This window comes from Pseudanabaena sp. FACHB-2040 (assembly GCF_014696715.1).
Classification (GTDB): Bacteria; Cyanobacteriota; Cyanobacteriia; order Phormidesmidales; family Phormidesmidaceae; genus JACVSF01.
Genome location: NZ_JACJQO010000005.1, coordinates 1 through 56,477 on the forward strand (window position 1 = coordinate 1; position 56,477 = coordinate 56,477).

Annotated in this window: 52 protein-coding genes and 1 rRNA gene; 22 read left to right on the plus strand and 31 right to left on the minus strand. The window is 53.8% G+C overall.

The genetic code is table 11. The annotated features are described in order from the left end of the window. Positions 1-75, minus strand: a 16S ribosomal RNA gene (locus H6G13_RS03755); the annotation flags it as partial. Between the two features lie 374 nt (positions 76-449). Continuing rightward, positions 450-1,604 (minus strand): hypothetical protein, encoded by a 1,155-nt coding sequence (locus H6G13_RS03760; RefSeq protein WP_190481848.1) that lies wholly within the window; start codon positions 1,602-1,604, stop codon positions 450-452. 122 nt (positions 1,605-1,726) lie between these two features. Here H6G13_RS03760 and H6G13_RS03765 point away from each other — a divergent pair, with 122 nt between their 5' ends. The 3 genes from H6G13_RS03765 to H6G13_RS03775 all read left to right on the plus strand — a co-directional run bounded on the left by H6G13_RS03765 (position 1,727) and on the right by H6G13_RS03775 (position 3,196). Continuing rightward, entirely contained in the window at positions 1,727-1,945 is a 219-nt protein-coding gene (locus H6G13_RS03765; protein WP_190481849.1) for a hypothetical protein, read from the plus strand. 365 nt (positions 1,946-2,310) lie between these two features. After that, positions 2,311-2,583, plus strand: coding sequence for an Asr1405/Asl0597 family protein (locus H6G13_RS03770; protein WP_190481850.1), 273 nt, complete (start codon positions 2,311-2,313; stop codon positions 2,581-2,583). Further along, positions 2,570-3,196 (plus strand): (2Fe-2S) ferredoxin domain-containing protein, encoded by a 627-nt coding sequence (locus tag H6G13_RS03775; protein WP_190481851.1) that lies wholly within the window; start codon positions 2,570-2,572, stop codon positions 3,194-3,196. The genes H6G13_RS03770 and H6G13_RS03775 overlap by 14 nt, the downstream gene beginning before the upstream one ends. Before the next feature lie 100 nt (positions 3,197-3,296). Here the strand turns inward: H6G13_RS03775 and H6G13_RS03780 are convergent, their stop codons facing one another. After that, positions 3,297-3,833, minus strand: a complete 537-nt coding sequence (locus H6G13_RS03780) for a DNA starvation/stationary phase protection protein (protein WP_190481852.1) — start codon at positions 3,831-3,833, stop codon at positions 3,297-3,299. Between the two features lie 656 nt (positions 3,834-4,489). Between H6G13_RS03780 and H6G13_RS03785 the strand changes: the two genes are divergently transcribed. The 5 genes from H6G13_RS03785 (at position 4,490) to H6G13_RS03805 (ending at position 8,535) form a co-directional block, all read left to right on the plus strand. After that, positions 4,490-4,939 (plus strand): Fur family transcriptional regulator, encoded by a 450-nt coding sequence (locus H6G13_RS03785; RefSeq protein WP_199305726.1) that lies wholly within the window; start codon positions 4,490-4,492, stop codon positions 4,937-4,939. Positions 4,940-5,564: 625 nt separating this feature from the next. Continuing rightward, positions 5,565-6,008, plus strand: coding sequence for a hypothetical protein (locus H6G13_RS03790; protein ID WP_190481853.1), 444 nt, complete (start codon positions 5,565-5,567; stop codon positions 6,006-6,008). A gap of 362 nt (positions 6,009-6,370) precedes the next feature. Then, complete coding sequence (locus tag H6G13_RS03795) at positions 6,371-6,622, plus strand: hypothetical protein (protein ID WP_190481854.1); 252 nt, start codon at positions 6,371-6,373, stop codon at positions 6,620-6,622. A 390-nt stretch (positions 6,623-7,012) separates the two neighbouring features. Beyond that, entirely contained in the window at positions 7,013-7,276 is a 264-nt protein-coding gene (locus H6G13_RS03800) for a hypothetical protein (protein ID WP_190481855.1), read from the plus strand. Between the two features lie 137 nt (positions 7,277-7,413). Then, complete coding sequence (locus H6G13_RS03805; protein WP_190481856.1) at positions 7,414-8,535, plus strand: site-2 protease family protein; 1,122 nt, start codon at positions 7,414-7,416, stop codon at positions 8,533-8,535. An 85-nt stretch (positions 8,536-8,620) separates the two neighbouring features. On the opposite strand, the gene H6G13_RS29355 is transcribed toward H6G13_RS03805, so the two are convergent. From H6G13_RS29355 to H6G13_RS03845, 9 genes are all read right to left on the minus strand, one after another. Next, the gene (locus H6G13_RS29355) at positions 8,621-10,501 is read right to left on the minus strand and encodes a CheR family methyltransferase (protein ID WP_190481857.1); all 1,881 of its coding nucleotides are present in this window, start codon (positions 10,499-10,501) and stop codon (positions 8,621-8,623) included. Between the two features lie 90 nt (positions 10,502-10,591). Continuing rightward, the gene (locus H6G13_RS03815) at positions 10,592-11,020 is read right to left on the minus strand and encodes a nuclear transport factor 2 family protein (RefSeq protein WP_190481858.1); all 429 of its coding nucleotides are present in this window, start codon (positions 11,018-11,020) and stop codon (positions 10,592-10,594) included. Between the two features lie 12 nt (positions 11,021-11,032). After that, positions 11,033-11,167, minus strand: coding sequence for a hypothetical protein (locus tag H6G13_RS29045; protein ID WP_277882480.1), 135 nt, complete (start codon positions 11,165-11,167; stop codon positions 11,033-11,035). 225 nt (positions 11,168-11,392) lie between these two features. Next, on the minus strand, positions 11,393-11,842 hold the full coding sequence (cynS, locus tag H6G13_RS03820) for a cyanase (RefSeq protein ID WP_190481859.1): 450 nt from the start codon (positions 11,840-11,842) through the stop codon (positions 11,393-11,395). 78 nt (positions 11,843-11,920) lie between these two features. Further along, on the minus strand, positions 11,921-12,817 hold the full coding sequence (locus H6G13_RS03825) for an ABC transporter ATP-binding protein (RefSeq protein WP_190481860.1): 897 nt from the start codon (positions 12,815-12,817) through the stop codon (positions 11,921-11,923). Next, positions 12,814-13,653: a nitrate ABC transporter permease gene (gene ntrB, locus H6G13_RS03830; RefSeq protein WP_190481861.1), complete on the minus strand. Its 840-nt coding sequence runs from the start codon at positions 13,651-13,653 to the stop codon at positions 12,814-12,816. Before ntrB ends, H6G13_RS03825 begins: the two co-directional genes overlap by 4 nt. 9 nt (positions 13,654-13,662) lie before the next feature. Next, positions 13,663-15,243, minus strand: a complete 1,581-nt coding sequence (locus H6G13_RS03835; protein ID WP_190481862.1) for an ABC transporter substrate-binding protein — start codon at positions 15,241-15,243, stop codon at positions 13,663-13,665. 402 nt (positions 15,244-15,645) lie between these two features. Further along, positions 15,646-16,002, minus strand: a complete 357-nt coding sequence (locus tag H6G13_RS03840; RefSeq protein ID WP_190481863.1) for a hypothetical protein — start codon at positions 16,000-16,002, stop codon at positions 15,646-15,648. 482 nt (positions 16,003-16,484) lie between these two features. Further along, complete coding sequence (locus H6G13_RS03845) at positions 16,485-16,715, minus strand: hypothetical protein (RefSeq protein WP_190481864.1); 231 nt, start codon at positions 16,713-16,715, stop codon at positions 16,485-16,487. A 353-nt stretch (positions 16,716-17,068) separates the two neighbouring features. Between H6G13_RS03845 and H6G13_RS03850 the strand changes: the two genes are divergently transcribed. Then, positions 17,069-17,638 carry a transposase gene (locus tag H6G13_RS03850; RefSeq protein WP_190481865.1) on the plus strand — a complete coding sequence of 190 codons (570 nt, stop codon included), beginning with the start codon at positions 17,069-17,071 and terminating at the stop codon, positions 17,636-17,638. Positions 17,639-17,694: 56 nt separating this feature from the next. Here the strand turns inward: H6G13_RS03850 and H6G13_RS03855 are convergent, their stop codons facing one another. After that, the gene (locus tag H6G13_RS03855) at positions 17,695-18,744 is read right to left on the minus strand and encodes an S-layer homology domain-containing protein (protein WP_190481866.1); all 1,050 of its coding nucleotides are present in this window, start codon (positions 18,742-18,744) and stop codon (positions 17,695-17,697) included. A gap of 260 nt (positions 18,745-19,004) precedes the next feature. Then, positions 19,005-20,528, minus strand: a complete 1,524-nt coding sequence (locus H6G13_RS03860; protein WP_190481867.1) for a serine/threonine-protein kinase — start codon at positions 20,526-20,528, stop codon at positions 19,005-19,007. A 495-nt stretch (positions 20,529-21,023) separates the two neighbouring features. On the opposite strand from H6G13_RS03860, the gene H6G13_RS03865 reads away from it, so the two are divergent. Then, entirely contained in the window at positions 21,024-21,350 is a 327-nt protein-coding gene (locus H6G13_RS03865) for a hypothetical protein (protein WP_190481868.1), read from the plus strand. 152 nt (positions 21,351-21,502) lie between these two features. Here H6G13_RS03865 and H6G13_RS03870 read toward each other — a convergent pair whose 3' ends face one another. After that, positions 21,503-22,279 (minus strand): response regulator, encoded by a 777-nt coding sequence (locus H6G13_RS03870; RefSeq protein ID WP_190481869.1) that lies wholly within the window; start codon positions 22,277-22,279, stop codon positions 21,503-21,505. 280 nt (positions 22,280-22,559) lie between these two features. Between H6G13_RS03870 and H6G13_RS03875 the strand changes: the two genes are divergently transcribed. Next, complete coding sequence (locus tag H6G13_RS03875) at positions 22,560-24,293, plus strand: ATP-binding protein (RefSeq protein ID WP_242028140.1); 1,734 nt, start codon at positions 22,560-22,562, stop codon at positions 24,291-24,293. Here the strand turns inward: H6G13_RS03875 and H6G13_RS03880 are convergent. Both H6G13_RS03880 and crtD read right to left on the minus strand, forming a co-directional pair. After that, positions 24,275-25,546: a hypothetical protein gene (locus tag H6G13_RS03880; RefSeq protein ID WP_242028141.1), complete on the minus strand. Its 1,272-nt coding sequence runs from the start codon at positions 25,544-25,546 to the stop codon at positions 24,275-24,277. The genes H6G13_RS03875 and H6G13_RS03880 overlap by 19 nt on opposite strands. Positions 25,547-25,774: 228 nt before the next feature. After that, complete coding sequence (gene crtD, locus H6G13_RS03885) at positions 25,775-27,289, minus strand: C-3',4' desaturase CrtD (RefSeq protein ID WP_190481870.1); 1,515 nt, start codon at positions 27,287-27,289, stop codon at positions 25,775-25,777. A 462-nt stretch (positions 27,290-27,751) separates the two neighbouring features. On the opposite strand from crtD, the gene H6G13_RS03890 reads away from it, so the two are divergent. The 3 genes from H6G13_RS03890 to H6G13_RS03900 all read left to right on the plus strand — a co-directional run bounded on the left by H6G13_RS03890 (position 27,752) and on the right by H6G13_RS03900 (position 34,297). Beyond that, complete coding sequence (locus tag H6G13_RS03890) at positions 27,752-28,990, plus strand: efflux RND transporter periplasmic adaptor subunit (protein WP_190481871.1); 1,239 nt, start codon at positions 27,752-27,754, stop codon at positions 28,988-28,990. Between the two features lie 98 nt (positions 28,991-29,088). Continuing rightward, the gene (locus H6G13_RS03895; protein ID WP_190481872.1) at positions 29,089-32,406 is read left to right on the plus strand and encodes an efflux RND transporter permease subunit; all 3,318 of its coding nucleotides are present in this window, start codon (positions 29,089-29,091) and stop codon (positions 32,404-32,406) included. A 316-nt stretch (positions 32,407-32,722) separates the two neighbouring features. After that, on the plus strand, positions 32,723-34,297 hold the full coding sequence (locus tag H6G13_RS03900) for an MFS transporter (RefSeq protein ID WP_190481873.1): 1,575 nt from the start codon (positions 32,723-32,725) through the stop codon (positions 34,295-34,297). A 23-nt stretch (positions 34,298-34,320) separates the two neighbouring features. Here H6G13_RS03900 and H6G13_RS03905 read toward each other — a convergent pair whose 3' ends face one another. Next, positions 34,321-35,766 (minus strand): glycoside hydrolase family 13 protein, encoded by a 1,446-nt coding sequence (locus tag H6G13_RS03905; RefSeq protein WP_190481874.1) that lies wholly within the window; start codon positions 35,764-35,766, stop codon positions 34,321-34,323. 409 nt (positions 35,767-36,175) lie between these two features. On the opposite strand from H6G13_RS03905, the gene H6G13_RS03910 reads away from it, so the two are divergent. Next, positions 36,176-36,385 (plus strand): hypothetical protein, encoded by a 210-nt coding sequence (locus tag H6G13_RS03910; RefSeq protein ID WP_199305727.1) that lies wholly within the window; start codon positions 36,176-36,178, stop codon positions 36,383-36,385. 53 nt (positions 36,386-36,438) lie between these two features. On the opposite strand, the gene H6G13_RS03915 is transcribed toward H6G13_RS03910, so the two are convergent. Then, positions 36,439-36,903, minus strand: coding sequence for a nuclease A inhibitor family protein (locus H6G13_RS03915; protein WP_190481875.1), 465 nt, complete (start codon positions 36,901-36,903; stop codon positions 36,439-36,441). Positions 36,904-37,103: 200 nt separating this feature from the next. On the opposite strand from H6G13_RS03915, the gene H6G13_RS03920 reads away from it, so the two are divergent. After that, positions 37,104-38,591 (plus strand): DASH family cryptochrome, encoded by a 1,488-nt coding sequence (locus H6G13_RS03920; protein ID WP_190481876.1) that lies wholly within the window; start codon positions 37,104-37,106, stop codon positions 38,589-38,591. Here the strand turns inward: H6G13_RS03920 and H6G13_RS03925 are convergent. Further along, entirely contained in the window at positions 38,563-38,703 is a 141-nt protein-coding gene (locus H6G13_RS03925) for a hypothetical protein (RefSeq protein WP_190481877.1), read from the minus strand. The genes H6G13_RS03920 and H6G13_RS03925 overlap by 29 nt on opposite strands. Before the next feature lie 212 nt (positions 38,704-38,915). Between H6G13_RS03925 and H6G13_RS03930 the strand changes: the two genes are divergently transcribed. Continuing rightward, positions 38,916-39,293, plus strand: coding sequence for a Nif11-like leader peptide family natural product precursor (locus H6G13_RS03930; protein WP_190481878.1), 378 nt, complete (start codon positions 38,916-38,918; stop codon positions 39,291-39,293). A 37-nt stretch (positions 39,294-39,330) separates the two neighbouring features. On the opposite strand, the gene cobJ is transcribed toward H6G13_RS03930, so the two are convergent. Then, positions 39,331-41,265, minus strand: coding sequence for a precorrin-3B C(17)-methyltransferase (gene cobJ / locus H6G13_RS03935; protein ID WP_190481879.1), 1,935 nt, complete (start codon positions 41,263-41,265; stop codon positions 39,331-39,333). A gap of 359 nt (positions 41,266-41,624) precedes the next feature. Between cobJ and H6G13_RS03940 the strand changes: the two genes are divergently transcribed. Next, a complete protein-coding gene (locus H6G13_RS03940; RefSeq protein WP_190482868.1) occupies positions 41,625-41,825 on the plus strand; it encodes a DUF2811 domain-containing protein in 201 nt (66 codons plus the stop codon). An 84-nt stretch (positions 41,826-41,909) separates the two neighbouring features. Here the strand turns inward: H6G13_RS03940 and H6G13_RS03945 are convergent, their stop codons facing one another. The 5 genes from H6G13_RS03945 to H6G13_RS03965 form a co-directional block, all read right to left on the minus strand. Further along, positions 41,910-42,689: a hypothetical protein gene (locus tag H6G13_RS03945; protein WP_190481880.1), complete on the minus strand. Its 780-nt coding sequence runs from the start codon at positions 42,687-42,689 to the stop codon at positions 41,910-41,912. Further along, positions 42,686-43,342 carry a ParA family protein gene (locus H6G13_RS03950; RefSeq protein ID WP_190481881.1) on the minus strand — a complete coding sequence of 219 codons (657 nt, stop codon included), beginning with the start codon at positions 43,340-43,342 and terminating at the stop codon, positions 42,686-42,688. Before H6G13_RS03950 ends, H6G13_RS03945 begins: the two co-directional genes overlap by 4 nt. Before the next feature lie 45 nt (positions 43,343-43,387). Next, positions 43,388-44,017: an HAD hydrolase-like protein gene (locus tag H6G13_RS03955; protein ID WP_190481882.1), complete on the minus strand. Its 630-nt coding sequence runs from the start codon at positions 44,015-44,017 to the stop codon at positions 43,388-43,390. Between the two features lie 13 nt (positions 44,018-44,030). Further along, entirely contained in the window at positions 44,031-46,163 is a 2,133-nt protein-coding gene (locus H6G13_RS03960) for an FAD-dependent oxidoreductase (RefSeq protein WP_190481883.1), read from the minus strand. 151 nt (positions 46,164-46,314) lie between these two features. After that, the gene (locus H6G13_RS03965) at positions 46,315-47,490 is read right to left on the minus strand and encodes a site-specific integrase (protein WP_190481884.1); all 1,176 of its coding nucleotides are present in this window, start codon (positions 47,488-47,490) and stop codon (positions 46,315-46,317) included. Positions 47,491-47,703: 213 nt separating this feature from the next. Here H6G13_RS03965 and hemH point away from each other — a divergent pair, with 213 nt between their 5' ends. Then, positions 47,704-48,867, plus strand: a complete 1,164-nt coding sequence (gene hemH, locus H6G13_RS03970) for a ferrochelatase (RefSeq protein WP_190481885.1) — start codon at positions 47,704-47,706, stop codon at positions 48,865-48,867. Between the two features lie 22 nt (positions 48,868-48,889). Here hemH and H6G13_RS03975 read toward each other — a convergent pair whose 3' ends face one another. Continuing rightward, on the minus strand, positions 48,890-49,492 hold the full coding sequence (locus H6G13_RS03975) for a DUF4126 family protein (RefSeq protein ID WP_190481886.1): 603 nt from the start codon (positions 49,490-49,492) through the stop codon (positions 48,890-48,892). Between the two features lie 255 nt (positions 49,493-49,747). Here H6G13_RS03975 and H6G13_RS03980 point away from each other — a divergent pair, with 255 nt between their 5' ends. After that, positions 49,748-50,335, plus strand: a complete 588-nt coding sequence (locus H6G13_RS03980; RefSeq protein WP_190481887.1) for a rhomboid family intramembrane serine protease — start codon at positions 49,748-49,750, stop codon at positions 50,333-50,335. Here the strand turns inward: H6G13_RS03980 and hrcA are convergent. The 3 genes from hrcA to H6G13_RS03995 all read right to left on the minus strand — a co-directional run bounded on the left by hrcA (position 50,328) and on the right by H6G13_RS03995 (position 52,938). Further along, positions 50,328-51,428 (minus strand): heat-inducible transcriptional repressor HrcA, encoded by a 1,101-nt coding sequence (hrcA, locus tag H6G13_RS03985; protein WP_190481888.1) that lies wholly within the window; start codon positions 51,426-51,428, stop codon positions 50,328-50,330. The two genes, H6G13_RS03980 and hrcA, sit on opposite strands and share 8 nt — an antisense overlap. A gap of 132 nt (positions 51,429-51,560) precedes the next feature. Further along, positions 51,561-52,046, minus strand: a complete 486-nt coding sequence (locus H6G13_RS03990) for a 2Fe-2S iron-sulfur cluster-binding protein (protein WP_190481889.1) — start codon at positions 52,044-52,046, stop codon at positions 51,561-51,563. 79 nt (positions 52,047-52,125) lie between these two features. After that, complete coding sequence (locus tag H6G13_RS03995; RefSeq protein WP_190481890.1) at positions 52,126-52,938, minus strand: hypothetical protein; 813 nt, start codon at positions 52,936-52,938, stop codon at positions 52,126-52,128. Between the two features lie 212 nt (positions 52,939-53,150). Between H6G13_RS03995 and H6G13_RS04000 the strand changes: the two genes are divergently transcribed. Next, entirely contained in the window at positions 53,151-54,164 is a 1,014-nt protein-coding gene (locus H6G13_RS04000) for a LysR family transcriptional regulator (RefSeq protein ID WP_190481891.1), read from the plus strand. A 22-nt stretch (positions 54,165-54,186) separates the two neighbouring features. Beyond that, entirely contained in the window at positions 54,187-55,614 is a 1,428-nt protein-coding gene (locus tag H6G13_RS04005; protein ID WP_190481892.1) for a serine/threonine-protein kinase, read from the plus strand. Positions 55,615-55,618: 4 nt separating this feature from the next. Here the strand turns inward: H6G13_RS04005 and H6G13_RS04010 are convergent, their stop codons facing one another. Next, the gene (locus H6G13_RS04010) at positions 55,619-56,326 is read right to left on the minus strand and encodes a Crp/Fnr family transcriptional regulator (RefSeq protein WP_190481893.1); all 708 of its coding nucleotides are present in this window, start codon (positions 56,324-56,326) and stop codon (positions 55,619-55,621) included. Between the last annotated feature and the right edge of the window lie 151 nt (positions 56,327-56,477).

The following is a 56,477-nucleotide window of genomic DNA, read 5'->3' on the forward strand; positions in this document are numbered from 1 at the left end:
AGCATTCCGTTCGACTTGCATGTGTTAAGCACGCCGCCAGCGTTCATCCTGAGCCAGGATCAAACTCTCCATAATAGAAAATTCGAACCAGATGCTCTCATCCGGTTAACTCTCGCTTTGACCTAAGTCAAAACTCATTCTTAATTGACGAGAATTAATAAACTGGCTTCCAAACTTATTCTCTTGTCTAGGTTCCGCGTTTCTTAAGTGCACTCCTTCATCTTACCCTGACAATACTCTTACTTTTTAGGTAAGTAGCCGTACTAACTTCGGGTATTTGCCCTACAGTTAGCGTAGCTATATTTATCAGTGCGCTAGATGTGGGGGTGCCTCTCTTGAGCGCTTTACCAATGTACCAAGCCGAAGAGGGTTTGACAACCCCTTTGGCAAAAAATATTTTTACCGTTGCTTGCAGTACGCTCATGACATTCGTACTACAGGGCTTATGGCTATGGAGCAGGCGTCGCAAAGGTGTCCCAATTTTGGATGGCCCGCTGAAGCTGCCTAGGCAATTGGGCTGTGATCGCATCATCGTACTGGGTCATGCTGTATCGACCAAACAGCATCGTTACCGTGAAATGGTCAGCAGTTCCTGCCGGGGCAGAGTAGCGTAAACCCTCGAAACGATCGATCTGGGCAGCCTGCATTTGCTGGACAAAGGCATTCACCTCCTCCGGGGAAACTTGTCGCAGCAGTACAGGCGAAGAGCTTGCGCTACCCGAGTGGGGATAACGAACAAGACGACCATCCTGGAACAGAACGGTTTTCTCAGTGTGTCCGGCAATGCCACCGCTTTTAGTAACGGTCACTAGAGCTTCTGGATCAACTTCATTTTCTAAAGGACGAGCCCCTGCTTCAATGAAATCGGGAATGACTGTAGCATCCTTAATCTGGCTAGCTACTTCGTTCAGACGAATCTCGGTGCCGTCTTGATTGGTGTGGTAGACCCACACATGTTGGGGCGCGGTGACGACAACCCGCCAGCCTGGAATGGCAATCATAGTGCACATGGAATCAGCGGAAGGAGGTAGCCCAAAGCAACCGTCCCAAGTGCGGGGTTCTGCAGCAAGAATATTTAACTGCTCTAAGGGCAGTCCAGAAGTCTGTATGATTTCGTCTAGCACCCGACTGGCAGTTAGGCGAGGTAGCAGGTTGCTATCCGTGGGCTCTTCTTCAATCACTCGGGCGGCCGCATCAGTGCGATAAACGCGAATCACATCGCCATGGGACACCTCAACTCGCCAGCCACGAGTTTGGACTGCAGCACACAGAGCCACTGGATTGGGAATACCTAGGCAACCATCTGGCCAAATTTCGGCGCTGGCTTGAATAATGTTGAAACCTTGAAGGGGTAGCCTAGTGTCTTGAGCAGCACGACGGATCACCCGGTTACGCACTAAGGGTGGTACTTGCGCCTCGGAGCGGTTTGCCCGGACGTTTCTGGCTTCGAATACGGTCTGGGTAGCAAGATCGCTCTGTAGTGGACTCTGGTGAGCCAGTGTAGAAGCTTGACTAACGATACCCCCTGAAATCACAGCGGCAAGCAGACCCAGGGTAGCCAAGCGGGAGTGGCTTAAGTTAGCTATGAATTTGAAGCGTGACATAGTAATCCTTAACGTGGATCAGTGGTGGTAAGTGAGGTGACCCATCTCCTATCAGCCTAATTAGGCAGGAGACTTTCTTTAGAACGGTTACAAAAACTGAGACGGGTAGCAGAAATATTGATATGGACTACTTTGTGCTGTGGGCCCTTGGCTTTGGCATTTTCTGGCTAGGGTTGCGGTTTGATGATGAGGTGCTTGTAATTGTTTCGGCACTGGTGGGTTCGATCCTTGTTATCTGGGGATTGACCTCTGCACCACTGCCGCTGCAGCTATTTGTTGAGGTCAGCTGTGTGGTGGCGCTTTCCTTCGTTTGTATGCGCTGCATTGAGCGCGGGAGCTAGGGTTTGCCCTGAGGACAGAGGAAGGGATAGGAGCCGACCTTTAGAAGCACACCGCCTAAAGGCCAGGGCAACATTGCCCTAAAGTTTGTCTTTAAGAAGCTTCTTATTGAAAATCTATTGCAACAGAGACGGAAAATCAGGTATGGTTTTGAGTAGAAATCCCAATGTGGATTTACTTCCTACATTGGCCTGACAGCCCATCTTTTTTCCATCAGCCAAAGGATTCTGGCTTTTTCAGAAGGCCAACTGGGCATTTTAAGTGAGAACACATTTCTGAAGTAGCTAACTTGCTTTCGGAATTATTCTTACTGAAGCTGGTGGTTAAGGTAGTCTCTTTTCCCGTTTACCTCAGACAGTCTTGAGATATGAAATCTGTAGAACCTGATTACGTACTGAGCGACATCCTCGAGTTTGACCGAATTGACCGCTGGAACATTTACAACCGTCTGCAGCAGCTGGCAATTTCCAGTCACTGCGCTACTGGTAAACCTCTACAGGTCAAGATAAGCACTGCTGGTGACGCTATTCAGCTGTGGAGCGTTATTCGTCAATGTACGGCTCCTCGGCAGGTCAATGTGGATTATCTGGAAGACTGTTGGCACCTCAGAGTAGGACAGAGCCGTGATGCTGCTGCATGAGGAGCGATCAATCAATGGAAAGCAAGCGGCGACTCTACCTCAAGGACACATTCTCAAAGGGCGATACAGTGATGTGTTGCGATCTGAAAAGGGCAAGGTGAAAGGTATTCGGCTACAAACCTCAGATCAGGAGTATGCCGTTAAACTGCCCAAGTACCTTCGGCCCATGCTGGTGCGAGAGCTAGAGTTAGGGGCATTCATTCAAGTTTGGGCTTACCCAGATGGGGTAGCTTGGGATGCCGTAAACATTCTGCCGCTGCCGCCCAGTGAGGTAGATGCCTTAGGCTTAGGTGCCTTGCCAACCCAGGCAAGCCAGATGAGATCTTCTCGCACCTGCGTTCAAGTATGTCGTAAGGGGAGCTGCTGTAAGCGGGGGAGTGGCGAGCTTTGGCGGGCGCTACAGCAGGAGGTTGAAACCAATCCGGAGTTTCAGGAAGTAGATCTGGAGGCAACGGGCTGTCTTAAAGCCTGCAAGCAAGGGCCTAACCTACGCCTTCCCTCTACAGGAGAGGTGATTAGCTGGGCTAGCCCTAAAGATGCCCCTGCTGTTCTCGCCCACATTAGCAAGCTAGCGAGGCAAAGAACTCAGTATGGACTTTGCGAAATTAAGTAATCGATTAGAAATGATTAGAAGGCCAAATGGCCCTACAGTTTGTAGAAAACTGTAGGGCCACAAAGACCAGAAAACTCAGGGAGACTACTAGCGCTAATCACTACCAGCCCAATTTGAGGCTGTCCCGAGTCAGGAAATGCTGCAGGTGATAGGCCCGCTCCTCAGTCTTCAGCAAAATCTTTTCATAGAGGTAGCGAGTAGCCCGGTCTCCCATGCTCTCAGCCTGAGCAGCCGAGCGTCGCAGCATTTCAACAACAGCCTGCTCTGCCTTGAGATCGTGCTCAATCATTAAGCGGGCGCGGAAAGCATCATCAGACTCCTGCTCGAAGCAGCAAAGCTCGGCTAGCTTGCTAAAGGTCAGAGCAGGAATGCCGCCTAATCCATGCAAACGCTCTCCGACCTCATGGGCGTGTTCTTGAACTTCTGCGTAACTTTCAGCAAAGTACTCATGCAGCATGTAGTACTCAGAACCTTCAACCACAAAATGGTGTTTCTGATATTGCAAATAGAGTGCAAGGAAGCTGGCGTAGGCAGCACTGAGTCCTTCACAAATCGGTTCGGTTACCGACTTTTCCAGCAGAATTGGATTATCTGCGATCTCTCCATAAGACTGGATTAAGGTTTCGGTAATAGGCATTTTACTTTCCTTTGACAGCAATCGGTAGATGAGTGTTAAGCGTATCAAAACGGCTTTGTTTTGAGCTTACCTCTAATCCTTAGTTTTGGCTAAAAGCCTTCTATCACAAGAAGAATTTGCAATCATTAAGTCAGGGGTCGATAAATTGTAGTTGATAATTGATTGCGATAAGTTAGCTACTTTAGCTTGAAGAAGTAATACACATTTCTAATAGTTTTTGCCTTGCTTTGCTAGAAAGATGAGCAAGCTGAAGACTGAATAGTTAATCAGAGCCTGCGTTGGGGTAGACGGGCTCTATTTCTCCTCAGCAGAAGAGGAATAACTTGGATGCAGGAGTACTCATGGACAGTTGACCCAAGCAGGTACTCGTGGGTGAGGTGCAAAGAGATGACGTGAGGCTAGGGGTGCCCGTCAGCCAGTTTTTAGCCCCAACAGCCCTAATTTCAGCAGATTCGATAAATGAGAACTCGAATGGGTTCATTCTCTTATTGAGAATGATTGCAAATACCCATGAAATCCTCTATCTTTGTAAAGGATTTTACTTGAGAGGCTTTTTCAATAGAACTCAGTGGTTGTCTTGGGTGTCATCCGAGAGGTCTGCTGCCAGTTTTGTTGGCCTCACCGCCAAGCTAGTATTCATGAGACTGCAGAAGCCCATGGCAGAAGCACACCAGAACGAGAAGATGTTGAAAGCACTGCTGAATCAGGAAGGGTTTCGCCTTACTAGCCAGCGTCAGAAAATTTTGGATCTGTTTAAGGCCTGCAGCGAAGGCCAGCATCTGAGTGCTGAAGAAATTCATCAGCAGTTGAGCTATCAGGGTGAAACCATTAGTCCCTCGACCGTGTACCGCACAATCCACGTCATGGTGGGACTTGGGCTTTTGCGGGAGCTGGAGCTAGCAGAAGGGAGGAAATACTATGAACTTAATGCCCCTTTTTTAAACCAGCATCACCATCTGGTGTGTGTGCAGTGCGGAGCAGTCACAGAGTTTGAAGAAAACATGATGGCTCAAGTCGGGGCAAGTCAAGCAGAGATCCGAGGCTATGCCCTTTTGGACTGTCAGTTCACGATTTATGGTGTTTGCCCCAACTGCTACAGAGCCTAGTGCAGTATTGCAGGGAAAAAAATTAACTACTGAGAATCGATTCTAATAACTTGTTGAAGCAGACTGCAGCAGCTTTCTCCATATTAGAATTTATTCCTATTTAATCAATCATGAAGTCACTCGTCGGGATCCAAAGTTTCCCTTAACATCTTGGGTCTTCTACCTTTCAGAGGTTGAACTTGATTCTGTTACAGATTCTCCTGTCTCCGGTTAGATGTACATCGCTACAGCAAGTACGACAATGCCGTCTAGGGTTACCGATGCAAGCCTCTGATTGCACCTGGCTGGAGTTCCTGGCTCACAGAGATTACAAGCGGAAGCAGAAACCTTAAGTTTTTTGGAGCCGCATTTATTTTCAGCAAAACAGACGAGCTAGCGTTTAACACCTCATTTTCCCCTGGCTCTGGTTGGGGGATTTTTGTAGGTGTAAAAACTTTCATTTCACAGCTATTCAGTCAAGATGCTAGAGCTCGTTCTCTAAAGAGGCATTAACCTGCTAAGTAACTTGAACATGAACGATTTTGGCTTCTCGCTGCAGCTGCTGCCCGGATTGATCTCCGTTACCAAAGCTCACCACCAAGCAGGCCAGCAGCCCGACAATATCTGTGGACCTTATTGAGTAGCCGTGCTGTTGCAAACTGACAAAACAGCGTCGGTGCGATCGCAATCCTTCCCCATCACCCCTGAGCAGGTTGGTCAAGTGGCCGGATCTGTTTTGCCGGTTGGCGATCCGGCTACCTGGCTGCCTGCAGGAGCCTCCTCTCGTCAGGACTACTGCCTAACCTTGCCTACCACCGAAAACCCGCAGAACGCAGACACCTCAGCCCAAGGTTTAGTGCAGGCAGCCACCCAAATCACGCAGGGAAAGTATGGCCTGCTGCCAGTTCAAATAGACTGGATCGGAGAACGGGTGCTAGAGATTTTGCAGCTCTGCCTGGAGCATCCCCAATGGAGTGCAGTGCCGCTAGCTAATCTCAGAACCGAGCACCTCTGGGGCTTACGCTCAGCATGTAGCCCTGCACCACCCACTATCATTGAAGCCGTATCGAGCGCCAGGGTACCGCCATAGAAGTTTAGCCCCTTGCGGGTGTAGCCTTCGACTTTGTCAATGGGTACTACCTTGAGGCGAGAGACACCATGTAGGCCGGGCATCTCAAATCGGACATACTCAACGCCCTGCTCTTTTAGGCAGAGCCCCTGAGCGCATTTCATAGGCGTAGAGGAGGAGAGCGCTCGACTTAGAATTTTTTAACGGCCCGCTTCAACGGTCGTATTTCGTTGACTTGAACTTTTCCTCAGCCTATTGAGTCATTTTTCTTGAAGACAAGCCCTATAGCAGTAGGCGATCTAGTCCAGAAGGCATAGTGTGTGAGTATGAGTGCTTATTCGAAAATAGAAGTGCTCAAATATAGATCCTCAATAAAGGTTTGTATGATCGAATTTGGAAAAAAGACCCGGCAGTTCACGACTTCACCCATTGCTAACCTAGCCACAACCTTTTGTGAGCTGGCTGCTCAAAGAAGCGCCAAGCGTCTGGATATCGTCATGAAAGAGGCTCTGAGCCGACTGGCCTCTCATCAAATTTCAGTCGCTATTACTCAAGCTGTTAGCCAGTTAGAAAAAGACGGCCAGAAAGATAGCGCGAGCTGGCTGCAGTCATCCTGGCAGCAGTATCGGCTGTAGCCGAGGATTGTCTATAGCTTGTGGGGAGACAGCGAGTGCTGGAAAAAGCATGTCCTGGCAATAAGTTTGCACCCAGATAAATGAGGCTCCTTTGAAGCTCAAAGGATAGGGAAGAAGCTTTTGTCCAGTGTGTTTTAGCCCAGGCAGCGACAAAAAATATAGCCCGTATCGACTCTACCGACTGAAAGCGGGGTTTGGGTGATAAGTAGGTACTGATGGCAAAGCTGCGACGCGGGTGACCGCTGCGGTTGCGCCTCAATCAGTGCCGAAAACTGTTTTGCCAAAAAATAGGGACGCAGGTAGAAGGAGAAGATTGGGGTGGGGCTTTGGGGTCTGGGCGATAGGAGCTGCAGATGCGAGATTTGAGGAGACCCCCTTAAAGAGCCTGCTATGGACATCAGCGATATCCAGTTCTTGACGAGTAGCGCAATCTATAGAGAATTGGCGTTGCGATCGCAAGAGTTTCTAACCTATCGGGCCTATCCTGAAGGCTCGGAGCTGCGCCAGTTATCAGAAGATACCTTTTTCAATTTAGCCGTCGAGTACATTACTCAGACGGGGGTGCCCCGATCGCAGGCAGAGCAGTTTTGCAATAATCCTGACCAGCTGACGGAGCTAGCGCTAAGGGTTCGCTCCATCCTGGGAGCAGGCTAGCCGGGGTAAAGACCGTACTGAGGCTGCCGGAATTTACCCCTCTGGAATTATGAAAACCTACTTAACAGTTCGTTACGATCTAACAAGTTACGGAAAGCAGGGCAGCGACCCCTATTTCCCCAAAAGAGGTGCCCGGTATGAACGGCAATTTGAAAGTCGGCAATTTATTTGGGATTCCGTTTTACGTGAATCTGTCCTGGTTTTTGGTGCTGGCCCTAGTGACCTGGAACTACGGTCGAGAGCTAGCCTTTGCGTTTCCGGCCCTGGGTAGCGCTACTCCTTGGCTGCTGGGGTTAATGGCGGCACTGCTGCTGTTTGCTTCGGTCTTGGCCCACGAGTTGGGTCACAGCTTTGCAGCGCGGCGGCAGGGAATTGGGGTGAACTCGATTACGCTGTTTCTATTTGGTGGGCTGGCCGCTTTAGAAAAAGAATCGACCACGCCTAGGGGAGCCTTTGAGGTTGCGATCGCAGGCCCACTCGTCAGCTTTATCCTGTTTGGCCTGTTTACCCTGGTCAACCTGGTGCTGCCGCTGACCGGACCTTTCGCCGCCATTGTAAGCCTGCTGGGCTACATCAACCTAGCTCTGGGTGTGTTTAACCTGATCCCTGGCCTGCCGCTAGATGGCGGTAACGTGCTCAAGGCTGCTGTTTGGCAGATCACGGGCAACCCCTACAAAGCTACTCGCATTGCCAGCCGCTCAGGTCAGTTGATTGGTTGGGTAGCCATCATCTCAGGTCTAGGATCGGTGCTGGGCTTATTCCCCTTCGGCAGCATCTGGAACCTGCTAATTGGTTTCTTCCTGCTACAAAATGCTAACCGTTCAGGTCAGTTTGCCACTGTGCAAGAGCGACTAGATGGCCTGACTGCTGAAGATGCTGTAGCTGCTACCAGCCCAGTAGTCGCCGCCGACGCCACCCTTAGAGAGTTTGCCGAAACCGTGTTTCTAGCAGGCACCAGCCAGTGGCAGAAATTCTTGGTGGTCAACGCCGAAGGGCAGCTTGCAGGCACCCTAAAAGTAGACGCCCTGCAGCGCGTCTCTCGTGATCTCTGGGCCGATACAGCCGTGGGCGACATCATGGAGCCTGAAACAATGACCACTGTAGAGTCGGACCAGTCTTTGCTCGACGTGGTTAAAGTGCTGGAGCAAAACCGTCTGCAGGCACTGCCCGTCATTGGTGAAAATGGTGTGCTAGTCGGGTTGTTAGAAAAGGCTTCGATTCAGTCGCTGGTGCAGCGCACTCAACCCAACCCTGCTTAACCCCACACTGTAGAGACACGCTAAATTTTGTCTCTACACTCCACCCTAAATCCATGCGATTAAACCCTGGCCTCGGTTAGGGTTTTTATTTATGAGGATTGGTTGTAGGACTGCTTTCAAGGCATTCCTCCATGAGCAAAATGCCGCCTATCACCTGCTGCTGGCCATCGATTAGAGGGGTGCAGGTAACGCGGCAGCAGATGTTGCGCCCTAAGCGGTTAACTGCATTTAATACGACTTCATAAGAGGTGCTTTTAGCCCCATTTAGGCAGGCTCGAATAGGCTGCCTAAACTGCTCAGTGGGCAGGCCAATCTCCAGGTTGAGGAAGTTTTGGCCCAAGGCTTCTTCAGGCTGCAGCCCCCATAGGTCTTTGGCCTTGTCGTTCCAGATGCGAATCAGCAGGTCGCGGTTGACGACGACCACACCGCCTTTGAGACTAGCCATAATCGACTCCAAAAAGGCGTTGCTCTGGTTTAACTCTTCGCTGCGGCGCTGCAGCTCCTCATTGACAGTCTGCAGCTCTTCGTTGGCCGACTGCAGCTCCTCATTCATCGTCTCCAGTTCCTCGTTGGTAGACTGGAGTTCTTCATTGGTGGTCTCCAGTTCTTCATTGCTGGACTGAAGTTCTTCGTTGGTCGTCTCTAGCTCTTCGTTGGTGGACTGGAGTTCTTCATAGGCCATCTCCAACTCTTGATTGGAGTGCTCTAGCTCTTCCTGCAAACGCTTGTAGCGCGAAACATCAATGAAGGTAATGCTAGTTCCTAAAACAACGTTGCCGGTTTCCATCAGGGGCATTACCTGCACGTCCATGTAAACAGTTTCACCGGGCGTAATCTGCCACTCCACATCACGCAGATTGATCGTGCGTCGTTCAGAATAGGCTTGCTCTATACAAGAGCGCAGCTCAACTGGGCGGTAAGACATCTCCAGGTCTTGAAAGAGGCGACCCACATCTCGCGTAGTGAGGTTAAACATCTTTCTACCTCGCTCATTGACAGAGCGCAGTTGGCCGCTGCTGTCAATGATGATTCGCGCTAGCGGGCCAGTTTCAAAAGTTGTCTCTAGCATCCGCATGTAGGTAGAAAGGACGCTAACATCCTCTTTACCGCCAGACTGTGCTATGAGGGTCATGCGATCGCGTAGATTCAGCCGAGGTACTTTGCTAAAAACCCGACACTTGAGATTGACTGGGGAAAAGGTTTGGGTATGGGTCATCAGCATCTCAGCTTTGCCCAAGAACAAAAAGCCATTGTCCCGCAGGGCAAAGTTAAACCGCGTCAAAATCTGATTTTGCGTCTCAGCATTGAAATACATCAAGGTGTTGCGGCACACCAGTAGATCAACTCTAGAAATAGGCGCATCTTGAATCAAATCATGGCGACCAAAAATTACCGACCGTCTCAGGTCTTTGTGAAAGGTATAGCGGTTGTCGGTCAGATCAAAAAACTGGCTGATCTGATCTGCGGAAAGCCCAGCTAGCTGTCGCTCTTGGTAGCTAGCTTGACGAGCCTGGTTGAGTGCCTCTTCATCGACATCGGTAGCATAAATCTTGACCCGCTGCCGAAACTGCTCGACACCCAGTGTTTCCGCCAGCAAAATAGCCAGGGTATACGCCTCTTCGCCAGAGGCACAGCCCGCACTCCAAAGGCGAATAGGCTCCTTCTCATCCTTGCGGCTGAGAATAAGGGGCAGCACGTCACTTCTGATATAGTCCCAAGCACTGGGATCGCGAAAAAACGAAGTGACGTTGATCAGCAGGGTATTAAACAGCTGATTAAATTCTTCCGGGTGAACCTCTAGATAGTCAACGTAGTCGCTAAAGGTCTTGATATTGACCATCTGCATCCGTCTGTTGACCCGGCGCATTAAGCTAGAGCGCTTGTAGCCTGTAAAGTCAAAGCCCCGACTTCGCTTGAGATGGTTAAGAAGGGCTTCAAACTCAAGGTCTTCAGGAGGATTGGTCACCACTTTATTCCAGCTTGGCCTGAACTAATCTAACCCAAGTTGGAGGGCCTAGGGGACAGGGAGACGTGAGGAACGTGTCCCCCCTTTCTGCTACACCGGGCGTTCCCAGCGAAACTTGCGCTCCGACTCCTGAATGGGCAAGTCGTTGATGCTGGCTTCGCGGCGCTGCATTAGACCGTTTGGGGCAAATTCCCACTGCTCGTTGCCGTAGGCGCGATACCACTGGCCCGATTCGTCGTGCCACTCGTATTCAAATTTGACTGAGATGCGGTTTTCGGTGTAGCTCCAGAGTTCTTTTTTGAGGCGGTAGTCTAGCTCTTTTTTCCACTTGCGAATGAGGAACTCGCGAATGTTGTCTCGACCTGAGAAGAACTCTGAGCGGTTGCGCCAGACGGAGTCGGGGGTGTAAGCCAGCGATACTTTTTCTGGGTCGCGGCTGTTCCAGGCATCTTCGGCGGCTTGAATTTTGGCCTTGGCCGTTTCTAGGGTAAACGGGGGCAGGGGCGGCTTGAATTCCATGGGAAAGGTTGCTCAGAAAAGACGGTGGATGATGGTAAAGCCTCCCTCTAGCACCTGCCAGAGCCCGATAAAGGCCAGTACTAGGGTGATGAACTGGAGCCAGTTGGTGCGGGGAGGGGTGGTGGTAGGGAGAGGTTGGCGTTTCATGGGGAAGGGGGGGGAGATGGGGAGGGGGGAGGAGATGGGGAGGGGGGAGGAGATGGGGGAGATGGGGAGAGGGTACAGGAGGCTTTTGTAGGATGGGCAAAGGGCGATAGCCCGTGCCCATCTTTTAGCGGTTTGGGCTGTGATGGGCACGCTTTGCTTTGCCCATCCTACGGGATCTTGTTAGGTCTACTGTGGGGAGCGGGTGCGGAGGTTATGAATCGGCTGCTACCACTTTTTGTAGGGGAGGAACTTGCCGTTCATGATGACTTTGACGCGATCGCCTTTGGGGTCTTCTTCTTTTTCGACATCCAGAGTGAAGTCGATGGCGCTCATGATGCCATCGCCGAATTTCTCGTGGATGACGGCTTTCATGGGCATGCCGTAGACCTGCATGATTTCGTAGAAGCGGTAGATCAGAGGGTCAGTAGGCACTAGAGGGCCAAGGCCCTTAACAGGCGATTCGGTGAGCTCGGGGGCGATGTCTGCACTGAGGCCTAGGGCTGTGACTAGGGCGGTGGCTTCTTCCATTGAGGCGCTGGCCTGGCGGTAGATGACAGAGGCGATCCAGACTTCGTCGCGGCCTAGCTTTTGCTCTAGGTCAGCGAAGGTGATGCCGGTGGCTTCTTTGGCGGTCAGCAGTTTTTTGGTGATTTCGGAAACTTCGGTTGTAGGCATGGGAGATTCCTCCAGTATTAGGTTTGGGGGTGTTGGGTCGTGCTTTGCTTGACTCAACCTATGGAGATGAATGTGGAACTAGCTGACAGAGGCGGGCTTGCGGATGCGGGACTCTTCTACGGCGCGGGTTTCGCGGGTGAGGTGCAGCTCCATCTCGGCTTTGAGGGTGTGGTAGGCGGGGTGCTCGTCTAGGCTTTCTCGGTGACGGGGTCGGGGAAAGGGCACATCAAGGATCTGGGCGATTTGGGCGGCGGGGCCACGGGTCATCATCACGATTTTGTCGGAGAGCAGCAGGGCTTCTTCAATGCTGTGGGTAATTAAAATCACCGTTTTGCGCTGCTGCTCCCAGATCCGCTCGACTTCGTCTTGTAGAAAGCCTCGGGTGAGGGCATCGAGTGCGCCAAAGGGTTCGTCCATCAACAAGATTTGGGGGTTGATGGCAAGGGAGCGGGCAATGCCGACTCGCTGCTTCATACCGCCCGATAGCTCGTGGGGATGCCGGCTTTCGGCCCCGGTGAGGCCGACTAGGTCGATGTATTCTTGCGCGATCGCATTTTGGCGAGCCGTCGAGAGCTTAGGATTGACGGTTTCAATCGCAAACCGAATGTTTTCGGCTACGGTCATCCACGGCATCAGTGCGTAGTTTTGGAAGACCACGCCTCGGTCGGGGCCAGGCCCAGTAATGAGGTTGCCGCCGATGGCCACTGCCCCGGTTGTGGGCTGAGATAGCCCTGCGATGATGTTGAGCAGGGTGGACTTGCCGCAGCCCGAAGGGCCAATGATGGAGACAAACGTGTTGGGTTCGATCTCCAGGTTGATGTCTTCTAGGGCAATGTAGTCGATAGAGGCGCGGCGGGTGGCCTTGCTCAGCCAGTCTTTTTTGCCGGGGTAGACCTTAGAGACGTTGTGGATAGACAGGTGAGCACTAGAGGACATGGCAGCCGCAGGTTGAGACTTTGAGAGATAGGTGGTCATAGCTGTCGTCCAAACGAGACCCAGGCTTGCAGCAAACCAAAGAGGCGATCGAGCACCAGACCGACCAGGCCAATCACCAAAATGGCGACAATAATGCTGGTGATCTTGAGGTTGTTCCACTCGTTCCAGACAAAGTAGCCAATGCCAGAGCCGCCCACCAAGATCTCAGCCGCCACGATGACTAGCCAGGCGATGCCAATGCTAATGCGTAGGCCCGACACAATGTAGGGAGCCGCCGCAGGCAAGATCACCTTAGTCAACGTGCGCCAGCGAGAGGCTCCCAGGGTGCGCGACACGTCTAGGTAAGACTGGTCAACGTTGTGGACGCCAAATTTGGTGTTAATTAGCGTCGGCCAGATGCTGGTGATAGCGATGACAAAGAGAGCCGTTTTCTCTGAGTTTTTTAGCAGGGCTAGGCCTAGGGGCAGCCAGGCCAAGGGCGACACCGGCTTGAGGATCTGAATAAAGGGATCTACAGCCCGCGAGGTTACTTCAGAGAGGCCAATGACAATACCTAGGGGAATTGCGATCGCACTGCCAATCGCAAACCCCAGGAGCACCCGACGCAAGCTAGTCAGCAGCAGCCAGCCAATGCCCTTATCGTTGGGGCCGTAGTCAAAGAAGGGGTCGGAAACCCACCACCAAAAGTCCTTCAGGGTTTCACTGGCGGTAGGCATCAGCTGCGAGAAGACACCCATGCGAGCGCCAACTTCCCAAACTAGCAGCAGCCCGCCCAGCAGCAGCAGAAAGAGCAGAAATGCCCTTTGGTTAATGTTGAGCGTAAACGGTTTGGGTTTGGCCTCAACTGCGGTCGGCTGCAAGACTTGGTTGGTCATGATAGCCTCCTACACTTTATACTGCTTGATTTGTTCGTCGATATAGGTGGCCGGATCAGCAGGGTCGAACTGGTCAAACTTGAGGTTCTCGACCCGCTCAGCATCGCTAGGCGGGCTTTGGCCCAGCTCTTTTTGCAGCTCTGCTGCCAGATCGGTGAGGAAAATGTCTTGAGCGATCTGGTCGTAGTTAGCCGTTTCGGTAGGCATCATGTCCCACCGCACTAGCTGGGCTGAGATCCACTTGGCAAAGCTTTTCCAGGGGTAGGGGTCAAAGCCGATACGGTCGGGCACGTTCAGCGTGTTGCCTTGGCCATCGTCAAAGGTGCCGGTGAGCACCGCTTCTACCACAGGCAAAGGCTGGTTGAGGTACTGCCGCTCGATTAGGGCAGCGGCGATTTCTTTGCGGTTGGCCGCATCGTCGGCGTAGCCTGCCGCATCGACGATGGCTTTATTCACCGCCCGGAAGGTGTTGGGGTTGGTGTCGATCCACTCCTGGCTGGCGGCAAAGGCGCAGCAGGGGTGCCCGTCCCAGAGATCCTTAGTCAGCATGTGGATGTAGCCCACGCCTTCGTAAACGGCCCGCTGGTTAAAGGGGTCGGGCATCAGCATGGCGTCGATTTCGCCTGCGGTCATCTTGGCAACGCTGTCTGGGGGCGGCACCGCAAAAATTTGCACGTCGGTATCGGGGTCGATGCCGCCAGTCGCCAGATAGTAGCGGATCAGCAGGTTGTGCATGGAGTAGGGGAAGGGCACCCCAATCTTGAAGCCCCGGAAGTCTTCTGGCCCCTGCACGTTGCCCTGGTGCTTAGACGCCACGGTGATGGCCTGACCGTTGATGTTCTCAATGCTGGCTAGCTTGATCGGGAAGGCCGCAGAGCCTAGCCCCATCGTGATTGCAATCGGCATGGGCGAGAGCATATGGTAGGCATCTAGCTCACCTGCGATCGCAGAGTCGCGCACCGCTGCCCAGTTAGGCATTTTCACCACCGAGACGTTGAGGCCATGCTTTTCGTAAAAGCCCAGCGGCTCAGACATTACAATCGGCGTGGCGCAGGTAATAGGAATAAAGCCGATTCTGAGGTCGGTTTTTTCTAGGTTGGTGGCGCTGGCCCCTGCAACAGAAGCATCGGTAGTCGGCGCTTCGCTGGTTTGCTGGCCGCAGCTCGCCATTGCGACGAGAGCTCCGGCGACCGCTACTTTTTTAAGAAATTCGCGGCGGCTAAAGTCGCTGTTGCGAATGGTGTTGCTAAAAAACTCCGTGGCATTGACGCCAAAGGCAGCAGCCATTGCCTGATCCAAACCGCCCGCTTCTTTGATCAGCGCCCGACAAAAAGCCTCGCGGGCCGGGTTGCCGCCGCCAATTTGTTGCAGCAACAGGGCTTCCCGCATTTCAACCTGAGTCAGGTTTTGAGCCAGATCCAGAGCCTGAGGTCGGTATACCCCCATTTTGATCAGGTCGTTGACCCAATCAGCAGGGTCTTGGGGCATGCTTTCCAAAAACTCCCAATGGTCCTGGGGGAAGTGGTTTCCGCCGCAGGCACATCGAACCTCTGAAGCTGTTGGAAACGATGATTTAAGTGAAATTGACATGACAGAGACTTACCTGAATGAAGGCTCTCAACTAATAGATAGGGGCGCGATATTAAGCGCAGGCTGGTAGATCAGCAGTTGCGATTTGCACTGTTCAAAAACTCATGGGAGCACCTTAACAGGGTCGCTGAGAAGATACATTGGATCTTTTTTCGAAAGAGTAGGATTTTTTTTAGATTCTGTCTAAATCCAGCACTTAAACGCAGGGGAAAAGGCTTTATGAATAGATTTAAGATATTTGTTGTAGCTATTGCGACAAAACCGCGCTTTTTTCTAGGAGATAAAGATAAGCCCCGCGACTTGATGTGTAGTCACGGGGCTTTAATGAGAAGAATTTGTTCTGACAGTTGCTATACAAATAGCTGAAGGAATGTGGCCGCAAACGGCATATCTTTCAGTAGCCTATGCAACAGTACTTGTCTTACGAGTAGGGCGTTTGCGTTCGCTTTTGCGAGTGCCGCCTGCCATCTCATATTCATAGCTGTCTTTGCCATATTTGGCAGCGACGGCAATCAGCATGCGCTCAGACAGGGTGCCAAGCTGCTTTTCGGTATCTTGGACGGTGCTACCTGCGCGATCTACAAAAGACAGAGATTCGTTGTAGGTAATGAGGTGGGAGCGTAGGGTGTCAATTAATAACAAATAGCTTTCTAGGGTCAGTCCGCCGCCTAGGTCAAGCTGGGGATTAATGGCCTTTAATCCAGCGGAACGGCGTTCGGCTTTTTCGAGAGCAGATGAACTGCGTTTTTGTCTGGTCACTGTAGTGCACCAAGAGTTGTTTTACTTTTTCAAAGTGGCATACCCAAAACAGGACTGTAACTGATATTTATGCGGGGTTTGTTTGTGCTCGGTGTGGGTCTGTTTTCCGTATATATGCGGTTAAGTGAATGACGCGTTCTGATGGTTTAGAGAATAACCGGGCTGTTTCTTAGGAAAAAGAAGCCGTTTGTTGAAAATGGGAGGACAAATTCAAGGAACGCCGTGACGAATTCAACGATCGTCGCGATGAATTCGATGATCGTCGCGATGAATTCAAGGAATGGGAGGTCATTCATAAGAAACGCTTTAACGTTCTAAATAAAAATGAAAGCGTTTCTTATGAATGGGGCGATCAATTCAATAAACGTCGCGGCGGATTCAACAAACGCCGCGACGAATTCAATGTGTGAGGGCTTGAACAGCAAAAAAGAAGATAGAGGAATAGATCAGTTACAGGCCTATTCCTCCATCCTCCTCACGATCTAGTTCTGCTTGCGGGTCATCAGGCTAATGTACTCCCCACCTCTACCAGTGGGGATGGGGTCGAGCCAGGAGATGCGATCGCAATAGTGCAGCACCGCCATGCGGTTGATCGCCTCAATGACGGCAGCATAGTCGCCCAGCAAGATATGGCAGAGCTTTTCGGGCTGGTAAGAAGGGAGTTGGAAGTTTGAGGCGGTGTTGTCACTGTCTCCTGAGGATGATTGAAACATACGGTTCACTCCGTTTTCGGTAAAGAAAACGGGGAACTTACTAGCTGTCTCTCATGAAGGTGTTACCAAAGACGCTAGATCCTAGAATGATTCCAGGTCGTCTCCAGCTTACCTATCCTAAGTTGGGATGATTTAGGGGATTTGAGAAGCGGCAACTTCTCTCTTCCCCGCCTAGAACCATTCCCCGCAAGAAAATCTTATAGGATGCGGCAGGGGAGTTCAACCGTATTCTGGGAATCTTAGCGCAGAGGGTAGAGAAGCCCGGTTTCTTCAAGAAACCGGGCTTCTTGGCTATTAGGGTTCTCTCCTGAGAGTAGGGAACTCTAGACCTGAAAGCTTTGGGAATGATTAGAATGCCGCGTCGTCAGGTAGATTTTGTGCCAGGACACCACTACCATCTCTACAACCGTGGCAATAATCGTCAAAATATTTTCTTTGAACGAGAAAATTACCTGTATTTCTTGCAGCAGTTTCGACGCTACCTAGTCGAGGATACGTTGGATGTGTTGGCTTACTGCTTAATGCCAAACCACTACCATTTCTTGGTGCGGCTGCGATCGCAAACCCTATCGCAACAGATGCAAGCCTTTTCGCTGTCTTATACCAAAGCCATAAATCGCCGCTATGGACGTTGTGGCTCTCTATTCCAAGGCAGATTTCGCTCAATTCATGTGAATTGCGATCGCTATTTGCTCTACCTGTCTCGCTATATCCATCTAAACCCAGTAGCCGCAGGCTTTGTAGAAGCCCCTGAAGCGTGGGAATTTTCCAGTTATCGGGAGTATGTGGAACTTCGCCAAGGAACGCTACCCAAGCTGAACCCCATTCGTCAGGATGTAGGTACTGCCGAGGATTACCAGGCTTTTGTCCTAGCAAATGCCGTACGTCTGCCCAAGCTCAGCCACCTCATGCTCGATGAGTAATCGCGAGAACCCTGAGAAGCCCGGTTTCTTGAAGAAACCGGGCTTCTCTCCCTAGCTTAGTAGCTGAGGCACCACAGGTCGCGTGCGATCGCAGCGGCAGCATAGCCACGCGTTGCCGGAGCATTGGGCGCAAACCGCGTCCCCTCACCATTCATCGGTTCCGCCGCGCGGCAGTTCTCCGACATCACAGCAATCTCCTTAGCCGCCCAGTGACCCCGCGTATCCGAAAACGCAAAGGTAGGCTCCAAATTCGAAGCATCCCGGCCATCCCAGCGCCGCAGCTCAACCAGGTAAACGTCCATCTTCAGCAGCAAAGACATCAGCTCAGCCCGCGTCACCGGCTGCTCAGGGCGAAAGCTGCCATCTGAGTAGCCTTGAATCAACCCCAACCCTTTCAAATATTGAATGGCACGCGCACTCCGGCGATTTGCCGCCACATCCCTAAAGGGAGCCGTTCCCAGCTCGTTAGGCAGAGGGGGGAGCTGTGCCGTTGCCTCCATCGCCGCATCCGCAGGCGACAGCGGAACCAGCTGCATCGCCTGCACAATGGCAACGGCCAGCTCTTCCCGAGTGATGGGCCTGTTGGGGTAAAACCGATTTTCCTCCGGAGACTCAACCAAAATGCCCTGGCTCGTAACATTAGCAATTTCAGGAGCATAGCGGCCATCAATATCGGTGTATTGCGGCACCTCAGACGGGGTTTCCTGGCGGACTCCCTGGCCACTGGCATCCGTGCGATAAACCCAGCTCGCGCTCCCATCGGTAATAGTTACCCGCCAACCCGGCGTGATCGCCATGAGGCAGCTTTCTGCCGGGCCACCTAAGCCCAAGCAGCCATCTGACCACTCCATTGCGGTAGCGCTGACCACTTCAAGACTGTCTTGGGACCGATCCTGCTCCTCGGCAACCTGTTCAAGAATGCGAGCTTGCACACCTTCGGGCAAACGCTCGGCTTGGGCCAGAGAATCCTCAGCCATAGATGGCTCTGCAAAGACCGAAGACTGACTTGGGTTGACCGCCAAATTGCGAATGCTAAAGCCAGGTTGCACCGCCCCGCCCAGCATTGCCACCGCAGCCGCAATCGAAACCAATGCTATTCGATACATGGGTAAACTCCTTCCACACAGTTCAATCGAGGATGTTGCCGCTTCCTCGAAACGCAAGGTTTGAAGTGATTTAGGGGAGATGCTCCAGAAGGGCTTCAGCCGCTGAAGAGACCATTTCGCATTGCCCCAGCACAAATCAAAAACCTTTTAGGCACACCCCAATTCTCCCTGGCCGATAAAGCTCATTGCTGGTGGTTACGGGAACTGAAACAGGTTTCTAGTATCGGTTTTGGCAGTTTTCCTTCTCTTTCTCATTCTGCCTATCGCTGTTCCTCTTCTCTTACCTGTTCTGCCTGTCGCTGTTCTTCCCCGGCTCGTTCTTGTTTTCGGCCCACTTCCTCGCTAGCTTCAGAAACAGATTCTGATGAATTTGGTTGCACCTCATTAGGTACCTCAGAAGGCCTAACCAATGGCTCTGGTAGGGGTGGCGGCTCAACTGGTAGAGCTGGGTCTACAGGGCTAGGAGGAGGGATAGGGGGAGTGGGCTCTTCAGGTGGGGGGGTGGGCTCTTCACTGGGCTGCTCGACCGCTGTTGGGTCGGTAGTGGTGTCAGGTTCGGTAACGGCTTCTGGTGTGGGTGTCGGTATGGGTGTGGGTGTAGGTATGGCCGTGGGCGTAGGTGTTAGCGTGGGCGTAGATGTCGGTCTGGGTGTTGGCGTGGGTGTGGGCGTAGGCGTGGGCATAGGTGTGGATGTAGATGGAGCGGTTTGATTGCGCCATTGTCCATACCCTACCCCCAGTACCAATGGGACCAATACGCTCATAGCAACCGCTCCAGGCAGCCACCAAGAAAAGCGCGATTTACCGTGTGGCTGCGGAGAGGTTGAGTTTCTTGTGCCTAGTTCAGAGACAGCGCGTGGGGCAGGCACCGTCGCATTCCCAAAAGATGCCGGAACTGTAGGCCGATACCCTGGCGCAACGACAACGGTGCGAACTTGGCTGAGGGGCGCAGACTCAACTCCAGAGTTATGAGAGGAAACGGGCAATAGCGCTAGCCAGTCTCTCACCTGCTGGGGCCGATCATGAGGCTCTACAGCCATACCTCGCATGACTGCGGCACTCACGCCTGGGCTCACCGCTGGCACAATCTCGTGGGGCAACCGTAGAGGAACCCGGTCCCGCAAAATAGCAGCAGTGGGAACTTGGGCAGTCAGCAAGGTATAAAGAGTAGCCGCAAGACCATAGACATCGGTGGCTGGTGAGCGCTGAGCTTGCTGGAGGTACTGCTCAATCGGGGCATAGCCCTCCGACACAATGTGGGTATGGGTTTGGACAACGCCTGGGGTAAATTCTCTAGCAATGCCGAAGTCAATCAGCATGACCCGCTGAGTTTCGGGCTGCAAAATCAGGTTCTGAGGCTTGATATCCCGATGCAGTAAGCCCGCCCGGTGGATTGCCTCAGCAGCTTCGCCAACTTGACGAATGCAGGAAAGGGCATGGGCTTCGGGCAGCGGTCGATTGGGCTGAACCAGCGTGTCTAGGGTCTGGCCGGGAATATAGTCCATCACGATGTAGGGCAGGTCATCTTCTGTAAAGAAATCAACGACCCGCACAATATTCGGATGGAAGCACCTAGCTAGCCGTCTGGCTTCATCTTGAAACTGCCTCTGGTGCGCCAGAAATTGAGGCTCTTGGCGTAAAGCATCGTTGACAGTCTTAATGACAACGTCCTGCGTCAGCACATTGTTTCTAGCTTTGTAGGTGATACCAAAGCCACCACGGCCCAGCTCCTGGTCAATGGTGTACTTCCCCTGCTGCAGAGATTTACCGGTAAGAGAGCTCATAGATTACATCCCTCTTTAGTCGCGCTTGCTAGAGAATAGCGGAAATGTTGAAAATTCGTTAAAACCTATCGAGTTATTAACGGAAAAACCATCTTAACAGGGGTGAACCTACCCTTCCTTCAGAATGACTAAAGAGGGTTGTATAGAGCTAATTTCACGTTTTATGTTCCCTAATCGTGGGCCAAGATGGCTCTTCCTTCCAGTAGGGGGTTCTCTGTGCCACAAATGAGCGCCGTAGAGCGGGCACTGCTGAGAGAAAGTCCTACAATTTGCATTACACATTGAGAGCAATGCTTCACCAAGCATCAAATTAGTAGGCATTGGTTCAATCTTGGGAGGTAGAAAGTAAGGCTCAAGAGCAATGTCTACCTTACCCTTCTACCCTAGAGGGTAGTGCCTACCCTAGCACTGTCTATTTAATCTAACGGCCGATATAGGCACCGCCATACAATGCAGCATTAGCATTAATTTTCAGCCGTAATTTAGATAGAGCAAATGACATCTCAATTAAACCGTGATCTAGAGCAACTTCAAACGAAAGAAGCCACACTGTTTGATCGCACCTTTCGAGACAGTAAAGGCAACATCGTTATAGCGCAGATGCCAAACCTGCCAGTTCTGGTGGGGTTGACAGCAGCCTTTCTTCAATTCGTGCTCCCTACTGGCAACCTTCAGACAGCGGCAGCACTGGTTGCGTTCGGCGCTTTATTTACTTGGGCATGGCAAGAACTTTTTGAGGGAGTCAACTACTTCCGTCGAGCACTCGGCTTGATTTCGTTAGTAGGCGTCATTGCGCTAGGATTTAGCTTCGTGGGAGTATAGATTCCCCTGAAGAAAACTCACAAAAAATAGCTCAGCCCCGTAGTTGGGTTGAAACCTACGGGCTGAGCCAAATAGAAATGGAGAGCCGATGTTGACAGCGGGAAGTTAGAGATGCGATCGCAACTCCACCTAGAGCTTTAAAGATAGTCGCCCTACCCTGCTGCCGCTAGGCCTTCTGCTTCTGCTACCCGCCACGCCTGCGGCGACACCTCATGCATCTGCCGAAACTGGCGGGTGAAGTAGCTTACGTCGCCATAGCCCACGGCATTAGCAATTTGATTCACCGGCTGGGCTGTTGTCGTTAGCAAAAGCCGCGCCTGTGCCATCCGCCTGTCAATAATCCACCGCTTCACCGTGCGGCCCGTCTCTGTCTGCACTAGGTTTGTTAAATAAGCTGCAGAATACCCCGCTGCCTGCGCCACATCCGTGAGGCTAATCGGCTGATGGTAATGCGCCTCGATAAAGCGAAACACTGGGGCCAGCTTTGGACTGTCAGGAAAAATGCTGATAGCCGCTGCTGGGGTCAAATCCGACTTCTCACGGTACCAGCGCCTTAGAACCTCCTGCCGCTCCAGACGAGTTGTGACTGCCGAAAGAAACTGCTCCACCGTACAGGGTTTTGTGAGGTAGTCATCTGCCCCCAATGCCATGCCCTGACGCAGATCAGCCATCGTTACCTTAGCTGTCAAAAAGATAAAGGGAATAGCTGCTGTTGCCACATCTTGGCGCAGTGTAGAGAGCACCTGATAGCCATCTAAATCCGGCATCATAATATCGCAAACAATCAAGTCAGGAAGCGTGCTTTGCGCCAGCTCAATACCCTCAATGCCGCTATCGGCCGCCAGCGCCGCAAACCCTTCAAAGGTTAAACAGCGAGAAAAAATCTCCCGCGTTTGGGTCTCATCTTCAATCACCAAAACTTGTTTCATGGGAAAATTCTCAGGCACACCAGCAGATAAACCACAGCAAAGAGACCGCCCCTTCCTAGGGCGTGGTTGCTGATTCTAAAGTTTTTTCCTACTTCCTTTGATAGGCTTTTTGGGGTAAGGTTTGTGGTGTAAGAGACTACAGTCTTCTTCTCAGCAGTTGCCTGCATTGCTCAAAAACTCATCTAGGCAAAGGCAGCTTTTCTCAGAAGAATTCATGCCGCTTCCTGTTGTCTGTTTTTCAAACATTCAAGCAATAGAGTTCTCTTAAGTCATTTTGGCTATGCGGCAATACTACTGGTTGTCTCGCGACCTGTCTGAGGCACTGCCCGCTCAACCCAGCGGATCAGGCAGTTATGGCAGCTTCGACTCGACTCTGATTTCGGTCAGCACCCTGCGGTCGGCTCTGGTACTCGAAAACGGCACCCTACCCCAGCACAGCACCTACCAAGACCTAGCCAACTTTTTTCATGCCCATCCCAACGCCACTGGGGTTCTGGTAATCTTTGCCGATCCGTCCCTGGCTGCTCAGCCTATTGGCGTAATTTCGCGGCACCGCTTCTTGACCTGGCAGCTCCAGCAGCAGCGGTGGCTAGAGGCCCTAAGCTCACCCCTAGAAACCATTCCTCTCTGGTGGCAAGAGACTCAAAGCTACCTGCTGATTGACCCACAAATGCCGCTGCAGGATGTCATTTCCCTAATCCTGGAGCGCAACCCCAGCAGCCTGCACGAGCCGTTGGTGCTGCGGGAACCAGAAGGGGCGAGCATAGTAGATACCAGCCGCCTGTTTGCTGCCTATACCCGTTTGGCCCGTTCAGAACAGGCTACTCTCACTGATCCGGATGTAGAAAATTTGCGGCGACAGCACCAGCTCATCCTCAACGCCATTGGGGAAGGGGTTTACGGCGTTGATTTACAGGGGCTCGCCACCTTCGTCAACCCGGCAGCCACCCAGATGATTGGCTGGGAAGCTGCGGAGCTAATCGGCCAGTCGATGCACAAGGTGCTGCACCACTCCCACCCCGACCGCAGCCCCTACCCCCGCGAGCAGTGCCCGATCTATGCCGCCTTTCAAGACGGCATTATTCACCGCGTTTCAGAAGAAGTCTTTTGGCGCAAAGACGGCACCAGCTTTCCGGTTGAATATCTCAGTACGCCCATGCGGGATGAGCAGGGCAACCTGATCGGGGCGGTGGTGACGTTTCGCGATATCACTCAGCGCAAGTGGGCCGAAGCGGTTTTGCAGCGCACCAATGAGGAGCTAGAGCAGCGGGTACGCGATCGCACTGTCGAACTGCGCCAGGCCAATGAGCAGCTCAAGGAACTGAGTGAGTTGCGATCGCGCGTCGTCTCGATGGTCTGCCACGAGTTTCGCAACCCGCTCAACAACATCCTGCTGTCGGTATCGTCGATGGGCCGCTACAGCGACCAACTTACTCCTGATCAAAAAGAAAAATACCTGCTGGGCATCACCGACAACGTCGAGCGCATGACCCAAATGATCGACGCCATTTTGCTAATCGGCAAAGTCGAAACTAAAGGCATTGAGGTGCGACCCAGCTCCTTTGACCTAGTAGCTTTCTGCCGAGACTTAGCAGCAGAGCTAGAGCCCGAACCAGAGCATCGCCGCATTCAGTTTGCCTGTCGCTCCAAGCAGTTGCCCGTCACTCTCGACAAGCAAATGCTGCGCTCCATCTTGACCAATATCCTATCCAACTCCATCCGCTACTCCCCTGCCCACAGCCCCATCCAGTTTCGGATCTCCAAGCGCAACCAGCACGCCACCTTTCAGATCAAAGACCAAGGCATCGGCATTCCCCCAGAAGACTTGCCCTATCTGTTTGAACCCTTTCACCGAGGCCGCAACGTCAGCAACATCGCCGGAACCGGCTTAGGGCTAAACATCGTTAAGCGATTCCTAGACCTACAGCACGGCACCGTTAAGGTAGACAGCCAGGTCGGCAGCGGCACTACATTTACGATCACCCTACCCATTCATCAAGGAGTTGCTAGGTAGGAGAAGCCCCCAAAGTTGGAAATAAGCGCAATGTTGGTGTGCTCTAGAGTCTCCACCAGCCAGGGCACTTCCTTGCAGTGCTTTTGCTCATGCAGATTAAACAGCACCGAAAAACACCGCTCTAGCCAGGGCCTAGCCATGGAGCAAAACAGCACCACTCGCAGCAACAGCCCCACCGTTAGGGTATGGCCGATGTCGTTGAGCAGGTAGCGGAAGGTACGAAATTCCGGGCGTTTGTTTAGCGGTCGATCGACCACTAGGTAGTTCAAAATTTTCCGGCAGGTCTCTACCAAAATAAAGTCGTTGAGCCGCTGATCGTCAAAGTCCGACAGAGTATCGCGCAGGTAGGTGCGAAGCTGCCGCGTGAAGTGATTGTCGGCATACTTGGGTTCGATCGCGGCGATCGGCTGGATCAGGTATTCTACAAACTCGTCTTTAAAGTCGCGGAAAGAGCGAGTAGTTTTGCTGAAAGTCACAAACCAAGAGGCCCAGTCCTTTTGGGTGCGATGACCATCAAACTTGCCCGTATAGTGGTTCAGGGCATCGCTAAGGGTGTGGTCGTTTAGCAACGTAGGGTTGACGACGCGCGCCTTACGAGAGTGGCCCTGAAGATTGCTCTGGTAGCGAATCAGGTTTAACCGCAGATCCTTTTCGGCTTTGCGGCGTAGGTCAAGGACGTTTTGCTTTTGCTCCTGGCTGCTGTCTTTGGTTAACAGGCTGTTGTCGTAGAGAAAAGGGTAGTGGCGAATGCGCTGCCCCAGCAGTTCTTCTTCTAAGGAAGGAGCCTGATCAGTAGTCTTAGGTTCCAGAAAGAACTGCTTCAGGCGACTTAGAGTAGCGTACTGGTCACTGGTGGTAAAGTCGCGCACCAGCGCCCGAATTTTTTTGCTCTCTAGCGAGTAGGGCATCGCCTCAGGCAAATCTTCAAACACACTGATCAACTCTGGAATAGCCCAATGGTAGCGGGCCTCGGTATACCAAGGGTTGATCAGCGTGTAGCAGCAGCGGTTGAGCGTGTATTTGAACTGGCGATCGGCGTGAGAGCGCTGGGCTAGAGAAGTCAGTGCTGACCAAACTTCCGGATCAGGGTAGCCCAAAGCTTCGACAAACAGCTTACGAAACCGCGCGATTACCTGATCGGGCGGCTCTGATTGGCGAGACTCTTGCCAGTGCTGGTAGAGCACTTCCTCCAACTTGCTGGGAGGTGCACTGGTGTAATTGGACCAGGAATCAATCGAATCCCAGAGGCTCATGGCAATTTCCTGATTGAGTTGGCCTGACTAACTCCAAGCTGCCGAGAATGGTCTGCCCATCCTAAACACCTAAAACCCATAACCGCACAAGCGGTACGGGTAACTGGGTTAAAATGGATACTAAAAGGGAGGGAAGCCCTAGTAGTTAGCGCTTTAGGACACTTTTACAGGTGTCTACCCAATAATACTGGGAACTTCTCCAAAACTTTTTGTCAAAGGCTGACATTTTCAGAAAAAGTTGTGCTCGATTTGCTCTACCACAGTTACGGCCGAGTAGCTGACCCCGGCTGTGCCCTCGCCAGGATGAGTAGAATCGCCAACTAACCATACCCCTGCAAGCGGAGTTCGATTGGCAAAGCCAAAGGGGCCGTAAGTGCTGACACGCATTCCCAAGCCCCCCACAGATCCCTGGTCGCGGGCCGTAAACCGAGCAAAGGTGCGGGGAGTGGCCGCTTCAACATGGACTATATGTTCGGGGCGCAGATCAAAGAAAGTGCCTAGACGTGCGATCGCACGTTCCGTATATTCACGCTTCATGACCTCATAATCGGCACAATGCCACCAGGCCGCAGCCTCCGTAAATGACGAAGCAATGATCGTGGCTTTGCCCTCTGGAGCCCGACCGTCACCGGGGCGGCTGACCGAGACAAACAGCGAGTTGTTTTCGGCAATGGGGCCGTCGTAGTCGTAGAGAAACTGCAGATGAGGCGGACAATCGGGCGGAATGGCTGCCTGATCAACGCCTAAGTATATGACAAACGCGCCAGATGCAGACGGCAATTTCTCTACCCGGCGAGCGTAGCCCGAGGGAGCCTGATCAGCCAAAAGCTGCATTAGGTTTTGCACAGTGACGTTGGCAACAACGTGATCGGCAGGCTCTGCCCAGGTTTTACCGCTCTTTTGGTCGCGCACTGTTACCCCAGTAGCCTGGCCCTGCTCAAGGTGAATTTGCTCGACCGTGTGGCGCAGATGCAGCTTACCTCCATCTCGCGCTAGGGCGGCGACGATGCGATCGCTCAACACCTGCATACTGCCGTGCAGGTGAAACAGCCCCTGCGGAGCCTGGGAAACGCTGAGGGCTGTAGCGGCATAGAGCAGTGCCGTTTCATCAGCGTCCACCTGGGAGTACAGCTTTAGCTGCATGTCCAAGAACGTCTTTAGGCGGCGGTCATTATACAGACCGTAGGCCCGCAGCAGTTGCCCTACTGTAGAGAAGGTAAAGGGCACCGTCAGCAGCGTGTTGGGCCGCAGGGCCTGCACCAGCCGCCACAGATCGCCAGCACTGCGAGGCGGCAACACCGGCCGCCGCGACTGAAACTGCCAGCTCGGTCGAAACAAATTTGCCAGCAATTGCCAAAAGGGTTCGCTGCCCGGAAACTGCCGCTGCCGCTCGGCCCGCCAACATTCAGGGTCACGCCAGATGTTAATCGGCGAGGCTTCACCCGGCAAGTACACCGCACAAGACGGGTCACAGGGCGTTGCTTCCGGCAAAGGAATATCGAGTTCAGAAAAGATCTGGTGGTGAATGCCCCCCGGCTCTAGCCCAGCCACCTGGGTAGCGCCCACATCGAAGGTAAAGCCCCGCCGCTTAAAGGTAGACGCGCAGCCCCCCGGCACCAGCGCCTGGTCAAACACTTTGACTGAGTAACCGCGCCGCGCCAGCAGCGCCGCCGCTGTCAGCCCCCCAATGCCAGCACCAATCACAACGACAGATTTGCTTGAAGCAGAAGAGGAACTGACCATCTTTATGTTACATTTCTTTACCTTTCTTTCAGTTTACTCACTTCTCAGCAAACACAGACAGCCCACAAGAGACTGACCCAGTAGGTTAGCTTCAAGCGCAGCGCGACCCAACACTCATACCAGGTCTTACAGTCTCTACACCAAAGGATTAGCAGCCCCAAAGATAGCTTCAACGTCAGGCCAGGGAAAACGGACGATTTGAGCATCTGGCTGCCCGTAAACCGCTCAAGCTGATAGCCGTCGTCTTCTCATGCCAACGGCCTCCAAGCTGAGGTGTTGCTCTGAATCATACTCAAGCTTACGTAAAGGCAATTGAACCGTTTTTTCTCTGGCCCGGTCTAAAGGGAAAGACTTTTATAAAACGCAAAAAATTATTAAGTTTTGTGATGACGAAATAAAGGAATTCCCACAAAATTAAGGCAAGTGCATGCATTCGCTGGAACAGCTAAGGGGGCTTTAAGCATGGCAAAGGGCGTGATCCTGGGGCTGGTGGCAGGACTGCTGCTGCTCCCAGGCTGTAGTAATCAGGAACAACAAGGTCAATCGGGGCGCGGCGGGCCGGACGAGTCGGGAGCCATTGTGGTAGATGTCGCCGTGGCTCAGCCAGGCACCGATACCACGGCCCGCACCTACACCGGCAGCACTGCGCCGCAGCGGCTGGTGTCGCTGCGATCGCAAACCGAGGGCCGCTTAGTCAACCTTAGTGTCGATGTCGGCGATGCGGTCTCTTCAGGGCAAACCTTAGGCCAAGTTGATGCAGCCATACTCCAGGCCGCCGTGGGCCAGTCCAACGCAGAATTGGCTGCCCAAGAATTTGAAGTCGCCCAAGCCGAAGCCCAACTGGCCGATGCTCGCACCTTAGTTGCCCAAGCTCAGGCCGAATTCCAGCAGGCAGAAGCCGATGCAGAGCGCCTGCAGACCCTAGCAGAACGGGGGGCAATTTCCGCTCAAGAAGCCCAGCGCAGCCAGACAACTCTAGAAACCGCCCGTCAAGCCCTGCTCTCAGCTCAAGAGCAGGCGCGAACCCGCCAGCAGGCGATCGCCTCAGCTGCTCAGCGGGTAGAAGCCCAGCGAGCTTTGGTGCAGGAGGGGCGGCAGCGGCTGTCTAACAGCACCCTAACTTCCCCCCTGTCCGGCATTGTGCTGAGACGGCTAGCCGAGCCCGGAGACTTTCTCCAAGCAGGTCAAGAGGTGCTAGAGCTGGGCAATTTCTCCGAGGTTCAGGTGCAAATTCAGGTTTCAGATCGCGATCGCAGCTCTTTTTCCCTGGGCCAAACGGTTGAAATTCAGCTCGATGCCTTTCCTGACCAGCGCTTTACTGGGCAGGTCAGCCGCATTTCCCCGGTCGCCGATCCTGCTTCCCGGCAGATTCCGATTGAGATTATCCTGTCTAACCCAGATGGCAACATCGGTAGCGGACTACTGGCCCGAGTGACGGTCTCTGCCGGTCCCGACGCGCCTATCCGAGTGCCCGAAAGCGCTCTGGAAACTAGCGAAACCGAAGAAGATACGGTTTTTGTCGTAGCCACAGCCGGAGACGCACCTACCGTAGAGCCTCGGCCAGTTCGTTTAGGCCAGCGGGCCAACGGCGAGGTCGAGATTCTAGACGGGCTGCAGCCGGGAGAAGCTTACGTGATTCGCAGCAGCCAACCGCTCCAGCCAGGCCAGGCGGTTGAGCGCAGCCTACTGTCTGAGTCTTGATCAAGCGATCTTTTGCCTAACGCTTAATTTCAGTTTCGGGTACGGAGTTTGCCTAAAATGTGCGGCTAGTACCCCCCTGCTCCTTCACCTGCAAGCTCATGACAAAAGCATCCGCAGCCCCTAGATTCAGCCTCAGCAGCATCGCCATTCGAAGGCACATCGGTACCCTGATGCTGACCTTGGCCCTCATTGTGTTGGGGGTATTCATTACCCTGCGCACCCCGGTGGACCTACTGCCCTCAATCACCTACCCCCGGATTGGCCTGCGGCTAGATGCCCCTGGCATTTCCCCAGAAGTAGCTATTGACGAAATTACTCGCCCTCTAGAAGAGGCCCTGTCGGCAACCGAAGGCGTAATTCAGGTTTTCTCTCAAACCCGCGAGGGCCGGGTCAGCCTTGATCTTTACTTCGAGCCAGGGGGCAACATTGACCAGGCCCTGAACGACGCAACCGCTACCCTAAACCGGGCGCGGGGCAATCTGCCCGATACAGTGGAAGCACCTCGGCTGTTTAAGGTAGACCCTTCTCAGCTGCCGGTCTATGAGATGGCTCTGACCTCTTCCTCTCTGCCGATCGAAAACCTGCGCGTTTTCGCCGAAGAAGATCTGGCCAGGGAACTGGCGCGGGTACCAGGGGTCGCTAGCGTAGATGTCTCTGGCGGTGTAGAAGAGGAAGTGCAGGTCAACATTGATCTGCAGCGCCTCCAGGCCACTCGGGTAACCCTGCCCGATGTGCTAAACACCCTAACAGCCCGTAACCAAGATACTTCGGGGGGGCGTCTGCGCGGCGGCGAAACCGAGGTGCCAACCCGACTGGTGGGCCGCTTTGAATCAGCAGAGGAGCTGCAGAATCTAGCTATTCCCGTGGCTGATACTGACCCACCTCAGCAGATTTACCTGAGAGATGTCGCCACGATTGAAGACGGCACTGCCGAGCAGCGGATTTTTGTTAACTTAAACGGCACTCCGGCAGTGAAAGTCAGCATTCAAAAGCAGCCGGATGCCAATACAGTGCAGGTAGTCGAAGGGCTGCAGGAACGGCTAGAGAGTATGCGGCAGGCCGGTCTAATGCCTCAGGATATGCAGATGACGGCTACGCTAGATGAGTCTCGCTTCATTCGCAACTCGATCAACAATGTGGCCATGTCGGGCCTGACGGGTGCAGCCCTGGCCGCAGTGGCAGTGCTGATGTTCCTGGGGTCGCTGCGGCAAACCCTGATCATTGTGCTGGCCATTCCCCTAGCCACCCTGGCTGCTCTGATGCTAATGGGGCTGTTTGGGCTGACGCTGAACGTGTTTAGCTTGGGGGGTCTGGCTCTGGGTGTAGGCATCGTAGTGGACAACTCCATCGTCATGCTGGAGAACATCACCAAGCGAATTGAGGAGGCAGATTTACTAGAGCAGGCCAACTACAGCGGCAGCAACAGCCATAACGGTAGCAACGGCCACGACGGTCACAATGGTAGCAACGGCCACAATGGCGGCAACGGTCATCCCAGCGGGGCAGGGCGTAATCGGGAAATTCTGCGGCAAGCAGAGGAAAGCAGCCAGGAGCTAGAGTCAGCTCTGCTGGCTTCGACCACAACCAACTTGGTGGCGGTCTTGCCCTTCCTGCTGATTGGGGGGTTTGTGGCGCTGCTGTTTAATGAGCTGATTTTGACAATCAGCTTTTCGGTGGCGGCATCAATGGTGGTGGCGCTAACGGTGGTGCCAGCTCTGGCTTCCCGGCTGTTAATGATCCGCAGCAAAAACTCCCTGCGAAATATGGGACCATTTCGCTGGTTTAGCCAGCGGCTAGAAGGGCTAACCCTGCGCTATGGCAAAATTTTGACCTGGATCTTGCAGCGGCGATTGCTAATTATTGGGGCCGCAGTTCTCATCTTCGGCGGCAGCAGCTTCTGGATGGTGGGCCAGATTCCCCAAGAAATTTTGCCCCGCATTAGCAATGGACAGGCCAACCTTAATGCTCAGTTTCCAGCCGGAACCACGGTGGAGGGCAACCGCCGAGTGATGGCAGCGGTCGATGAACTGCTAATGGCTCAGCCAGAGACAGAGTTTGTCTTTACTACGGCGGGCGGCAGCCTGTTTGGCACCTCTACTAACGAGAATACTGCACGCGGATCTAGCACCATTATTCTCAAGCCCGATACCAATGTGCCTGCTTTTGTTGAGCGCATGAGCGCTGAAGTCAGTCAGCTGCCCCTGGTAGACACTACACTGCGGCTCAATCCGGGCAGCGTGCGAGGTCTGATTCTAAGCAATTCGCCTGTGCGGGCCGATGTTGACGTCATGCTCCAGGGAGAAGACACTCGCGCTCTGAACGAGGCTGGTCAACAGGTTCTAGCAGCCCTCGGCCAAAACGCGACCTTGGCCCGCTATCGACGCGATGGTGAGGAGCCTCAACCAGAGATCCAGATTCGGCCTGACTGGGCTAGGGTGGCCGACCTGAGTCTGACCAGCCAGGAGATTGGGGCCACTATCGAGACGGCACTGAACGGTAGCGTGCCGACGCAGCTACAGCGGGGCAATCGGCTGGTCGATATTCAGGTGCAGCTTGCCCCCGGATCAGTACAGCGACCTGAGCAGCTACAGCAAATTCCGATATTTGCCAGCGGCGGGCAGTTGCTGCAGCTAGGCGATCTGGCACAGGTTGAAGTTGGCGAAGCTCCCGGTGAAATCCAGCGGATCAACCAACGGCAGGTCTTTCTGATCGCGGGCAGTCTGGCTGAAGATGCCAGTCTCGGTGATGCGCTGGCTGAAGTTGATGACATCTTGGCCGATCTAGAGCTGCCGGAAGGGGTCACGATTCTCCCCAGCAGCAGCGGTGAGGCAAATCAGGAACTGCAGCGATCGTTGGGCACCTTGGGGGGTCTGGCAGCCTTCCTGGTCTTTGTGGTCATGGCTGTGCAGTACAACTCCTTAATCGACCCTCTGGTGATCATGCTGACAGTGCCCTTGGCCCTGGCAGGTGGCATTTTGGGGCTGTTCCTGACCCAGACTGCGATCGGCGCAACGGTAATTGTAGGGGCCGTGCTGCTGGTGGGAATTGTGGTTAACAACGCCATCATTATGGTGGAACTGGCTAATCAGATTTGCGATCGCACCGGCTGTTCCCGCACCGCTGCCATTCTGCAGGCGGCCCCCCAACGACTGCGCCCCATTCTAATGACCACCATCACTACCGTATTGGGTCTGTTTCCCCTGGCCTTGGGCCTTGGGGAAGGGTCGGAGTTCCTACAACCCCTAGGCATCGTCGTGTTCTCTGGGCTTTCCTTGGCGACCGTGCTGACCCTGTTCATCATTCCCTGCTTCTACACTCTGCTGCACGAGCCTTGGTGGAACCGGCGCGAACCGCTGCCGCCCCAGCGGGAACCACGCACCAACCTGGAAGAAGACCCCGCCTACAGCCGCTACTAGACAAAGCAAAGCAGGGCACTCTTAAATGAGTGCCCTGACCAGTTGGCTCCTCGTTGTCTCTCTACTCAGTAGAGACAGTAGTCACAAAAAGGGGGTGGGGGGCAGGCATTGCCTCGGGCACGGCGTCCGGGGACAATGCCTGATGTGTTCAAGATAGGTAGGAAAGGGGAATTTCTAGGGAAGGGGTTTGGACGCGTCTCCACTCCCTGCGTCTTCTTCCAGGCAGATCCCAATTCCTCCCCCATAGAGGGTGTCTGCCAGAGCTGAGGCTGTTTACGCTGCACATGGCCTGCTTGTGTTTTTTGCAACCTAGTCTATGGATCTGATACCAGCTGAAACCCCATTAGCAGAAGAGCTGCTGCAGATTAAGGTAGGTCGAGTGGCGCTGCCGCTGGTGCTCGATACAGAGCCCAAAGTTGCAGTGCCGCCTCAGGAAGATAAGGATTCGATCCGCGACAGTCTGCAGGCGTCTACGCTGGATGGGCTGTTTGCCACGATCTTTACGACGACGACAGGCGGCGTGCTTCTCAGCAACCTGCTGGTGGAGCTTCAGGCTAGCCCAACCCAGATTGGTCTGCTGGCCTCAATTCCGATGCTGGCAAACCTGCTGCAGCCGCTTGGGGCCTATTTGTCTAACCGCAGCCGCAGCCGCCGCTGGTACAACCTGGTGGTGTATACGCTGGCGCGGCTGCCGTGGTTTGGTCTGGTGGGGGGCATTGCGATCGCAGCTCTGGGCCACCTCTCTTCAGACCAGCTGGTTATGCTCACTTTGAGCATGGTCTTTTTTACGAGCTTTATCGGTGCTTTGGGCAGTGCTTCGTGGCTGAGCTGGTTGGCCGCTCTGGTGCCGCACCGGCTGCGGGGGCGGTACTTTGGCTTTCGCAATAGCGTCGCCAGTCTCACCAGTCTGATAGCCATTCCCATTGGGGGTCTAATTGTCTCTCGCTGGCCGGGGGGAACGCTCCAGGGCTATGGTCTGGTGCTGATGCTAGGCATTGCAGCCGGTTTTGTCAGCTTGGCCTTTCAGGCGCTGATGATGGATGTAGACCCGCAGGAGCAGATTCACCTGATTGAGGTGGGAAAGCGGCGGGGCAAAGGAGCAGAGGCGCAGAGGAGTGGGGGAAATGGAGAGCAGAGGAGTAAGGGGGAAGCAGGAACGCGGGGAAGTACGGGCGCGGAGGAAGCTTCGATTTGGCAGAACGGAAATTTTCTGCGATTTTTGGTTTACTTTGCGGTTTGGATGTTTGCGGTTAACCTCAGTGCTCCGTTCTTTAACCTGTACCTGCTGGATAATCTGGGGCTAGATGTCAGTTTGGTGACGCTCTACAACAGCCTCTCAGCAGGGGCCAACCTGCTGTTGCTGCTGGTGTGGGGCCGCATTGCGGATCGGATGGGTAACCGCTTTTTGCTCTTGCTGGTGGGCATTATCGTTGCCGTCACGCCTATTCTCTGGTTGGCAACGGGACCCAATACGCTGTCTCTGGTGCTGTGGCTGCCGCTGCTGCATATGTTGGGTGGGGGCACCTGGGCCGCCATTGATCTGTGCAATAACAACCTGCAGATGGGCATTGCGCCAATGCGGCACCACGCTAGCTATTTTGCGATCGCAGCTGCCATTGCTGGAGTCAGCGGTGCCCTCGGCACCACTGCAGGCGGCTTTTTGGCAGAGACTCCTCGCTATGGCGGCATTTTAGGCGTTTTTGCGCTGTCTAGCGTGCTGCGGCTGATCGCGTTGCTGCCGCTCGTTTTCGTTCGCGAGGGTCGCTCTATCCGGCAGGTCTTCAAGACTTGGCTGCCCCTTCCAGGCGGCCGGTTAATCCCCTTTGCCTACCGCGCAGTAGGGCCTCAACTTCCTGTTGAGCAAAGCTTGCCAGATCCTCCTGACGAGTAGATCTAGCCATTCACAGATTTCCTTCAGCCCAAAATCAGCCCCGAGCGAGGCGGCAGCTTTAGGTGAACCTCATCGCCTGCAGACGAAAAATCTCCATCCTGATAGGAGAACAGTGTCTTCCAAGCATCCGAGCCCGCAATCTCAACCTTGGCCTCAGCAGCTGAATCACCGGTATTAACGGCTACTAATATCGACTCCTCGGGCGAGGTACGGGTATGGGTATACACATCGCCTTCAGCTAAAACACAGTCGTAAGTACCTACCCGCAGCGCCGGGTGAGCATGGCGCAGGGCAATCAATTCACGATGCAGCTTGAGCAAGTCCTGATTCCATTTCTCTTCCGCCGGAAAAACGCGGCGAGAGTCGGGGTCTAGCCCCCCTGCTAGCCCCACTTCATCGCCATAGTAGACACTAGGAGCCCCTGGAAAAGTCATCTGCAGCAGCACCGCCAGCGCCATGCTGGCCTCATCCCCATCGGCTACCCCCAAAATCCGGGCAGTATCGTGGCTAGAGAGAATGTTGAGCTGAGTCTGCTGAATCTGCCAGTCATATAGCTCTAGAAGGGCCTGAATCTTAGCTGCGTAGCCAGCAGCATCTAAGGCTGGGTAAGGAAAGTAATGGGGTTCTTCTACTAAAGGCAGCAGTACCCGGTCCTTTGCGGTAAAAGCGATCGTAGGGCCAGTAAAGAGGTAGTTCATTACCCCATCAAACTGGGTGCCATCTAGCCAAAAGCTAGCGTCGCGCCAGACCTCACCCACAATGTAGGCTTCTGGGTTAATCGCTTTAACTCGAGTGCGAAACTCCTGCCAAAACCCTTCCGTCTTCACCTCAAACGGCACATCCAAACGCCAACCATCAATGCCCTGCTTAATCCAATATTCGGCCACCCGCATGATGTATTCCCGAACATTGGGATTGTCGTGGTTGAAACTAGGCAGCGCTCGATTGCCTACCCAGCCTATGTAGTTAGCCGCTTGTGAGCCATCATAGGCAGATAGCGGCCAGCCCTCCACCCTAAACCAATCCAACCAGGGAGAATGGGGACCATTTTCTAAAACATCATTGAAGTAGAAAAAGCCCCGACTGCTGTGATTAAACACGCCATCTAAGACAACTCGGATCTGGCGCTGATGGGCAGCCTTTAGCAACTCATAAAAAGCCGTATCTCCCCCCAATAAGGGATCGACCCGGTAGTAATCATGGGTGTGATAACGGTGATTGCTGGCTGACTGAAAAATGGGAGTAAAGTAGATGGCATTAACGCCCAGGTCTTGCAGATAATCCAGCCTGTCGATGACGCCCCAAAGGTTGCCTCCTTTGTAGCCAAAGGGTGTCGGCGGCGCATCCCAGTCTTCTAGGGGGACTGCCATTGCTGGATCATCTACCTGCCGATGGGTACGGGCAAAGCGATCAGGAAAAATCTGATAGAAAACGGCGTGTTTGACCCAATCTGGCGTTTGGATGTCCATTGACCTCACCTCTGACTTCAATGAAAGACTACCGTCATCTAAAAAAAGTGACTAGACTCTCAGCGCCAAATAGTCCGTAAGATAGAGCTCGTGTTATCAGAAGGGATAGCTTCCTCTCGTATAACGTAAGGTTATTTAAGATACCTAATGAGTGCCAGAAGGTAGGGTTGGGGAGATTTTCTAATTAAGTGTTTTTTCCCAGTGTGCAATGGCTTGTGCTTGAGAAGTTGTATCGCTGTCCCCTAGATAGCTAAACTTTTAACACAAACTAAATGTATAAGAGGAAACAGTCTGGCGAAACAATTCCTGCCGTTACTGCCAAAAAGGGTTGAACCCTGAATTAAAGCTTAGTGGGCATCTCTTGATAATTCGGATACCCTTTTTCAAGGAGCAATGCTTATTTATTTTGATGGGTGCCCCTTTGTTAATTCGTAACAGTTTGCAGGCTGGTCTTAAGGTGAGAATTTACTATCCAGAGTATGTGTCTGGAAAAACCGGGGTAATTTTGACTCAGGAAGTTGAGTGCGATGGCTCAGCATCTGGCTATTGGCTAGTTCAAGTTTTAGATAGTGATATTGTGGTGGCTCTACTGCCAGAGGAATGTGCGTTGGTGACTTGATAGGCGGAAGGTAGAGGGTGGAAGGTAAAGGGTTCCTCTCTCCTGGCTTGTCTCTAGGTTTCAACAATTTGGGTGGTGATGCCAATCCAGGTAGTGGGGTCGTATTGCCCGACTATGTAGGCAGATATTGCGATCGCACCTACTCGATAAACAGTCAAGCTGTGCAGATGGGTTTGCAGCAGGTCGCGCAGGTGTTGGTACTGCTGGGCCAGGGTTAGGGCATCGGCACCCTGCCAAGCGCAGTAAGTGCCAGGAACATCACAGGTAACCCGATCAAAAAAGGAATTAACTGAGCGTTCTTCAAGGGGAGTGCTTTGAGGCAGATTGAGGTGCTGCCGTAGGGCCTCTAGGCTGAGGGAAGGGATCTCCCAAATAACGACTTCTAGCGGAGCGTCGGTTTCGCTGGGGTAGAGAAGGGGAGCGATGGTCGTTGGCGCAGCCTCTCCGGGGGATCTGGACTGGTTTTTTGGTGCGATCGCATCTCTCAAAGCTTGAACAAACGCATCCCGGTCAGGCATAGCTGGCTCCAGTCTGATGAAGCGTTGGTGGGTCAACGCCCCACTATCTTACTGATTCTCTAAAGTGGCTTCGGGGCAGCAGCGGCCTCTTGACTGCTTTGAGGTGGAGTCTTCAACTCAGATTCTTAACATTTCTTTAGAATATTAAAGGGCTGTACGCTACCCACTTCACTATTTACCCTCGCTGCCTCTCTTTGCCCATGCGAACTTTGATCTGGTACCGCAACGACCTCCGACTTCACGACCACGAACCGCTCTATCGGGCTTTGCAGCAGGAGGGGCAAATTATACCGCTGTACTGTTTTGATCCTCGTCAATGGGGACAGACCGCCTTTGGATTTGCCAAAACGGGGTCGCACCGCACTCAGTTTTTGCTGGAGAGCCTGGCTGATCTGCGGCAGTCCTGGCAAGCGTTGGGGGGAGATCTGATTCTGCGGCAGGGCCTGCCTGAGGCGGTGATTCCTGAACTGGTGCAGCAGCTAGAGATCGATGCCGTCTACTGGCATGAAGAAATAACCGCAGAGGAGCGGGCCGTTGCAGAGATTTTGACAGCAAAGCTGGAGTCGTTGGGAGTCAGGGTTCGCAGTTTCTGGGGAGCCACGCTGTACCGCCCCGACAATCTCCCCTTTGCCCTCAGCCAGGTGCCAGAAGTATTTACCCAGTTCCGTAAGCGGGTGGAGCAAGACAGCGCCGTTGATCCCCTGTTTCCGGTTCCCAAGCAAGTCTCTCTAGTAGAGGGAGTGCCGCCTGGAGAATTGCCAACGCTGGAGAGCCTGGGTTTGGCGACTCCCACGCCCGACGAAAGAGCCGTTTTGCAGTTTGTAGGCGGCGAAACAACAGCCCTGAAGCGTCTACATCACTACCTTTGGGGCACGGACTGCCTGAAGCGCTACAAGGAAACCCGCAATGGCCTGCTAGGGGCTGACTATTCCTCCAAATTTTCTCCCTGGCTGGCTTTGGGCTGCCTGTCGCCCCGCAAGATTTACGAAGAGGTGCAGCACTACGAGGCCAACCGATTTAAAAACGACTCGACCTACTGGCTGGTGTTTGAGCTGCTCTGGCGAGACTACTTTCGCTTTATCTGTGCCAAGCACGGCAATAAGGTGTTTTACCCCTCTGGGCTGCGGGGCCTGTCGATTGAGTGGAAGCAGGATTGGGAACGGTTTGAGCTTTGGCGGCAGGGCAAAACCGGGTTTCCTTTTATCGATGCCAATATGCAGGAGCTGGCTGCAACCGGCTTTATGTCCAACCGGGGGCGGCAAAATGTAGCCAGCTTTCTGACCAAAAAACTGGGCATCGACTGGCGTATGGGAGCCGAGTGGTTCGAGTCCTGCTTGATTGATCACGACGTTTGCAGCAACTACGGCAACTGGAACTACACAGCGGGCGTGGGCAACGATGCTCGGGGCTTTCGCTATTTCAATATTCCTAAGCAGGCCAAGGACTACGATCCCCAGGGAGCTTACGTTAAACACTGGCTGCCCCAGCTAGCCCAGATCCCGGCTAAGCAGGTACATGCGCCTTGGCGGCTGCAGGCAGTCGAACAAACTCGTTTTGGCGTTCGCATCGGTGTTGACTACCCCGCTCCCATCGTGGACCTAGAGAAGTCGGTGCGGGCCAACGAGGAAATCTATAATCGCGCTTTAAACCGACCTCCGGCTAGCCAGCGGCGGGAACGGTGGCGGTAACTAGGTCTGGCTGTAGCAGATATGCGATCGCACCTAGCAGCAGCACCAGCAGCGTGATCCCCAGCAGCCACAGGGGCCAGGGACGGGATTGAGACTGAGAGGGTAGGCTCATCGGTTAACCTGTCTATTTACAGGATCAGAAATATTGTCCTTCAACCCACAGATAGATAGCTACAGAAGTTTTGGAATTTATTAAGGGTTATAGGCTAAAAGCATTGTTATACCGGATATAAGACTAGTTCTAAGACTGGCTCTAAGAACTAGTTGATCGGGTATTTGTACGTCTTGCTTGATTTGATACGCAGCTAGACTGAGGTCTTAGACATGGCAACAACAACTGTTCTGCAGTTTATGCAGAAGACAGCCGACGATACAGCAATTCGAGAGCAGCTAGAGCAACTGCTAGGCGTGGGCGACGGCGACATCAGCACAGAAGCCGCTCTTGATCCCCAAGAAACTGAAGCCCTAAAGGGAGAGCGAGCCCCGGTTGTAGCCGAGTTTGCGGCTCAGCATGGCTATCCCTTCTCGGTAGAGGAGCTAATTACCGTAGTAGACGCCTTTCAAAAGCACCAGACAGGGCAACTGTCGGATGAGGAGTTTGGCAGAGTGCTAGGTGTTTCCACTGAACGGGCCGTGAAGCAAGAGGGTGGGCTGCGGCGGCTAACCCGCTATCTCAGCCGGACCTACCTGGGATTGGGCTAGGAAAGCTATCAGCTCAGGGGTCAGGATGAGCGGGAGCCTACACCTGACCTAGATAGCCTCTGGGGGTGATTACGCGCCCGGCATAAGTAAAAGTGCTGCGGTTGCCGATGAGCACTGTTGTCAGCATGTCGATAGGGTGTTGCAACATCTCTGCCAGCGTGGTCACCTGCACCGATTCTTCTGGCCGATAGACGGACTGAACTAGGGCAACTGAAGTCTCTGGAGCACGGTAGCGCAGGAAAATCTCCTGCGCTACTTCAATTTGCTGGGTACGGGTTTTTGATTTGGGGTTGTAGAGAGCCACTACAAAATCGGCCTGGGCAGCTGCTTCTAGTCGCCGCTGGATCACGTCCCAGGGAGTCAGCAGATCGCTCAAGCTGATGGCACAGAAGTCGTGCATAAGCGGGGCTCCCACCCGTGCTGCCGCCGACTGAAGCGCGGAGATGCCGGGAAACACCTGCACTCCCGGTCTTATGCCATCCCAATTTAGGGTTTTTAGCTGCTCTAGCACCAGTCCGGCCATGCCGTAGATGCCGCAGTCCCCTGATGAGATCACAGCTACCGTCAGACCCCAGTGGGCCAGTGCGATCGCACGTTCGGCCCGCTGTCGCTCCTGGGTAATTGGCAAGGCTTCGACGATCTGCCCCGGTCGTAGCAACGGGCGGATCAGATCCACGTAAAGAGCGTAGCCGATCACAGCATCGGCTTGGCTAATAGCAGCTTTGGCTGCAGGGGTAATCTGGTCGAGGCTGCCAGGGCCGGTGCCCACTAGCCAGAGATTGCCTGTGCGGCCTGTGTATTCCTGATCAGCCTGGGCCACTGCCACAGTTACCGCCCCTGGTTGATCTTCGTGGCGGATCACCTGTTTCGTGACGCGCAGTTCTGCCAGGTTAGCGGTTTGAGGAGCCTCTGCCAGAACTGACTCGGCACTAGAGTGAGCGGCGGTAAGAGCTGCCGCCTCGGCCACGCTAGGGGTGCCTACGGCGTTTTCGACTACCGAGGAGGGATTGGGCACAGAGATTAGTTTGAGCTGCTCAGAGGAGAAGCAGCGCAGGGGCCAGCCCCGTTCTTGGCAGAGCCCGACTAGACCCGCTTCGTCGGCCTTTAGATCGAGGGTGGCGATGCCTGCGATCGCACCTACCGCCAAATGATTGGCTGCAAACACCTGGGTAATCGCCAGATCAATCAGCGCCTGTGAAGTGCCGCGTTCGCAGCCAATGCCCACCCATAAAACGCGGGGATGCCACTGCACTTTGGGTGGCCCCTCTTCAGCAAAGCGCCGCTGAATTGGGCTGATCCAGACTCGGGCTGAGGCTTCTGTCGGGTTTGTCTCTTCCGGCCAGCCGAACTGAAAGGGATGCTCGGCAGGCAGAGCTGACTGCCACAGAGCCGATCCGGCCTCTTGCAGCACTTGAACCGGCTGATTGCGTGCGATCGCAGCGCTAACCCCAGTCCAGTTGCCCGCCCCCCTAACCCAACCCCAAGGCGCTCCGAGCACATCAATTCCTGGCAAATTGCGGTGGTGGGCGCTGCCTGTCAGCACCGGGGTCGCCTCCAGGTAATGGGCCACAGTCCGGGCTAGCTGATCTGCGCCGCCCTGATGACCGCCGCACAGACTGATTGCAAACTGGCCTGCCTCGTCTACCACTACAACAGCAGGATCGGTGGCTTTACTGCCCAGCAGCGGGGCAATCAGCCGCACCACAGCTCCAGTCGCTAGGCTAAATACTAAGGCCTGGTGCTGCGGCCAAAGCTGCTCAAGGGCCTGTCGCAGCGTTCCCTCGTAGACCTTCACCGTTAGCCCTAAAGACGGAGCGAGGCTCGATACCAGAGCCGGGGGTATCCAGAGAGGAGTTTGGGTGGCGCTGCAAAAGGGAGTGAGAACAGTGAAGGCGGCAGGGGTGGTTGCGATCGCACAGATCGAGTTTGGCTTATTCTCCAACGTCGGTAGGGGCAACAAGTTTGAAGTCATTGAATCCTTAAAGGTCACATGCCCAGACAATGCCTGAGCTAGAATCAAGGCCCGACAGGCAGATTCCAGAGTCTTTATTATCCCTGGGATAGCCGCTCACAGCACAAATCATTCCAACGTGGAAAAACAATATTGATGAGTTCGATAAGCGCAATTCGCTGCACTTTGCAAGATTGACCCGTTCCCGTGTCTAGGGCACAATAATGCGACCCACAAAACAGAGCGCCCCGACCGAGCCTGTCCTCCTTACCGCACTGCATGTTCGAAAGGAAGAGGGACATCGAAACGTCAGCCGGGCGCTACTTCCTAATGTTTATTTGCGGGACTTTTTAGAGGAATAGCCTGTGACCACACCCACGATGATGCCCAGAGTTAGCTTGCTTGCAGAAATTCCTGAGGAACTCCATGAAGCCCTTCAAAACTACCTAGACACCCACCCAGCCTGGAGCCAGCACCGCGTCTTTTGTGCGGCCCTGTCCCTGTTTCTAATGCAGAACGGCACTCGCGATCGCAGCGTCAACCAGATCTATCTTGACGCCCTCTTTGACTACGTCAACTAGCGATAGAGACAAAACGACAGGCGAGACGAATCTTGGTTCGTCTCGCCTGTCGCTACTACAACCGATGAAAATCACCCGGAGAGGTTAGTCAACCCAGCCAATCTCATCGTTAGACAACATGCTGTTTGTAGTAGGCCCTGGCTGAAAGGACGCCTCCGGCAAAGACTTGGCTCTAGAAGCTTGCGATCGCGGACCATAGATCTGGCGATCGACAATATCAGCCCCTACACGTCTTCTAGTTGAAGCAGGCGTTTGAGCAGGCTGAGACTTGGCCTCAGTCACTTTAAGAATGTCTTTTTTAGCCGTCTCCAACTCTGCCGTAACCTGCGTTAACTGGCTCGTTTTTGCCTCAGCTTCAGCGTTAGCCTTCTCTAGCAGATCCTTTAGCTCAAAGAGCCGCTCCTGCTGCTTGCCCAAATCTTCCTGCAATCCGTTAACCTGCTTTTGCAGCGTTGCCTCCCGTGCCTGAGCCTGCTGCAGAGCCTGCTCTAATTCAGACACCTTTGCAGCTACCCCCAAATCAGGCGTAGCAGAGTCTGAGCTGGGCTTGGCCTCTGGAGCAGCTGCTTTTTCCACAGCCGGTTTCTCCACAGCTGCTGGCTTTTCTGCTTTTTCTGCTGCTGGTTTTTCTGCTGCTGGCTTTTCTGCCGCCGGTTTAGCCGCTGCGCTGCGCCGCCCAGTGGTGCGTCTGCTGGGAGCTGTGCGGGTCTTAGCCGGTTTAGCCGCCGCTTCCGGCGGGGCATCTGGTTTAGCTTCTTTCTTAGCCGCTTCTGGCTCAGGCCCTTTCGGCTCAGGTTCTTGCTTTTGGCCCTCCTCCTTTTGGACTTCCTCTTTCAACATGTCAGACAGTCGTTTTTTAGTCATGGCGTCTTCCAGTCTCGCTGTATTTCATCGGCAACACGGCAGTAGTCAGCCCGGGCTTCGGATGCATTTCTTCCCCGCCATTGGGTGATGGGCACACCTTCCAAAGCGGCCCGCTCATGGGCCTTATAAGCCCGGATAAACGCATGACAGGCAGGGATCTTGAGTTCAAATAACGTATTTTGGGCCTCCAGCGCTTCCCCTAAACTGCGAGAATCCACTTTAGTCAGCAGCACTCGGTGGGCCACCCCACTGGGCAAAACGGCTTCCTTAACAGTCGTAATCAGTGCTGCCAGGTCCATCGGAGCCGGAGGAGTGGGCAACAACACGTAGTCAGCAATCGGAATAACCGCAGCTAGGCTCTTAGAGTCTAGGGCGGGCGGAGTGTCTACCACAACCAGCGAGTAGTTCTCCACAGCTTTGAGTCTGCTCAAAAGTTTGGGGTTTGTCTCTTGCACAGACTCAAACTCCAGCGCTACAGAACTGCGCTCAATCCACCAACTCGCCGAAGCCTGAGGGTCAGCATCTACCAGCAAAACAGGCCGAGTCTGTGCAAAAACTGCAGATAGATTGATGGCGGTCGTGGTCTTGCCCACGCCGCCTTTACCGTTGAGCACAACCAGGACTTTTGCCTTTCCCGGTAAATCAGCTCCCATGCCCCATCCTTAATCGATTGCTCATTCGCAGTAGGCTCAGGAAGACTATACCGTACTGGCAATTTCAATGAGCGTTTGAGGCACATCAATTAAGAAATCAGGTCGGTGCCGCTCCAGCGCTACTCGACTATTGAAGCCCCAGGTCACCGCAATAACCCGAATTCCAACCCGATGAGAAGCATCTACATCTCGGGTCTCATCTCCCACATAGAGCACCTCTGCTGGCTTAAGCCGTTGTCGCCGCAGCAGCTGCCGCAGCACCCGGTTTTTGCCAAAAACGCTGGCCCCCGTCTCCACAAATTGGAAGCAGGGCTGGAGGCTGTGAACTTCAAGAAACAGATGAACATTCTCAGCAGAATTAGAGGTGACAATACCTAAGCAATGTCCCTCACTCTTAAGCTTCAACAGCGCTTCGGCCATGCCCGGATTAAGGGTGAGATGGGGAATTTCGGCCTGCAAATCACGCCGTACCCGTCGCAGCAACCGCACCAGCTTGAGCAAAGGAACATGAGTCTGACGCAGAAGCTGCTCAGCGCTCAAATCCCTAAGCCGCTTTATCTCTTCTGTCGTTACAGGCTCTATGCCAAATTCGGGGGCCAGCCGATTACTAATTTCGACGATGGCCCCCAAAGTATCTGCAATCGTACCGTCGAAATCAAATAAAAAAGTGGTCACAATCGTTTAGAAGTTAGCCTCCCCAGGGTCTCCATTCGTTCCAGTCCTCATTGAAAATTGAGGTGTCTGGGAACATGACTGGATTGCCGCTGTCCACAATCTCCTGCCGGAGTTCCTCTAACAGAGGTTCAGGGGCAGGCAAATTATCTACCAGTTCGTACGGATAGACGTCCTGATTGAGCACAAAGTTGACGGTGTGACCGGCAGCTGCCCCCACAGACCACTCAAAAGAGTGTACTCGATAGGCCGCTGCAGCGCTGTAGCTGGCAGCAATGCTCTTACTAGACACCAGCATATTATCGATTTTTTGAGGGATCATGGCCCTTAGAGGAATTTGGGCGGGATAGGCCTGCCCGTGGGCAGCCCGCACGCCCGGTCGCTCGATGTTACCGGGTTGCTCCGGCGGAGCATCAGCCATGCAGGGGTGAAAGTCAATGGCGTATTGAGCAATGCCGACCGAATCAGGGTAGATACGGGAGCGAGTGCGAATGGGAATCTGCTCGGCAGGTGTCTGCTGCTCAAAGACCTGAGTAGCCGATAGACCTGACAGATAGCGGCGTAAAGACAGGTAGCCGACCGGGCCAAGGGCCTGCGCATATTCCTCTTGAGTGAAGTCGTTCCAGGAGAAGTCGGCCTCGCTGATCATAAAGCCGCTTTCATAGCCATAGGCGGGCCGCCCGATGATGCGACGACCTTCTCGAATGTAGGGGTACTTAGACAGCCCGTGAGCCGTGCCCATAGGAGCATCAAAGCCCTGCAGGTAGCGGTTATTAGGGAAGGGCTCTTTGACGCTGTCATCCAGACGAGAGTCAGTGGTTCCAGCCACTAGCCAGTAGTAGTAGCCGATGGCGTTTTCTTCGCCCCGCCGCAGGGTTTCAGTGCGCAGACCGCCCATCCAGCCACCAGGTTCTAGCTGATTGGTTGCCTCTAGCTGGTCATGGGTGAGAATCAGGTTGTCAACAGCGGTGCCGGGGCGGTAATCGTTGCCCCAGGTCCAGTTCTGCATGGAGATGTCGCCAGGGCTGGTTCGAGGAGATCCCAAAACGTTGCGCTGCTCAGGGGGATTGGGGCTCCAAAGCCTGCGGTAGGTGAAAACAAAGTCAAAGTAGTCGGCAGGTGTGAAGTTTTGCCGGGGGTTTTCGTAGCTGTAGTAGGGCTCGTAGGTCGGGTAAAAGGCGGGCATCTGCTGAGGCTGGGGGTCCTCAGTGTTTTCCATCGCGAAGGTGTAGGTGAAGCCCTGAGTGCAGTAGGGGTCGCGCTCAGTAACAGGGGAGGAGGGGTTGAGCGGCGAACGGGGATCGAGCCCCAATTCGTAGGGCACGTCAGCCAGGGCCACCAGTTCTCCGGTTTCGGTTGCCTCTAGCACGTACCAGTCTGCCGCCCGTCTAGCAGCGGCTCCAGCAGCAGGGGCCGGGGGCACAAATTGAAAAACCTGCTTAGTAAACCGCGCTGAATCTTCGTAGCGGTAGGCATCTTCGATGATGGCGGACAGGGGTTCTGTATTGAGCGGCGGGGTGCCAGGAGCCGGGCTGTGCTGAATGGCAATGACGCTCTCAATCAGGCGGCCATCTGGGCTGAGAGTGAGGTCTTTGACCACCGTGGAGGGGAACCATTTCAGTTCGCCGCCGCCTCGGCGCTCGGCCTGCTGCAGCATGTTCGTCAAGATTTCGTTGGCATCGTAGGGCATGAAGCAGGAGGCGCTCACCCAGCACTCGCCGGGATTGAGCTTGCCGTAGAGCTGCTCAACACGATTGCGCAGCTCTAGATACCCTTTGGAGTAAAACAAGAGCTGTCGCTGCTTGCGCGACTCATCCAGCGCTGTGGTGCCTTGGGACGAAATTTGGCCACCGACCCAGTCGGTCAACTCGGTCATGCAGACGGTGCGCCCCGACAGCAGGCTCTCATAAGCGGCAGCCGTACCCGCTAGCCCGCCCCCGACAATGAGAATTTCACATTCGACAGTGGCATCAAAGGGTCGGGGCAGAATTGGCTGAGGCCGTTGAGCCACTTCTTGGGAAGTGTTAGCAGGGCTAGCCTGGGGCGTGGCTACCTGGGCTCCCGCGCTAAGCCCAGACACGGGCAGGGAGATCAAGGTGAGGGAGGAGGCGATAAGTCGTGCGATCGCAGTCCGACGGGGGCGGCTCATAAATCTATTTCTTCGGGTGTCTAACTTAAGGTGTCTAACTTTTTTCCTACTAGCTTAAGGGGAAACGGCCCCCTGTTGGTTATAACCGTAGCTGGCTTAAGGATTGATAGACTGACTTTCCTTGCAGACAGACTGTTCCTGCCTTCGCTATCTATAGGGGGGCCGATCGCTGCGTTTGAGCTAGGGCTGCGGTAACTGCCTGCTGCTGATCTCGCAGCGTAATCCAGCGATGATAGGTACGATTGTGAATGGCAACCGAGTGGCCCATCATGCGCGCTGAGACGGTGTCGGGCAAGCCAAAATGAATGGTGCGAACGGCCCAGGCATGGCGCAAATCGTAAGGTGAAAAGGGAATCTGGTAACGGCGAAACTGGGTAGAAACCTGCTGCCCAATCCGCTGCAGGGTGGTTTGATTGAGGTCGATCTGCAGCTCAGGCAAATTAACAAACCTGAGATGAAAGCGCTCTACCCACTCAGGATAAAAGGGCCAGACATCGTGCAGCCCAGTCTTGGTGGTCTCCAGCACCGACACAACCGCCTCTGCCTCTTCGCTTTGCAGGCGGCTGTAGTCACAAAAGAAGACTTCGTGGTTACGAAGCCCATAGGTGGCCATAATGCCGTAAACAAACCGCCAGGCTGGATTGGGAATGCGGCTGTACCAGGCGACGATCTCTTCATCCGTTGGGAGCTGCCGCCGCTGAGTGTGGCTGTTGCCGTAGGCTCCCCAAAATTGTTTGAGATCCGTCGGCAGCTGGAGGCCGCAAAAGTCTGCAAAAGCAGCCAGCGCAGTACAGCAGATCTGACGGCTGCGAGAGTGGGGCCGCGTTGACTGCACCGTCATGTAGATAGCCTCTGTCAAGCTCAGACGAGAATGTTGTTGAGTTACCTCTACCAGCTTTTTGAGATAGGGAACATAGGCTTTTTCCCAAGTAGTGATTTGGGAAGCGGGCAGCGTTTCTCGGTGCTGATCAAAGGTTAAGAAATATTGCTTAAAGGCTGCAATTTTTTCCTCTAAACCAACTCCCACTAGGGGTTTGCCTTGGGCTAAGGGCAGATATTCCTGCCAGTTGAAAGTTCGCTCAATCAGCCGAGCTGCAACGACTTTGGCCTCCTGCTCAATCTGCTTAAGTCCAACTTTGGTGGCAGGCAGACTTAGCGGTATGCGCTGTTGATACGGCTTAAGCCGGGGACTTTGGGGCCGGGGGGGCAGGGTTCCTCGCAGGTTTAAAGTTTCGCCTCGACGCTCAATTTGCAGACCTAGTCGGGCTGCTTTGAGGCGAGCATTAATCTGACAGATTTGCGGATCGAGCGGGTGGGGCTGGCTCATAGGGCCAAAACGGCATTATTAAATCTAACCAGACAGGAATCAGGGGGAGTTTGCTACAAACCTGTGAAATACTTTAAATTGTCCTTAGCTTCTAGGAACTGAGCTGAAGTTTAAGCTGAAGTTCAAACGATAGCCCCTCAACGGCCGTGTGCCGATTGAAAATTGTTACGATATAAGAATCAAGAGTTAGAGACGTAGGGAATGTAGCGTGTCATGGGCCGTGTTGGGGTTTTATTGCTGAATCTTGGTGGACCGGAACAGCTGGAAGACGTTCGCCCATTTCTGTTCAACCTGTTTTCGGACCCAGAGATCATTCGTCTGCCGCTCCCCTGGCTGCAACGTCCCTTGGCGTGGCTAATTTCCAGTAGTCGGGCTAAGAAGTCTCAGGAAAACTATCAGCAGATTGGCGGCGGCTCGCCGCTGCGCCAGATTACCGAGCAGCAGGCCGAAGCTTTGAAGGAAAGCCTTAAAAGCAAAGGTCAAGAGGCCGAAGTCTATATCGGCATGCGCTACTGGTACCCGTTTACGGAAGAAGCGATTGCCCGCATCAAGCGCGACAACGTTGAAGAATTAGTCGTGCTGCCGCTCTATCCTCAGTTTTCGATTAGCACCAGTGGTTCTAGCTTCCGCTTGATGGAGCGGCTCTGGCTAGAAGATCCCTCGCTACAGCGAATCAACTACACCGTTATCCCCTCCTGGTATGACCGTCCTGGCTACGTTCAGGCAATGGCTGATTTGATTGCCCAGGAGCTAGACCAGCTGCCTGAGCCCAATCAGGGCCATATCTTTTTCAGCGCCCACGGGGTGCCGGTGAGCTATGTCAAGGAGGCAGGCGATCCCTACCAGAGAGAGATCGAAAACTGCACTACCTTGATCATGAAGGCGCTTAACCGTCCTAACGCTCACACTCTGGCTTACCAAAGCCGGGTTGGCCCAGTGGAGTGGCTACAGCCCTATACGGAAGATGCGATCGCAACACTAGCCGAACAGAGCGTTAAACAGCTCGTCGTTGTTCCCATTAGCTTTGTCTCTGAGCACATTGAAACCCTTCAAGAAATTGATATCGAGTACCGGGAAATTGCTGAAGAGGCCGGTATCGAAACCTTCAAACGGGTGCCCGCGCTTAACACTCACCCTGGCTTTGTAGCCGACATGGCTGACATGGTTTTAGAAGCGCTTAATTCGCCCCGCACGCTGTTCTCCGACGTCGTGCAGCCCGACAAACAGGTCAGAATTTATCCGCAAGATCGCTCTGCCTGGGGCATGACGCCCTTTGCTGAAGTCTGGAATGGTCGGCTAGCAATGTTAGGGTTTCTAGCGCTGCTGCTAGAGCTAATGAGTGGCCGAGGGCCGCTGCATTTGGTGGGTTTGCTATAGCTATCGGTCAATCGAGCACTCGCTAATCGGGCGGTAAATGTTGACTACCGCTTTGGGTATCTGGCTCTGGCATCGGCTTAGCCGCTCTCCAGTGCTGCCAAATATTTGAGGTGCGAATTACCAGCCAGAGCAGCAGCAGGGCAATGATCCCCCCCTGCTGGGGCGAGTCAAACGCCAAAATTGCCAGGAACACGCACAGAGCGTCTAGCACAAAAAAAGCCCAGAGGGGCGGTCGCCGAGGTCGGTAGAACCAGCCGATCTGCATTAGCTGGATCACCAGCGCCAGGAGCGCACTGATCAGACCCATCAAAAAAAACAGCCATCCTTCTAGAAACACCGTGCGGGCAACGGCAATCCCCGCGATGGCCCCGACAAACGGGCTGAGAACCAGCTCAGTGGTTTGCACCAGGCGCTGGCCCACAGGATCTTTAGACAAAACTAGCTCCACCAAAGACCAGCTCACTAGCAAACCCAGCACCCACGCTGGCGGCACCTGAGAGAGCAGGGGCACATTGGCCCAAAGCATATCTCCCGACATCAGCCCAATCATCAGCAGCGGCAGGGCCAAGCGTAAACCTGTTGCGGCAGAGATGGATAAAACGGCCAGAAGCTCAGGAAGAATCACGCAAACCTACTATAGGTTTTGAAGGAACACAAGCTAAAAGAACACAGGCTTTGAGAATTCTGAACAGGCAACTCATCAGCGCCCTTCCAGTGAAGCAGTGCCTCGCCTTGAAACTCCACCTTAGAACACAGATAACCTTCTCTTAAGTTATCAAGACACAGTTTGACTGTGCAGCCTAGAGGGCAGCCTCCCCCCAGACCGCACAGCCCAGCTAAATTCTGCCAATATAGAGAAATTCATGCCGTGGACACTGCAATGGGGGGTCGCAATGATAAAACAGGGACGCAGGAGCTAACGCTGCACCTGAGCATTTTGGGTGGCATTGTGCTGGTACTCTGGGGGGTCTATCTAGCCAATCTGCTGCTGTTTTCGAGGCAGCTAATTAACCTGGGAATTATGCCCAGAAGCGCCGTTGGCCTTAGAGGAATTGTCTTTGCCCCGCTGCTGCACGATAGCCCTTCTCACCTCATTGCCAACACTGTGCCTCTGATCACCCTAGGGTGGCTTACCCTGCTGCGCGGTCTGCGAGAATTTTGGCTCACCACTGCCCTAGTCATGCTTACTGCCGGTTTAGGAACCTGGCTGCTAGGAGCGCCTACCTCAGTTCACATTGGGGCCAGTGGCGTTATCTTTGGCTACTTTGGGTTTCTGCTGCTGCGAGGGTACTTTGAGCGCAGCGTAGGGGCAATTTCCCTGTCCCTGTTGGTGGGACTGCTTTATGGAGGGCTCATCGGGGGAGTACTGCCCGGCAGTTCAGGCGTTTCTTGGGAGAGCCACCTGTTTGGCTTTTTGGGAGGTGCGATCGCAGCCCGCCTTCTAGCCCGTCCCCGTCATCTCAGTTAGCGTAGCCTGGGCCTCTTTGACTGAGAGCCTCCGAGAGGTAGTCTGCTGCCGCCTCTACCACCGCCACCGCATTTTCATAGACCATTCGGGTGGGGCCTAAAATGCCTACGCTCCCCACAGGCACCGCATCCTTCAAGTACGTCGAAGCCACCAAGGCGCAGCCCTGCATAGGCTCCAGCGGATTTTCTGAGCCAATCCAAACCCGCACTCGCCTGTTGTCTTCCACCGTTGCAGGCTCAAAAAACAGCGGCCAAAGCTGGGCCTGATCTTCCTCTAACAGCTGCACAATTGCCTGCACCTGTTGAGTATCTGAAAACTCTGGCTGCCGCAGCACCTCAGCTAGCCCGCTAATGACCAGCTGAGTCGGCGCAGGGATTCGGGTCCGGCGGACGAGCTCTAGAATGGCATTCTGCAGGGTATCTGCGTAGCGCCGAAACTCATGATCCACGTCAGTCCAGTCGAGGGTAGCCACATCCGAGAGATGTCGTCCTCGCAGATGGCGAGTCAAGAAGTTAGACAGTATTTCCAGTTCTCGGCCTAGGGTATCTTCTTCCTCTAGCGGCGGCTGCAAACTATAAGGCAGACGAATCACCACAGACTGAGTTACTAAAGAATCCAACAGCACCACCAGCAAAATCTGGCCAGGATCTACCTGAATGAGCTGCAGATGCCGAATTTGGGCAGTTGTGGCCTGAGGCACCGTAATTAGAGCTAAGTAGCCGCTCAGGCTAGATAAGACCTGAGTAGCGCCTCGCAGCAACGCCTCAAAGCTCCACCCCTCCCAGTCCAACTCCCCCGCCAGCAGCACATCAACCTGCCGCCCCAGCGATTGGGTCGGACTCATCAGCTGATCTACATATAGGCGGTAGCCAAAGTCAGAAGGAACTCGACCGGCAGAAGTGTGGGGTTGAAAGAGCAGCCCCGACTTTTCTAGAAAGCCCATCGCATTTCTGACCGTCGCGGGGCTGACATTGAGGTTGTACTCCTGGACTAGGGCTTGAGACCCTACAGGCTCAGCGGTTGCTACATAGCGACGCACCGTTGCCCACAGAACCTGCTGTTGACGAAGATTGAGCTTTAGGGAAGGCTGCATGAAGCGGTCAGGAAACGACAACCCAACAGATCTTTTGAATTACATTAGCAGAACTTTAACTCTAGTCGTTTTTATGACCGTTAGCAGGTAATCTCAATACCGCTTCAGCAGATCTTTAGACAGGGGCCGCCTCTAGACGTCTTTACTGTGGGTATAGAACTCACCAACTCTAAAGCTAGTCGTGTTTTCTAGCTGCTTGAGCATAGAGCGGGTAATCAGTTTGCCCTGTTCTACCAGAACTTCTCCCGTGATTGGGTGCAGCAAGTCCTGATCGGCTCGGCGGCCAATCAGCGCTTCAATGTCCTGCAGAGAGTTGATATACATACCCGGAGGTAGCTCTACGACAACCCCATTGCCAACTACCCGAGACTGGCAGGCCAAACGCGAATTGGGTTTGCAGGAGGTAATGACTTCTAAAGTGCGCTGTTCTCGCCGATTAATCGGGGTTAGAGCATCCATGCCCTCCTTGACAAAAATGTGACAGGTTGCGCACATGCCCCGTCCCCCGCACTCCTTTAAGACATCCAAGTCCTTGTTGAGGAGAACTGACAGGAGGTTGCCATTGGTTTCAATAGAGCTTTCCTGAGCGATTGGCTCTAACCGAACGATTTTTGCCATAGTTTTTTTCCGAGGTAGGGGTTGCGAGGGAAAAGGGGCAGCAGGTTAGACCAGTTCCAGCGGCAGGACAAGGACAAGCTTAAGCATCCGCAGGGAGCAACAGGCTCTTTTGGCGAGGATCGAGGGCTTGTTCTGTGAGGATGGTGGCAAAATCACGAATGGTCTTACCGCAGTGCTTTACAAAAGCCTGAACCCAATCTTTGAGCCACTGCTGCTGCTCTAGCGTCAGGCTCGCTCCAGCAAGAGCAGCTTCGGTAGTGAGCCTGAAATGCCCTGAGCGGTCAATCTCAACAGATTCAAGCCAGGAATGAGCCGGACGTGCCGATCTCCAAGCGTTAGCTACTATTACTTTGCCCAAATATTGAGTGGTGAAATCGCTCAGGTGATTTAAGGCGGCCATCATTTCATCCCAGAGAACTGTCTGGCTGCGGGCCAAGGCCAGACTAGGCAGTGCTGCTAGCTCATCATTAGCGGAGGGATCTGAGCTAGCCTCAAGCGAGTAGCTTTGATTATTCAGGGTGACACAGCCTGCCAGGAGCCGGAAAGTCGCAACCGAAGTGGCTAAATCTTCTGTCAGCGTCACTTTTAACTGCTTGAGGGCAGTGACATAGGCTTCAAAAGGAACTTGGTTGCTGGTCAGCACCAGCAGAATAACGCCATCGGTAAGCTTGTAAATGTGAGCCTGCCGGCTGCCAAAGCGAAAGGAAAAGGCTTCAAAATCAGCTGGAGTAGTACTAACTACCTGTTGAATACCCTGGGCTAGAGCTTCTTTCTGCTGTGAGTTTAAGATAGTGTCGAGGCCGCAGAAAAAGGGCCGAGTGCGGCCATCCATCAGGGCCACTCCCGTTATACCGGGCAGATTCAGGAAATTCTGAATAACTTGCCGTTTCATACAAACTCAAGCTTTCACTCCAATAAGTTTCGGTCAGTGGCCTGAAACGAGTAATCTAGGGAAGGCAGATTGTACCGAATCGCTAAGTTAGCTAAGGTTGCCCAGTCTTAGCCAGACGATGATGGCAGATATCCTATCTGTGCGATTGTTAGGATGTGTCACCTTACTGCCACTGGCATCTTAGGGATTCTTAACATTTAGGGTTAGTTCCGATGTCTGACCTTCCTTTTACTCTGGATCAATTGCGAATTCTCAAAGCCATTGCGGCAGAGGGTAGCTTCAAGCGGGCAGCGGATAGCCTGTACGTGTCCCAACCTGCAGTTAGCCTTCAGGTGCAGAACCTCGAGCGCCAGCTCGATGTGCCGTTGTTTGACCGGGGAGGTCGACGGGCGCAGTTGACCGAAGCAGGGCACCTGCTGCTGAGCTATGGAGACCGCATTCTCAGCCTCTGCCAGGAAACCTGTCGGGCCATCGAAGACTTGCAGAATCTGCAGGGAGGAACCTTGATTGTGGGGGCTAGCCAAACCACAGGTACCTACCTGTTGCCCCGAATGATCGGTATGTTTCGCCAAAAATACCCTGATGTAGCGGTTCAACTGCATGTCCATTCCACCCGGCGGACGTCTTGGAGCGTAGCCAATGGTCAGGTTGATCTGGCCATTATTGGCGGGGAGGTGCCTCCAGAACTACAAGATTCTCTAGAAATAGTTCCCTATGCGGAGGATGAACTCGCACTGATTATGCCCGTTTTTCATCCTTTGGCGATGAATGAGGTGATTCAGCGCGAAGACCTCTACAAGCTGCAGTTTATTGCCCTAGATTCTCAGTCTACGATTCGCAAGGTCATCGATCAGGTGCTGACCCGCTGCGGCATTGAGACCCGTCGCCTGAAGGTAGAGATGGAGCTGAACTCAATTGAGGCAATTAAGACGGCGGTGCAGTCGGGGTTGGGTGTGGCCTTTGTGTCTAACTCGGCGATTGAAAAAGAGCTGCAGATGGGCGTTTTGCACCGAGCCAAGATTGACTCTGTAGTGGTGAACCGAGCGCTATCGGTAATTTTTAATCCCAACCGCTATCGCTCAAAGGCGGCTGAGGCCTTTACCCACGAAATTTTGCCCCAGTTCACCAATCAAACTTTAGAATTTAGAAAATCTAACGGCGAAAAGAATGGGGCAAAGCCAGAGATTGTTCGGCCTGCAATAGAAGTTCCTCCAACCGGCTCCTGATGTTTTGAAGTGACAGTCATTCATGGAGATTTTCTGCACTCGACCCAGCTGTCCTCGACCGGTCAATGTTTTTCCGGACTTAGACAGTGGCAATACGATTAAAACAGTGCAGCAAAAGTTTTGTATGACCTGTGGAATGCCGCTGCTTTTGGGCAGCCGCTACCTGCCTCAAAAGCTTCTTGGTCAGGGTGGATTTGGCACTGCGTTTTTGGCCCGCGATCGCTACACGCCAACGCTGCGCTCCTGTGTGGTGAAGCTGTTTCAGCCAACCGGGCAGCTCAGTCCTGCTCAGCTACAGACGGCTCAAGACCTGTTTGAGCGTGAGGCAGCGGTACTGGAGGAATTGGGAAATCACCACCCTCAAATTCCAAATCTGTATGCGTTTTTTTCGCTGCAGGTGTCGGGGCTGCGGCCAGGAGTTCAGGAGGAATATTTTTACCTAGTTCAAGAGTTTATTGACGGCCAGAATCTAGAGCAATTGCTAGAGCAGAATGGGGCTTTTACCGAGGCTGAAGTGCAGGAAATTTTGGTTTCACTGCTTAAGGTGCTGGAGTTTGTTCATCAGCACGGCACAATTCACCGAGATATTAAGCCTTCAAACATCATGCGCGATCGCAACCAGCGACTCTACCTACTCGACTTCGGTGCAGTCAAACAGGTGGCTAAAGCAGGCAGCCCTAATCTCAAGTCAACCGGCATTTACTCAATGGGCTATGCGCCGCCTGAGCAAATGGCGGGGGGAGCCGTCTATCCAGCAACCGATCTCTATGCGCTAGCCGTGACCTGTATCTCTTTGCTGACCGGCAAACCTCCTGAAGACCTCTATGATGGCTATCAAAATAGCTGGAAGTGGGAGCAGTATGCCACTGTAAAGCCAGTTTTGGCCCAGGTGCTTAATCGGCTGCTGGCCCCGGCGCCTCAGCAGCGCTACGACTCTGCAGCAGAGGCGCTGGCTGCTTTAGCGGGTCCTATTAGCCAGCCAGCCCCAATGCCCTCTCCGACGCCCCCGCCAACGCCGCTGCAGCCAGCCCCATCTAGTTCTCCACCGGCTGTCGCCAAAGTGCCTGGGACTCCGGCTTCGGCCCCGGCGGCCCAACCTTTTTCCCTGGCCCAGTTTTTAGGAGGGGCGCTATTTACAGGGTTTGAGGGGGGGCTGCTGGCCATTGCCAGCCTTAGCCTGCTGGGCACCACTTTGATGGGCAGTGGAGCCTGGTTGCTGCTCCTAGGCGTGCTGGTGCTGCTGCAGTTAAAACGCACGATTGAGCGGCTTGACTTGGTCATTATTGCAGCGGTAACGCTGGCAATGGTGCTGCTGTTTCCCCCACTGCGCAGCGTGCTGGCGGGATTTAGCACGCCGCTACAGTGGGTTCTGGCTTTAGCTATTATGGCTGGGCTGATGGCGGCTGCGATCGCAACTCTTTTCCGCCTGCTCTTTCGCCTATTTTCCTAGGGGACTAAGCCTGCTGCCGCGATATATGAGTTGCAGGAACCGCCAAATAGCCCTCGCCATGGACCTGAATCAGCCCTCGCTGGCGCAGCTTACCCATTAACCGAGTGACCGTTACCCGAGTTGAGCCGATAGCGCTGCCAATTTGGGCATGGGTTAGCGTCCAGGGCAAATAGTAGCCATCCTCATAAGACTCACCAAACTCCTCGATCAGCAGCGTTAAGAAACCCAGCAGCCGATCAATGGTGCGGCGCTGGCCCAAAGTACTTAGCCAAAGCAACTTACGCTGGTGCTGATAGCGAAAGGCATCTAAAACTTCGCGGCGGAAATGGGGCCAATTCTCCAAGTCATGCCAGTACAGCCAAATCACTGTAGTCTGATCGATATGGGCAAACCCCTGCAGGGAAAAGGGAGACTGGGCCACAATTTCAAAGGGCTGCCCCGCTCCTACAAAGCCCAAAAAAGCTTCTTCGCTAGGGGCCAACGCCAGTCTAGACTGCACGCCTTTACCTGGCTTGCCGCTGGCGCTGAGTTGGGCACTGCCCACGAGGCGCACGGCCCCCCGCTGCACTAGATACAAAAGCCCTGGGCGAGCCGGAATGCGCTCATCCTTATTAAAAGTCCTCGCCCGATAATGTTCCTGGGCCCAGTCAGTAATGCGCTGCCAGGTTAGGAAAGGGCGAGCGTTGCTGTCGGGTTGCGATGATGAAAACATAGCTGAGAACGCGGAGCGATAACTGCAAAGTTAGGAAGAACTGAGGCCAGGTATCATGGACTACCCTGTGAGATGACGATGATCCAAGGAACTGCAGTCATGCGGCTGAGAAACTCACTCACCGCTTCGAGAGCACTCTGGCACGAGATAA

What these genes read in the sequence shown, in the direction of transcription:
- H6G13_RS03760 (WP_190481848.1), bottom strand. Translation starts at nt 1,604, where the DNA reads ATGTCACGCTTCAAATTCATAGCTAACTTAAGCCACTCCCGCTTGGCT.
- H6G13_RS03765 (WP_190481849.1), top strand. Translation starts at nt 1,727, where the DNA reads ATGGACTACTTTGTGCTGTGGGCCCTTGGCTTTGGCATTTTCTGGCTA.
- H6G13_RS03770 (WP_190481850.1), top strand. Translation starts at nt 2,311, where the DNA reads ATGAAATCTGTAGAACCTGATTACGTACTGAGCGACATCCTCGAGTTT.
- H6G13_RS03775 (WP_190481851.1), top strand. Translation starts at nt 2,570, where the DNA reads ATGCTGCTGCATGAGGAGCGATCAATCAATGGAAAGCAAGCGGCGACT.
- H6G13_RS03780 (WP_190481852.1), bottom strand. Translation starts at nt 3,833, where the DNA reads ATGCCTATTACCGAAACCTTAATCCAGTCTTATGGAGAGATCGCAGAT.
- H6G13_RS03785 (WP_199305726.1), top strand. Translation starts at nt 4,490, where the DNA reads ATGGCAGAAGCACACCAGAACGAGAAGATGTTGAAAGCACTGCTGAAT.
- H6G13_RS03795 (WP_190481854.1), top strand. Translation starts at nt 6,371, where the DNA reads ATGATCGAATTTGGAAAAAAGACCCGGCAGTTCACGACTTCACCCATT.
- H6G13_RS03800 (WP_190481855.1), top strand. Translation starts at nt 7,013, where the DNA reads ATGGACATCAGCGATATCCAGTTCTTGACGAGTAGCGCAATCTATAGA.
- H6G13_RS03805 (WP_190481856.1), top strand. Translation starts at nt 7,414, where the DNA reads ATGAACGGCAATTTGAAAGTCGGCAATTTATTTGGGATTCCGTTTTAC.
- H6G13_RS03815 (WP_190481858.1), bottom strand. Translation starts at nt 11,020, where the DNA reads ATGGAATTCAAGCCGCCCCTGCCCCCGTTTACCCTAGAAACGGCCAAG.
- H6G13_RS29045 (WP_277882480.1), bottom strand. Translation starts at nt 11,167, where the DNA reads ATGAAACGCCAACCTCTCCCTACCACCACCCCTCCCCGCACCAACTGG.
- cynS (WP_190481859.1), bottom strand. Translation starts at nt 11,842, where the DNA reads ATGCCTACAACCGAAGTTTCCGAAATCACCAAAAAACTGCTGACCGCC.
- H6G13_RS03825 (WP_190481860.1), bottom strand. Translation starts at nt 12,817, where the DNA reads ATGACCACCTATCTCTCAAAGTCTCAACCTGCGGCTGCCATGTCCTCT.
- ntrB (WP_190481861.1), bottom strand. Translation starts at nt 13,653, where the DNA reads ATGACCAACCAAGTCTTGCAGCCGACCGCAGTTGAGGCCAAACCCAAA.
- H6G13_RS03835 (WP_190481862.1), bottom strand. Translation starts at nt 15,243, where the DNA reads ATGTCAATTTCACTTAAATCATCGTTTCCAACAGCTTCAGAGGTTCGA.
- H6G13_RS03845 (WP_190481864.1), bottom strand. Translation starts at nt 16,715, where the DNA reads ATGTTTCAATCATCCTCAGGAGACAGTGACAACACCGCCTCAAACTTC.
- H6G13_RS03850 (WP_190481865.1), top strand. Translation starts at nt 17,069, where the DNA reads ATGCCGCGTCGTCAGGTAGATTTTGTGCCAGGACACCACTACCATCTC.
- H6G13_RS03855 (WP_190481866.1), bottom strand. Translation starts at nt 18,744, where the DNA reads ATGTATCGAATAGCATTGGTTTCGATTGCGGCTGCGGTGGCAATGCTG.
- H6G13_RS03860 (WP_190481867.1), bottom strand. Translation starts at nt 20,528, where the DNA reads ATGAGCTCTCTTACCGGTAAATCTCTGCAGCAGGGGAAGTACACCATT.
- H6G13_RS03865 (WP_190481868.1), top strand. Translation starts at nt 21,024, where the DNA reads ATGACATCTCAATTAAACCGTGATCTAGAGCAACTTCAAACGAAAGAA.
- H6G13_RS03870 (WP_190481869.1), bottom strand. Translation starts at nt 22,279, where the DNA reads ATGAAACAAGTTTTGGTGATTGAAGATGAGACCCAAACGCGGGAGATT.
- H6G13_RS03875 (WP_242028140.1), top strand. Translation starts at nt 22,560, where the DNA reads ATGCGGCAATACTACTGGTTGTCTCGCGACCTGTCTGAGGCACTGCCC.
- H6G13_RS03880 (WP_242028141.1), bottom strand. Translation starts at nt 25,546, where the DNA reads ATGAGCCTCTGGGATTCGATTGATTCCTGGTCCAATTACACCAGTGCA.
- crtD (WP_190481870.1), bottom strand. Translation starts at nt 27,289, where the DNA reads ATGGTCAGTTCCTCTTCTGCTTCAAGCAAATCTGTCGTTGTGATTGGT.
- H6G13_RS03890 (WP_190481871.1), top strand. Translation starts at nt 27,752, where the DNA reads ATGGCAAAGGGCGTGATCCTGGGGCTGGTGGCAGGACTGCTGCTGCTC.
- H6G13_RS03895 (WP_190481872.1), top strand. Translation starts at nt 29,089, where the DNA reads ATGACAAAAGCATCCGCAGCCCCTAGATTCAGCCTCAGCAGCATCGCC.
- H6G13_RS03900 (WP_190481873.1), top strand. Translation starts at nt 32,723, where the DNA reads ATGGATCTGATACCAGCTGAAACCCCATTAGCAGAAGAGCTGCTGCAG.
- H6G13_RS03905 (WP_190481874.1), bottom strand. Translation starts at nt 35,766, where the DNA reads ATGGACATCCAAACGCCAGATTGGGTCAAACACGCCGTTTTCTATCAG.
- H6G13_RS03910 (WP_199305727.1), top strand. Translation starts at nt 36,176, where the DNA reads ATGGGTGCCCCTTTGTTAATTCGTAACAGTTTGCAGGCTGGTCTTAAG.
- H6G13_RS03915 (WP_190481875.1), bottom strand. Translation starts at nt 36,903, where the DNA reads ATGCCTGACCGGGATGCGTTTGTTCAAGCTTTGAGAGATGCGATCGCA.
- H6G13_RS03920 (WP_190481876.1), top strand. Translation starts at nt 37,104, where the DNA reads ATGCGAACTTTGATCTGGTACCGCAACGACCTCCGACTTCACGACCAC.
- H6G13_RS03925 (WP_190481877.1), bottom strand. Translation starts at nt 38,703, where the DNA reads ATGAGCCTACCCTCTCAGTCTCAATCCCGTCCCTGGCCCCTGTGGCTG.
- H6G13_RS03930 (WP_190481878.1), top strand. Translation starts at nt 38,916, where the DNA reads ATGGCAACAACAACTGTTCTGCAGTTTATGCAGAAGACAGCCGACGAT.
- cobJ (WP_190481879.1), bottom strand. Translation starts at nt 41,265, where the DNA reads ATGACTTCAAACTTGTTGCCCCTACCGACGTTGGAGAATAAGCCAAAC.
- H6G13_RS03940 (WP_190482868.1), top strand. Translation starts at nt 41,625, where the DNA reads ATGATGCCCAGAGTTAGCTTGCTTGCAGAAATTCCTGAGGAACTCCAT.
- H6G13_RS03945 (WP_190481880.1), bottom strand. Translation starts at nt 42,689, where the DNA reads ATGACTAAAAAACGACTGTCTGACATGTTGAAAGAGGAAGTCCAAAAG.
- H6G13_RS03950 (WP_190481881.1), bottom strand. Translation starts at nt 43,342, where the DNA reads ATGGGAGCTGATTTACCGGGAAAGGCAAAAGTCCTGGTTGTGCTCAAC.
- H6G13_RS03960 (WP_190481883.1), bottom strand. Translation starts at nt 46,163, where the DNA reads ATGAGCCGCCCCCGTCGGACTGCGATCGCACGACTTATCGCCTCCTCC.
- H6G13_RS03965 (WP_190481884.1), bottom strand. Translation starts at nt 47,490, where the DNA reads ATGAGCCAGCCCCACCCGCTCGATCCGCAAATCTGTCAGATTAATGCT.
- hemH (WP_190481885.1), top strand. Translation starts at nt 47,704, where the DNA reads ATGGGCCGTGTTGGGGTTTTATTGCTGAATCTTGGTGGACCGGAACAG.
- H6G13_RS03980 (WP_190481887.1), top strand. Translation starts at nt 49,748, where the DNA reads ATGGGGGGTCGCAATGATAAAACAGGGACGCAGGAGCTAACGCTGCAC.
- hrcA (WP_190481888.1), bottom strand. Translation starts at nt 51,428, where the DNA reads ATGCAGCCTTCCCTAAAGCTCAATCTTCGTCAACAGCAGGTTCTGTGG.
- H6G13_RS03990 (WP_190481889.1), bottom strand. Translation starts at nt 52,046, where the DNA reads ATGGCAAAAATCGTTCGGTTAGAGCCAATCGCTCAGGAAAGCTCTATT.
- H6G13_RS03995 (WP_190481890.1), bottom strand. Translation starts at nt 52,938, where the DNA reads ATGAAACGGCAAGTTATTCAGAATTTCCTGAATCTGCCCGGTATAACG.
- H6G13_RS04000 (WP_190481891.1), top strand. Translation starts at nt 53,151, where the DNA reads ATGTCTGACCTTCCTTTTACTCTGGATCAATTGCGAATTCTCAAAGCC.
- H6G13_RS04005 (WP_190481892.1), top strand. Translation starts at nt 54,187, where the DNA reads ATGGAGATTTTCTGCACTCGACCCAGCTGTCCTCGACCGGTCAATGTT.
- H6G13_RS04010 (WP_190481893.1), bottom strand. Translation starts at nt 56,326, where the DNA reads ATGTTTTCATCATCGCAACCCGACAGCAACGCTCGCCCTTTCCTAACC.